At 71.2% G+C, this 57,212-nt stretch carries 48 protein-coding genes; 21 read left to right on the forward strand and 27 right to left on the reverse strand.

The features are described 5' to 3' along the window. Positions 1 to 472: 472 nt before the first annotated feature. Positions 473 to 1,480: a stage II sporulation protein M gene (locus O3X23_RS26060; protein WP_269273987.1), complete on the reverse strand. Its 1,008-nt coding sequence runs from the start codon at positions 1,478 to 1,480 to the stop codon at positions 473 to 475. A gap of 185 nt (positions 1,481 to 1,665) precedes the next feature. Here O3X23_RS26060 and O3X23_RS26065 point away from each other — a divergent pair, with 185 nt between their 5' ends. Further along, the gene (locus O3X23_RS26065; protein ID WP_269273988.1) at positions 1,666 to 2,622 is read left to right on the forward strand and encodes an RDD family protein; all 957 of its coding nucleotides are present in this window, start codon (positions 1,666 to 1,668) and stop codon (positions 2,620 to 2,622) included. Positions 2,623 to 2,652: 30 nt separating this feature from the next. On the opposite strand, the gene O3X23_RS26070 is transcribed toward O3X23_RS26065, so the two are convergent. The 8 genes from O3X23_RS26070 to O3X23_RS26105 form a co-directional block, all read right to left on the reverse strand. Then, positions 2,653 to 3,267: a hypothetical protein gene (locus tag O3X23_RS26070; protein WP_269273989.1), complete on the reverse strand. Its 615-nt coding sequence runs from the start codon at positions 3,265 to 3,267 to the stop codon at positions 2,653 to 2,655. A 90-nt stretch (positions 3,268 to 3,357) separates the two neighbouring features. Beyond that, entirely contained in the window at positions 3,358 to 4,809 is a 1,452-nt protein-coding gene (ahcY, locus tag O3X23_RS26075; protein ID WP_269273990.1) for an adenosylhomocysteinase, read from the reverse strand. A gap of 392 nt (positions 4,810 to 5,201) precedes the next feature. Beyond that, entirely contained in the window at positions 5,202 to 6,173 is a 972-nt protein-coding gene (locus O3X23_RS26080) for a cation diffusion facilitator family transporter (RefSeq protein ID WP_269273991.1), read from the reverse strand. A gap of 84 nt (positions 6,174 to 6,257) precedes the next feature. Beyond that, complete coding sequence (gene manA / locus O3X23_RS26085) at positions 6,258 to 7,478, reverse strand: mannose-6-phosphate isomerase, class I (RefSeq protein WP_269273992.1); 1,221 nt, start codon at positions 7,476 to 7,478, stop codon at positions 6,258 to 6,260. Between the two features lie 4 nt (positions 7,479 to 7,482). Next, a complete protein-coding gene (locus tag O3X23_RS26090) occupies positions 7,483 to 8,619 on the reverse strand; it encodes an SIS domain-containing protein (RefSeq protein ID WP_269274074.1) in 1,137 nt (378 codons plus the stop codon). A gap of 96 nt (positions 8,620 to 8,715) precedes the next feature. Continuing rightward, positions 8,716 to 8,895 carry a Trm112 family protein gene (locus O3X23_RS26095; protein WP_269273993.1) on the reverse strand — a complete coding sequence of 60 codons (180 nt, stop codon included), beginning with the start codon at positions 8,893 to 8,895 and terminating at the stop codon, positions 8,716 to 8,718. A gap of 121 nt (positions 8,896 to 9,016) precedes the next feature. After that, positions 9,017 to 10,375: a phosphomannomutase/phosphoglucomutase gene (locus O3X23_RS26100; RefSeq protein ID WP_269273994.1), complete on the reverse strand. Its 1,359-nt coding sequence runs from the start codon at positions 10,373 to 10,375 to the stop codon at positions 9,017 to 9,019. Between the two features lie 82 nt (positions 10,376 to 10,457). Beyond that, positions 10,458 to 10,877, reverse strand: coding sequence for a DUF3499 domain-containing protein (locus O3X23_RS26105; RefSeq protein ID WP_269273995.1), 420 nt, complete (start codon positions 10,875 to 10,877; stop codon positions 10,458 to 10,460). A 418-nt stretch (positions 10,878 to 11,295) separates the two neighbouring features. On the opposite strand from O3X23_RS26105, the gene O3X23_RS26110 reads away from it, so the two are divergent. After that, positions 11,296 to 11,757 carry a metallopeptidase family protein gene (locus tag O3X23_RS26110; protein WP_269273996.1) on the forward strand — a complete coding sequence of 154 codons (462 nt, stop codon included), beginning with the start codon at positions 11,296 to 11,298 and terminating at the stop codon, positions 11,755 to 11,757. Between the two features lie 103 nt (positions 11,758 to 11,860). Here O3X23_RS26110 and O3X23_RS26115 read toward each other — a convergent pair whose 3' ends face one another. The 3 genes from O3X23_RS26115 to O3X23_RS26125 form a co-directional block, all read right to left on the reverse strand. Further along, on the reverse strand, positions 11,861 to 13,333 hold the full coding sequence (locus O3X23_RS26115; protein WP_269273997.1) for a DUF5719 family protein: 1,473 nt from the start codon (positions 13,331 to 13,333) through the stop codon (positions 11,861 to 11,863). 127 nt (positions 13,334 to 13,460) lie between these two features. Next, positions 13,461 to 17,231 (reverse strand): glycosyltransferase, encoded by a 3,771-nt coding sequence (locus tag O3X23_RS26120; protein ID WP_269273998.1) that lies wholly within the window; start codon positions 17,229 to 17,231, stop codon positions 13,461 to 13,463. Between the two features lie 213 nt (positions 17,232 to 17,444). Then, a complete protein-coding gene (locus O3X23_RS26125) occupies positions 17,445 to 17,708 on the reverse strand; it encodes a WhiB family transcriptional regulator (protein WP_093737255.1) in 264 nt (87 codons plus the stop codon). A gap of 669 nt (positions 17,709 to 18,377) precedes the next feature. Between O3X23_RS26125 and O3X23_RS26130 the strand changes: the two genes are divergently transcribed. The 3 genes from O3X23_RS26130 to O3X23_RS26140 are packed head-to-tail and all read left to right on the forward strand — an operon-like array spanning position 18,378 to position 21,219. Continuing rightward, a complete protein-coding gene (locus O3X23_RS26130) occupies positions 18,378 to 18,899 on the forward strand; it encodes a cysteine dioxygenase (protein WP_269273999.1) in 522 nt (173 codons plus the stop codon). 38 nt (positions 18,900 to 18,937) lie between these two features. Then, positions 18,938 to 19,894 carry a 2-phospho-L-lactate transferase gene (gene cofD / locus O3X23_RS26135; protein WP_269274000.1) on the forward strand — a complete coding sequence of 319 codons (957 nt, stop codon included), beginning with the start codon at positions 18,938 to 18,940 and terminating at the stop codon, positions 19,892 to 19,894. After that, on the forward strand, positions 19,891 to 21,219 hold the full coding sequence (locus tag O3X23_RS26140) for a coenzyme F420-0:L-glutamate ligase (RefSeq protein ID WP_269274001.1): 1,329 nt from the start codon (positions 19,891 to 19,893) through the stop codon (positions 21,217 to 21,219). Before cofD ends, O3X23_RS26140 begins: the two co-directional genes overlap by 4 nt. Before the next feature lie 16 nt (positions 21,220 to 21,235). Here O3X23_RS26140 and O3X23_RS26145 read toward each other — a convergent pair whose 3' ends face one another. From O3X23_RS26145 to O3X23_RS26155, 3 genes are all read right to left on the reverse strand, one after another. Beyond that, positions 21,236 to 22,102, reverse strand: a complete 867-nt coding sequence (locus tag O3X23_RS26145) for a DNA-3-methyladenine glycosylase family protein (RefSeq protein ID WP_269274075.1) — start codon at positions 22,100 to 22,102, stop codon at positions 21,236 to 21,238. A gap of 103 nt (positions 22,103 to 22,205) precedes the next feature. Further along, positions 22,206 to 23,288 carry an NDP-sugar synthase gene (locus tag O3X23_RS26150; RefSeq protein WP_269274002.1) on the reverse strand — a complete coding sequence of 361 codons (1,083 nt, stop codon included), beginning with the start codon at positions 23,286 to 23,288 and terminating at the stop codon, positions 22,206 to 22,208. 234 nt (positions 23,289 to 23,522) lie between these two features. Further along, positions 23,523 to 24,983 (reverse strand): peptidoglycan recognition protein family protein, encoded by a 1,461-nt coding sequence (locus tag O3X23_RS26155; RefSeq protein WP_269274003.1) that lies wholly within the window; start codon positions 24,981 to 24,983, stop codon positions 23,523 to 23,525. Between the two features lie 128 nt (positions 24,984 to 25,111). On the opposite strand from O3X23_RS26155, the gene O3X23_RS26160 reads away from it, so the two are divergent. The 5 genes from O3X23_RS26160 to O3X23_RS26180 all read left to right on the forward strand — a co-directional run bounded on the left by O3X23_RS26160 (position 25,112) and on the right by O3X23_RS26180 (position 32,813). Beyond that, the gene (locus tag O3X23_RS26160) at positions 25,112 to 25,867 is read left to right on the forward strand and encodes a TIGR03089 family protein (protein WP_269274004.1); all 756 of its coding nucleotides are present in this window, start codon (positions 25,112 to 25,114) and stop codon (positions 25,865 to 25,867) included. Positions 25,868 to 26,046: 179 nt separating this feature from the next. Beyond that, entirely contained in the window at positions 26,047 to 27,369 is a 1,323-nt protein-coding gene (locus O3X23_RS26165; protein WP_443047978.1) for an LCP family protein, read from the forward strand. Between the two features lie 211 nt (positions 27,370 to 27,580). Continuing rightward, a complete protein-coding gene (locus O3X23_RS26170) occupies positions 27,581 to 29,257 on the forward strand; it encodes an LCP family protein (protein ID WP_269274006.1) in 1,677 nt (558 codons plus the stop codon). Positions 29,258 to 29,274: 17 nt separating this feature from the next. Continuing rightward, positions 29,275 to 31,098: an LCP family protein gene (locus O3X23_RS26175; protein WP_443047979.1), complete on the forward strand. Its 1,824-nt coding sequence runs from the start codon at positions 29,275 to 29,277 to the stop codon at positions 31,096 to 31,098. Between the two features lie 5 nt (positions 31,099 to 31,103). Further along, a complete protein-coding gene (locus tag O3X23_RS26180; RefSeq protein ID WP_269274008.1) occupies positions 31,104 to 32,813 on the forward strand; it encodes an LCP family protein in 1,710 nt (569 codons plus the stop codon). A 52-nt stretch (positions 32,814 to 32,865) separates the two neighbouring features. Here O3X23_RS26180 and O3X23_RS26185 read toward each other — a convergent pair whose 3' ends face one another. Beyond that, positions 32,866 to 33,897, reverse strand: coding sequence for a glycosyltransferase family 2 protein (locus O3X23_RS26185; protein WP_269274009.1), 1,032 nt, complete (start codon positions 33,895 to 33,897; stop codon positions 32,866 to 32,868). A 111-nt stretch (positions 33,898 to 34,008) separates the two neighbouring features. Here O3X23_RS26185 and O3X23_RS26190 point away from each other — a divergent pair, with 111 nt between their 5' ends. Beyond that, entirely contained in the window at positions 34,009 to 35,595 is a 1,587-nt protein-coding gene (locus tag O3X23_RS26190; RefSeq protein WP_269274010.1) for an LCP family protein, read from the forward strand. A gap of 71 nt (positions 35,596 to 35,666) precedes the next feature. Here O3X23_RS26190 and O3X23_RS26195 read toward each other — a convergent pair whose 3' ends face one another. Then, on the reverse strand, positions 35,667 to 36,218 hold the full coding sequence (locus tag O3X23_RS26195) for an acyl-CoA thioesterase (protein WP_269274011.1): 552 nt from the start codon (positions 36,216 to 36,218) through the stop codon (positions 35,667 to 35,669). Between the two features lie 51 nt (positions 36,219 to 36,269). Next, positions 36,270 to 37,511, reverse strand: a complete 1,242-nt coding sequence (locus O3X23_RS26200; protein ID WP_269274012.1) for a cytochrome P450 family protein — start codon at positions 37,509 to 37,511, stop codon at positions 36,270 to 36,272. A 270-nt stretch (positions 37,512 to 37,781) separates the two neighbouring features. Here O3X23_RS26200 and O3X23_RS26205 point away from each other — a divergent pair, with 270 nt between their 5' ends. From O3X23_RS26205 to O3X23_RS26215, 3 genes are all read left to right on the forward strand, one after another. After that, positions 37,782 to 39,437, forward strand: coding sequence for a hypothetical protein (locus tag O3X23_RS26205; RefSeq protein WP_269274013.1), 1,656 nt, complete (start codon positions 37,782 to 37,784; stop codon positions 39,435 to 39,437). 82 nt (positions 39,438 to 39,519) lie between these two features. Then, positions 39,520 to 40,704: an LCP family protein gene (locus O3X23_RS26210; protein WP_269274014.1), complete on the forward strand. Its 1,185-nt coding sequence runs from the start codon at positions 39,520 to 39,522 to the stop codon at positions 40,702 to 40,704. Positions 40,705 to 40,859: 155 nt separating this feature from the next. Then, positions 40,860 to 42,104 (forward strand): acyltransferase family protein, encoded by a 1,245-nt coding sequence (locus O3X23_RS26215; RefSeq protein WP_269274015.1) that lies wholly within the window; start codon positions 40,860 to 40,862, stop codon positions 42,102 to 42,104. Positions 42,105 to 42,168: 64 nt separating this feature from the next. Here the strand turns inward: O3X23_RS26215 and O3X23_RS26220 are convergent, their stop codons facing one another. Both O3X23_RS26220 and O3X23_RS26225 read right to left on the reverse strand, forming a co-directional pair. Next, a complete protein-coding gene (locus O3X23_RS26220) occupies positions 42,169 to 43,344 on the reverse strand; it encodes an acyl-CoA dehydrogenase family protein (RefSeq protein WP_269274016.1) in 1,176 nt (391 codons plus the stop codon). 93 nt (positions 43,345 to 43,437) lie between these two features. Then, positions 43,438 to 44,577: an LCP family protein gene (locus O3X23_RS26225; RefSeq protein ID WP_269274017.1), complete on the reverse strand. Its 1,140-nt coding sequence runs from the start codon at positions 44,575 to 44,577 to the stop codon at positions 43,438 to 43,440. A gap of 179 nt (positions 44,578 to 44,756) precedes the next feature. Between O3X23_RS26225 and O3X23_RS26230 the strand changes: the two genes are divergently transcribed. Further along, complete coding sequence (locus O3X23_RS26230; protein WP_269274018.1) at positions 44,757 to 46,100, forward strand: UDP-glucose dehydrogenase family protein; 1,344 nt, start codon at positions 44,757 to 44,759, stop codon at positions 46,098 to 46,100. A gap of 224 nt (positions 46,101 to 46,324) precedes the next feature. Here O3X23_RS26230 and O3X23_RS26235 read toward each other — a convergent pair whose 3' ends face one another. Then, positions 46,325 to 47,536, reverse strand: a complete 1,212-nt coding sequence (locus tag O3X23_RS26235; protein ID WP_269274019.1) for a helix-turn-helix transcriptional regulator — start codon at positions 47,534 to 47,536, stop codon at positions 46,325 to 46,327. Positions 47,537 to 47,899: 363 nt separating this feature from the next. On the opposite strand from O3X23_RS26235, the gene O3X23_RS26240 reads away from it, so the two are divergent. The 3 genes from O3X23_RS26240 to O3X23_RS26250 all read left to right on the forward strand — a co-directional run bounded on the left by O3X23_RS26240 (position 47,900) and on the right by O3X23_RS26250 (position 49,968). Then, positions 47,900 to 48,178, forward strand: a complete 279-nt coding sequence (locus O3X23_RS26240; protein ID WP_443047980.1) for a DUF7848 domain-containing protein — start codon at positions 47,900 to 47,902, stop codon at positions 48,176 to 48,178. 121 nt (positions 48,179 to 48,299) lie between these two features. Continuing rightward, positions 48,300 to 49,421: an adenosylhomocysteinase gene (locus tag O3X23_RS26245; protein ID WP_269274021.1), complete on the forward strand. Its 1,122-nt coding sequence runs from the start codon at positions 48,300 to 48,302 to the stop codon at positions 49,419 to 49,421. Between the two features lie 4 nt (positions 49,422 to 49,425). After that, a complete protein-coding gene (locus tag O3X23_RS26250) occupies positions 49,426 to 49,968 on the forward strand; it encodes an NUDIX hydrolase (RefSeq protein ID WP_269274022.1) in 543 nt (180 codons plus the stop codon). 164 nt (positions 49,969 to 50,132) lie between these two features. Here the strand turns inward: O3X23_RS26250 and O3X23_RS26255 are convergent, their stop codons facing one another. Beyond that, entirely contained in the window at positions 50,133 to 50,495 is a 363-nt protein-coding gene (locus tag O3X23_RS26255) for a VOC family protein (RefSeq protein WP_269274023.1), read from the reverse strand. A gap of 91 nt (positions 50,496 to 50,586) precedes the next feature. Between O3X23_RS26255 and O3X23_RS26260 the strand changes: the two genes are divergently transcribed. Further along, positions 50,587 to 51,141 (forward strand): CGNR zinc finger domain-containing protein, encoded by a 555-nt coding sequence (locus O3X23_RS26260; protein WP_269274024.1) that lies wholly within the window; start codon positions 50,587 to 50,589, stop codon positions 51,139 to 51,141. 47 nt (positions 51,142 to 51,188) lie between these two features. On the opposite strand, the gene O3X23_RS26265 is transcribed toward O3X23_RS26260, so the two are convergent. From O3X23_RS26265 to O3X23_RS26275, 3 genes are read right to left on the reverse strand one after another with little or no spacing between them, the layout of a single operon-like run. Then, a complete protein-coding gene (locus tag O3X23_RS26265; RefSeq protein WP_269274025.1) occupies positions 51,189 to 52,373 on the reverse strand; it encodes a dipeptidase in 1,185 nt (394 codons plus the stop codon). Between the two features lie 13 nt (positions 52,374 to 52,386). After that, the gene (purE, locus tag O3X23_RS26270; protein ID WP_269274026.1) at positions 52,387 to 52,914 is read right to left on the reverse strand and encodes a 5-(carboxyamino)imidazole ribonucleotide mutase; all 528 of its coding nucleotides are present in this window, start codon (positions 52,912 to 52,914) and stop codon (positions 52,387 to 52,389) included. Next, positions 52,911 to 54,050: a 5-(carboxyamino)imidazole ribonucleotide synthase gene (locus tag O3X23_RS26275; protein WP_269274027.1), complete on the reverse strand. Its 1,140-nt coding sequence runs from the start codon at positions 54,048 to 54,050 to the stop codon at positions 52,911 to 52,913. The genes purE and O3X23_RS26275 overlap by 4 nt, the downstream gene beginning before the upstream one ends. A gap of 172 nt (positions 54,051 to 54,222) precedes the next feature. Between O3X23_RS26275 and O3X23_RS26280 the strand changes: the two genes are divergently transcribed. Then, positions 54,223 to 54,744, forward strand: a complete 522-nt coding sequence (locus tag O3X23_RS26280) for a GtrA family protein (RefSeq protein ID WP_269274028.1) — start codon at positions 54,223 to 54,225, stop codon at positions 54,742 to 54,744. 34 nt (positions 54,745 to 54,778) lie between these two features. Here the strand turns inward: O3X23_RS26280 and O3X23_RS26285 are convergent, their stop codons facing one another. Continuing rightward, on the reverse strand, positions 54,779 to 55,183 hold the full coding sequence (locus O3X23_RS26285; RefSeq protein ID WP_269274029.1) for a winged helix-turn-helix transcriptional regulator: 405 nt from the start codon (positions 55,181 to 55,183) through the stop codon (positions 54,779 to 54,781). Between the two features lie 84 nt (positions 55,184 to 55,267). Here O3X23_RS26285 and O3X23_RS26290 point away from each other — a divergent pair, with 84 nt between their 5' ends. After that, complete coding sequence (locus O3X23_RS26290; protein WP_269274030.1) at positions 55,268 to 56,110, forward strand: NAD(P)H-binding protein; 843 nt, start codon at positions 55,268 to 55,270, stop codon at positions 56,108 to 56,110. A gap of 13 nt (positions 56,111 to 56,123) precedes the next feature. On the opposite strand, the gene O3X23_RS26295 is transcribed toward O3X23_RS26290, so the two are convergent. After that, on the reverse strand, positions 56,124 to 57,212 hold the full coding sequence (locus O3X23_RS26295) for an IS630 family transposase (protein WP_269274031.1): 1,089 nt from the start codon (positions 57,210 to 57,212) through the stop codon (positions 56,124 to 56,126).

Raw genomic sequence — 57,212 nt, forward strand, 5'->3', positions numbered from 1 at the left:
GTTTTAAGTCTGGCGTTGACTTTTGGCACGCTGTTGAGTTCTCAAGGAACGGACGCTTCCTTTGGTGCCGTCTCCGGCGCCCTCCGGGCTTCCCTTCGTGTTTCCGACTCTATCAGACGCTTTCGCGTCCGATTCCCAGTCAGCGGGACTCTTTCTGTTCTTCCTTTAGCGTTTCTGCCTTTCGGCTTTCCCGCTGCACCCGACTTTAGCAGAAGCTTTCCGTCGGATTTCCCGCTCCCGTTTCGAGGACATGCGGATCCCATCGGAGAATTTCACTCGGATTGGATTTGCGATGTCTTCGTCGCGAGGAACGAAGAAGCAAGGAGACTCCATCGAGCCGCCTCGAACATGTCTAGTTCGTGACAACCGTTCGAATCTACCTACCCTGTCCTCCCGTGTCAACGGGTTTCTGGGGCGAAGAGGAGACTAACAGGTCGGGGACGCCCAGTGCACATCCGGGTGGCCGGGGTGCTCAGGCGGCCGTCGGGAGGGTCGCGCTGCGGTCCGCGGCCTCGAGGTCGCCCGTCTCACCGTTGAGGGCCGCGCGCCGGCCGACGCCGTAGACGTAGGCCAGGAACAGCAGTTCGGCGACGATGCCGATGGTGATGCGGGCCCAGGTCGGAAGGCCCGACGGCGTGACGAAGCCTTCGATGGCACCGGAGACGAAGAGGACCGCGGCCAGACCGATGGCCATGCCGATGGCGGCGCGCCCCTCTTCGGCCAGCGCCGTTCTGCGTGAGCGCGGTCCTGGGTCGATGACCGTCCAGCCCAGCCGCAGGCCGGTGCCCGCGGCGATGAAGACGGCGGTGAGCTCCAGGAGGCCGTGCGGGAGGATCAGGCCCAGGAAGGTGTCGAGGCGGCCCGCCGACCCCATCAGGCCGAGGCCGACGCCCAGGTTGAGCACGTTCTGCCACAGCACCCAGAGAACCGGCAGCCCGAGGAACACCCCGAAGACCAGGCACACCGCCGCGGCCTGGGCGTTGTTCGTCCAGACCTGGGCGGCGAAGGACGCCGCCGGATGGCTGGAGTAGTACGTCTCGTACTGTCCGCCCGGCCGGGTCATCGAGCGGAGGTCCTCGGGGGCGCCGATGGCCGACTGCACTTCCGGATGGGTGGCGATCCACCAGCCGACGGCGGCGGCGACCGCCGTCGACAGCAGCGCTGTGGGCACCCACCAGTGCCGTGACCGGTAGACGGCCGCGGGGAAGGCCCTGGTGAAGAAGCGGGCGACATCACGCCAGCTCGCCGTTCGCGCACCCGCGACCGCGCTGCGGGCACGGGCGACCAGGGTGGTCAGCCGGCCGACCAGCGCCGGGTCGGGGGAACTGGACTGCACAAGGGACAGATGGGTCGCCGTGCGCTGGTACAGGCCGACGAGCTCGTCGGCCTCCTCGCCGGTGAGCCGGCGACGGCGTCCCAGCAGCGCTTCGAGCCGGTCCCACTCGTGTCGGTGGGCGGCGGCGAAGACATCCAGGTCCATGGGCTGCTGCTCCTGGCGGAAGAAGGCCGGACGGTGGTGCCGGGCAGTTCGCCCGGACCGTAGGGAGACCACGTTTGTGGGAGGCCCCAGCTTTGCAGACCGGGCAGACTGTTCGGGCAGGGGTTCGGGCACGGGTTCGGACGGCGAGTACGTGCGCGTACGTGGGGGAAAAGAGGGGTTCGCGCGTGAGTGGACTGGTGACGGGCGAGGCGGTGGCGCTGGGGATGGACCCGGCCAAGCTGCCGAGCCGAGCGCTCGCGACGATGATCGACCTCGTCGTCTACTGGACGGGCTTCGTCGGGATCATGCTCGTCCTCGCCGCGGCGACCTCGTCGCTCGACGACGCCGCGGTGGCGGCGGTGTCGGTCGGCGCGCTGCTGCTCGTCCTGGTCGGCATACCGATAGCCGTCGAGACCCTCACCCGCGGGCGGTCGCTGGGCAAGATGGCCTCCGGGCTGCGCGTGGTGCGCGACGACGGCGGGCCGATCCGCTTCCGGCACGCGCTGGTACGCGGTGCGGTGGGCGTCGTCGAGATCCAGCTGTCGCTGGGCGTCATCGCGTGCATCGCGTCCCTGGTGTCGGCGCGCGGTCGCCGGCTCGGGGACGTTTTCGGCGGAACCCTCGTCGTACGCGAACGCGTCCCTCGGCAGCACACGCAGCTGATGCCGCCCGCCCCGCCGTGGCTCGCGGCGCAGCTCGCCGGCGTGGACCTCTCGGGCGTGCCGGAAGGGCTGTGGCTCGCCGTGCGGCAGTACCTCTCCCGGATGTGGCAGCTGGATCCGCAGGTCGGCTGGTCGATGGCGGAGCGGCTGGCGACGGATGTCGCCGCGTGCACGGGAGCGCGGCCGCCGCAGGGCACCCCGCCGGCGGCGTTCCTCGCCGCGGTGGTGGCCGAACGGCAGTCGCGGGACGCCCGGCGGCTGTTCGGCCCGGGAGGGCCGCCGGCCAGCCCCTTCGGGGGCGCACAGCCACCCGTCATGCCGGCACCCGTCACATTCGCACCCGTGCCCGCAGCGCCGTCACCGGTACCGCCGGCGACCTACACGCCGCCGCCGGTTCAGCCCGTGCAGCCGGTTCAGCCCGTGCAGCCCGTGCGGCCCGCCCCCGAACCGCCGCGCACCGGCTTCGCTCCCCCGGCATAGCTCCGGGCCGGCCGAACGAGAACCGCCGCGTCAGGCGAACGTCGACGGGGGCGATTCGAGCTCTTCGAGTTCGATGCCCGGGGCGGACAGGACGACGTCGCCCGCGATGTGGACCTGGTGCTGCTCGCCGGTGTCGAGCTCGGTCACCTGGTACTCGTCCACAGGCAGCGGACCGCTGTCGGTGTCGTGTGTTGTCCTGTTGAGCAGGGTCCAGGACTGGTCGAGGGTGCGGGGCGCGAGCACGGGGGGTGCGAAGGCGACGAGGCGTACGCGGGTGGCGGGGGCGCCCGGTTGGAGTCGCAGCAGTCGTGCGGTGGCGATCAGAAAGGCGGGCGAGGTACCGGTGAAGGCGTGGGCGGGGGCGTTGCCCTCCTGCGCCTGCTCGCCCACGGGGTCGGTGCGGACCCAGGTGACGCCGTCGATGGCCGCGCCGCGGACCTGCCAGCTGGACGCGTTCAGTTCGAGGCGGATCGGGCGGCCGAGGTCGTCGATGGTGAGGTCGACGGAGCCGGAGTGGTCGCCCGACGGGGCGGTGAGCTGGGAGACGTAGCGCCAGCCGGAGGGGCCGGTGGCGCAGTGGAAGTGCTCGGCGCCGAGGGGGGTGTGGTCATGTGTGTCGTGGAACGAGTAACGGCCTCTGGGCATGGTGGGGTCCTTGGACGGCGAAGCCCCCGCCGAGGAGAACGGCGGGGGCGACGCTCAGTGGATCCGGTGTGTCCGGGTGTCCGCGGTGGATCAGTAGCGGTAGTGGTCCGCCTTGTACGGGCCCTCGACCGGGACGCCGATGTAGGCGGCCTGCTCCGGGCGGAGCGTCGTCAGCCGGACGCCGAGGGCGTCCAGGTGCAGGCGGGCGACCTTCTCGTCCAGGTGCTTCGGGAGCACGTAGACGCCGGTGGGGTACTCGCTCTGCTTGGTGAACAGCTCGATCTGGGCCAGGGTCTGGTCCGCGAAGGAGTTGGACATGACGAACGAGGGGTGACCGGTCGCGTTGCCGAGGTTCAGCAGACGGCCCTCGGAGAGGACGATCAGGACCTTGCCGTCGGTGAACTTCCAGGTGTGGACCTGGGGCTTGACCTCGTCCTTGACGATGCCCGGGATCTTGGCCAGGCCGGCCATGTCGATCTCGTTGTCGAAGTGGCCGATGTTGCCGACGATGGCCTGGTGCTTCATCTTGGCCATGTCGGCGGCCATGATGATGTCCTTGTTGCCGGTCGTGGTGATGAAGATGTCGGCGATTCCGACGACGTCGTCGAGGGTGGCGACCTGGTAGCCGTCCATCGCCGCCTGCAGTGCGCAGATCGGGTCGATCTCGGTGATGACGACACGGGCGCCCTGGCCGCGCAGCGACTCCGCACAGCCCTTGCCGACGTCGCCGTAGCCGAGGACGACGGCGACCTTGCCGCCGATGAGGACGTCGGTGGCGCGGTTGATGCCGTCGATCAGGGAGTGGCGGCAGCCGTACTTGTTGTCGAACTTCGACTTGGTGACCGCGTCATTGACGTTGATGGCCGGGAAGAGCAGCGAGCCTTCCTGCATCATCTCGTACAGGCGGTGGACACCGGTGGTGGTCTCCTCGGTGACGCCGCGGATCTCCGACGAGAGCTGGGTCCACTTCTGCGGGTTCTCGGAGAGGGTGCGGTTGAGTACGCGCAGGATGTAGCCGTACTCCTCGCTGTCCGCGGTGGACGGGTCCGGAGCCGCGCCGGCCTTCTCGAACTCGACACCCTTGTGGACGAGGAGCGTGGCGTCGCCGCCGTCGTCCAGGATCATGTTCGGGCCGCCGGTGGGGGTGTTCGGCCAGGTCAGCGCCTGCTCCGTGCACCACCAGTACTCTTCCAGGCTCTCGCCCTTCCAGGCGAAGACCGGCACGCCCTGCGGGTTCTCGGGGGTGCCGTTCGGGCCGACCGCGATGGCGGCGGCGGCGTGGTCCTGGGTGGAGAAGATGTTGCAGGACGCCCAGCGGACGTCCGCGCCCAGCGCGACCAGGGTCTCGATGAGGACGGCGGTCTGGATCGTCATGTGCAGCGAGCCGGTGACGCGGGCGCCGGCCAGCGGCTGCGCCTCGGCGTACTCGGCACGGATCGACATCAGGCCGGGCATCTCGTGCTCGGCCAGGGTGATCTCCTTGCGGCCGTAAGCGGCCAGGGAGATGTCGGCGACCTTGAAGTCAGTTGCGGTGGTGGTCATACGGGCTGCTCCTCGCGTAATGCGTCGAGGTGGACGGGGAATTGACGCAGCCGCAGGCTGACGAGACAGCGCCCTAGAGCGGACACACCCGTCCCCTTGCAGCAGCGCATTCCGTCGGAGGCCCTCTCTCCCTCGCGCGGCGACCGCTTCCGCGGTGCCGCCCGACCGCCATCAGCAGCGACGTCTGGCTACAGACGAACCTACACCGGACGGCCCCGCGACCCCCAACCTCGTACGGGTTTCGGCCAGTGGTGGCCGTCACGGGGAGTGGGCCGCCGGGATGCCGCTTCCGGGGCCGGTGGCGGTGCCGGCCCCCTTGAGGATCTTCGTCCCGGATGCGGAAGGGCCCGCGCACCGACCGGTGCGCGGGCCCTCCGACCTGCCGGAACGCCTCAGTGGGGGTGCGGGTCGCCGCCCGGGGTCTGCAGCGGGTCGGGACCGGCCGCCGCGGCGGCGTCGCTGTAGATGTCGGGCTCGAGGTAGATGACGCGGGCGATCGGCACGGCCGTCCGGATCCGGGACTCGGCGGCGTCGATCGCGCGGGCGACCTCGGCGGCGGTGTCGTCGTGGTGGACGGCGATCTTCGCCGCGACCAGCAGTTCCTCCGGGCCCAGGTGGAGGGTGCGCATGTGGATGACGCCGGTGACGGTGTCCCCGTCGACGATGGCCTCACGGATCATGGCCACCGATTCGGCGGTCGCGCCCTCACCGAGGAGCAGCGACTTGGTCTCGGCGGCGAGCACGAGGGCGATCACGATGAGCAGGATGCCGATGCAGAGGGTGCCGATGCCGTCCCAGACGCCGTCGCCGGTGGCCAGCGCGATGCCGACACCACCCAGGGCGAGGACGAGGCCGACGAGCGCGCCGAAGTCCTCCAGCAGGACGACGGGCAGCTCCGGGGCCTTGGCGCGGCGGATGAAGTCCGTCCAGGAGTGCTCGCCACGGGTCTGGTTGGACTCCTTGATCGCGGTGCGGAAGGAGAAGCTCTCCGCGATGATCGCGAAGACCAGGACGCCGACCGGCCAGTACCAGTGCTCGATCGCGTGCGGGTGCTTGATCTTCTCGTAGCCCTCGTAGAGCGCGAACATGCCACCCACGCTGAACAGCACGATCGACACCAGGAAGGCGTAGATGTAGCGCTCGCGGCCGTAGCCGAAAGGGTGCTCCTCGTTCGCCTCGCGCTTGGCCTTCCTGCCCCCGACGAGGAGCAGCGCCTGGTTGCCCGAGTCGGCGAGGGAGTGCACGCCTTCGGCGAGCATGGACGACGATCCGCTGAACGCGAATGCCACGAACTTCGCCACGGCGATGGCGAGGTTGGCGCTCAATGCGGCGACGATCGCCTTGGTTCCGCCTGACGCGCTCATAGGTGTTTGTTCGTCCCTTCGGTCCTCGGGTCCGGCCCCGGCCACTGGCCGGTCATTCTTGCAGGCTGCCCCGCGGACGGCGCGTCAGGCCACCACTGTGGCGCGGAAGACGGTGGCTCCCGGGGGAGCGTCCCCCGCCTGCGCGGACGTCAGCTCGACCTGTTCGCCCGCCGGGACGAACGCGGACTCGCCGGGGGCCAGCGTCAGCTCGCCCCGCGCGGAGCGCAGCCGTGCGGCGCCGTCGGTGCAGAGCAGGATCTGCGGGGTGCGGGCGTCGGGGGTGCGGGCCTCGCCGCCGGGGGCGAGGACGTAGCGGGAGAGCCGGAACTCGTCGATGGGCGTCTCGTAGACCTCTTCGCCGTTCGAGGACGCCTCGGGACGCAGCACGCCCGGGTCGGTGGCCTCGAAGCGGACGACGCGCAGCAGTTCCGGCACGTCCACGTGCTTGGGGGTGAGGCCGCAGCGGAGCACGTTGTCGGAGTTGGCCATGATCTCGACGCCGAGGCCGTCGAGGTAGGCGTGCGGTACGCCGGCGCCGAGGTCGAGGGCTTCGCCGGGCTGCAGCGTCACGGGGTTGAGGAGCATGGCCGCGATGACGCCCGGGTCGCCGGGGAAGCTGTGGGCCGTCGCGGCGTAGGCGGCGAAGTCCGCCGCGTGCGGTCCGTCCTGTCCGGCGAGCCGGGCGGCGGACCGGGCCGCCTCCTCGACCGTCTGCGCCATCGCGTCGCGGTCGGCGGTCAGCACGGCGGCGAGGACCTCGCGCAGCGCGCCGGTCTCTGGCTGGGCGCGCAGGATGTCGACGTACGGCTTGAGCGAGTCCACGCCGAGGGCTTCAAGGAGGTCGGCGGCCTCGGAGGGGTGCCGGAAGCCGCACAGCCCGTCGAAGGGGGTGAGCGCGACGAGGGCCTCGGGCTTGTGGTTCGCGTCCTTGTAGTTGCGGTGCGGGGCGTCGACGGGGATGCCGCGCACCTCCTCGTCCGCGAAACCCGCACGGGCCTGTGCGAGGTCGGGGTGGACCTGGACCGACAGGGGGGCGCCGGCCGCGAGGATCTTGAACAGGAACGGCAGCCGGGGGCCGAAGCGCCGTACGGCCGGTTCGCCGAGTTCCGCGGCCGGATCGGCGTCGATCGCCTCGTTGAGCGGGACGGGCCCCGCGCCCCGGTCGATCCGGGAGGGCGCTCCCGGGTGCGCGCCCATCCACAGTTCGGCCTGCGGCTCGCCGGTGGGGGCGGTGCCGAGCAGTTCGGGGATGGCGGTGGTAGAGCCCCAGGCGTAGGGACGCACGGTGTTGGTCAGGCGGTCCATGGCGTCATGATCTTTCGGCAGAGGCCACGGCGAGGTAGACCGAGGCGAAGTCCGTCAGGGCGAGCAGCTCGGCGGTGGTCTCCAGGACGCCGCCGTCGGCCGCGGCGATCTCACTGAGTGGTGTGTCGTGCGCGTAGGCCAGCTCACGGGCGGCGGGCGCGGACACGGCCTGCCGGCCGGCGGCCTCCCGCAGCAGGACGACGCGCAGCCGCAGCGCCTGCGGGCCCTCGACGCGGTCCCGGAAGAAATCGTCGGGGTCGTCGCCGGACGAGAGGGTCCCGCCGAGCAGGGGACCGTGGGTCGCGAGCGCTTCGGGCAGCTCGGCGGCGAGGGCGGGGCGGCCGGTCCTGGTGGCGAGCACGGCCGCGAAGCGGCGGGCGGCCGGGGCCACGGTCGGCCCGGTGCTCCACAGCAGCGGCAGGGCGTCGGCCAGTTCGGTGGCCAGCGTCTTGGCGGGGTTGTTGTACGTCGCGATGGCCGGTCCGCAGCGCGCGGCGACCTCGTCGAGCCGGTCGGCGACAGCCTGCACCTCGGTCGGCGGGGCGGCGAACAGCCCGATGCGGTCGGCGAGCGTGAGCAGCGGGGTGAGCAGCGCCCACAGCGCGCCCAGGTCCTCGGCGGGAGCGCCCGACGGTCCCACGGGAAGCGGGGACGCGGGCCCGGCGTACGGGATCGTCATGCCGCGCGCCTGTTCCAGCGCCTCGGCGAGGGGCGACTTCGCGGGGGCCACGGCGGCGACGGTGCAGCCACGCCGGTAGGCCTGCTCGACGAGGTCGACGAGGCCGGCCTCCCGGCCGCTCGCGGTGGTGAGCAGCACCAGGTCGAGCGGACCGGTCCAGCCGGGGAGCGTCCACCGCGGTTCGTACGGGGTCGGTCCGGCCGCCCGCAGCGGTATGACGGGGCAGCTGCCCGCACCGAGCGCGCCGAGCACGTCGGCCACGGTGGCGGCCTCGGGCCCGGCGCCGGCGACGAGCACGGTGCGCGGCCGGCCGTCGGGGCGCAGGTCCTGGACGCCCGCCTCCTGCGTGAGCCGCGCCGCGGTCCGCACGCGGGCGCCCGCGGCGGCCGCGCCGAGCAGCAGCCCCCGGGTGTCGGCACGGGCGAGGGCGTGGGGGTCGTCAAGCAGCGACTCGTCGAGCATCGGGACCTCCGGGTCCTGGTCCGTCACCCCGGGCACGTCCTGCCCGGGAGGTCACGGGTCCCCGTCCCGGGGGCCCGCTCAGGCCGTGCCGACCGGTCAGGCGGGGCGGCGGGCCTCGTCGATGAGCAGGACGGGGATGTCGTCGCGTACCGGGTAGGCGAGGCCGCAGCTGTCCGAGGTGCACACGAGTTCGTTCGCTTCGGTGTCCTCGCGGAGCGGGGCGTGGCACGCCGGGCAGGCGAGGATCTCCAGGAGGCTGGCTTCGACGAGCGACATGGGGTGAGTCCTTCGGACGGTGTGGTTCGGACGGTGGTTCTCGACAGCCGCGTCTGGTGCCGAGGTGGCGGCATACGGCGTGATCAGCCTAGCTGTACTGACCCGTGAGGTCGGGGCCGCGTCAGGCCCGGATGACGGCGAGGGCCTCGTCGCGGACGCGGGTGACGGTGGCCGCGTCGCGGGCCTCCACGTTGAGGCGGAGCAGGGGCTCGGTGTTGGAGGCGCGGACGTTGAACCACCAGTCGGCCGTGGTGACCGTGAGGCCGTCGAGTTCGTCGAGTTCGACGCCCGGCCGGCTCTCGTACGCGGCGCGGATCGCGGCCACCCGGCCCGCCTGGTCGGCGACGGTGCTGTTGATCTCGCCGGAGGCGGCGTAGCGGTCGTACTCGGCGACCAGCTCGGACAGGGTGCCGTCCTGGGCGCCGAGTGCGGCCAGCACGTGCAGGGCGGCGAGCATGCCGGTGTCAGCGTTCCAGAACTCGCGGAAGTAGTAGTGCGCGGAGTGCTCGCCGCCGAAGATCGCGCCGGTGCGGGCCATCTCCTGCTTGATGAAGGAGTGGCCGACGCGGGTGCGCACCGCCTTGCCGCCGTGCTCCGCGACGACCTCCGGCACCGACCAGGACGTGATCAGGTTGTGGATGATCGTGCCGCCGGGGTGCTTGGCCAGCTCACGGGCGGCGACCAGGGCGGTGATCGCCGAGGGCGACACCGGCTCGCCGCGCTCGTCGACCGCGAAGCAGCGGTCGGCGTCGCCGTCGAAGGCCAGCCCCAGGTCGGCACCGGTCTCCAGGACCTTCGCCTGCAGGTCGACCAGGTTCTTCGGGTCGAGCGGGTTGGCCTCGTGGTTGGGGAACGTGCCGTCCAGCTCGAAGTAGAGCGGTACCAGTTCCAGCGGCAGCCCCTCGAAGACGGTGGGGACGGTGTGGCCGCCCATCCCGTTGCCCGCGTCCACCACGACCTTCAGGCGGCGGATGCCGCCGAGGTCGACCAGGCCCCGCAGGTAGCCGGCGTAGTCGGCCAGCACGTCCCTCTGGGTGATCACTCCGGCGGTGGCGGCGGGCTCCGGCGCGCCCTGCTCGCTCCACTGCTGGGCCAGCGCCCGGATGTCGGCCAGGCCGGTGTCCTGGCCCACGGGGGCCGCGCCCTTGTGGCACATCTTGATGCCGTTGTACTGCGCGGGGTTGTGGCTGGCGGTGAACATCGCGCCGGGCAGGTCCAGTTGCCCGCTGGCGAAGTACAGCTCGTCCGTCGAGCACAGGCCGATCTCGGTGACGGACGCGCCGCGCGCGGCCGCCCCGCGTGCGAAGGCGCGGGACAGTCCGGGCGAGGAGGGGCGCATGTCGTGGCCGACGACGATCGCGTCGGCCGCGGTGACGGTGACGAAGGCCGCGCCGAACAGCTCGGCGATCGACTCGTCCCACTGGTCGGGGACCACGCCGCGGATGTCGTAGGCCTTGACGATCTGCGACAAGTCGGACACAGCACACCCCTGTTGGACAGCGCCGGACAGTGGCGCGCGGAAAACTCCCGCTCAACCTACCCCGGCGGGGTGATCGGTCCGGTCAGGGCTCGGGCGAGCGCAGCACCCTCAGGTGGCCTCTGCGGGCGACCTCCATTGGGTCCACCTCCCGGCCGCGGGAGACGTTCGCGGGGCGCTCCGGCGGTCGGGCGGCCTCGCGCACCGCGTTGGCGAGCGCTTCGAGGTCGTCACCGCTGGGGACGACGGGACCGCTGTCCACGGCGAGCCGGACGACGTCCCAGCCGCGCGGGGCGGTGAGGCGTTCGGAGTGCTCGTGGCAGAGGTCGTAGCAGTGCGGCTCGGCGTAGGTCGCGAGCGGGCCGAGTACGGCGGTCGAGTCCGCGTAGACGTACGTCAGCGTCGCGACGGCGGGTCGGCCGCAAGCGGTCCGCGAACAGCGACGTACAGGGCTCACGACGTTGGACGCTACCGCACTCTTGAGCGGGCCGCGACGACTCTCCACGACCTCACCCTGTCGTGTCGTCCCGGTTCGCCGGGAACGCCGGGAAACCGCGATCACGGGCTGACCTGCGAGGAGGCTCCTGCGGGGCGGTTTCGCGCGGCGGGCGGGGCCGGGAGCGGACTTGGCAGGATCCTGACGCGGCGTCGGCTTGGCATCGGCTCGGGCTCGGCCTCGGCCCGCCGATCGCTCGACTCCCGCTCGGTACCGCCTCGATTCCGGATCGGTGCCGGCTCGGCTCGTGCCCGGTGCCTGATCGGTGCTGCCCCGACTCCGGCTCGGCTCCGGCTCGGCTCCGGCTCAAGCCGCGGGACTCGCGCGGACCGCGTGTCACGCGGCGCCCCACGACAGCCCCGGCGGATGGCGCGCCACCCGGCGTCCGCGGTGTACCGGGGCCCCGGGAGGACTAGGCTCAAAGGCGATGGACAGCCCCGTACCTCCCTCTTCAGACCCTCGTCCGCGTCGTCGCGACCGCCATGGCCGCGGGATGCGCGGACCCATCGCGCCTCCGCAGGTGCCGCTCGCGCTCACCCGCGCCGACGCCTTCGACGATCTCGTACGGGACGCCGCCGACCGGCTGGAGCGGCGCTGGCCGCAACTGGCCGACGTCGAGTTCGCCGTGCAGGAGGTGCCGCTCGTCTCCGACGCGGGGCAGCCGGCGACGGAGGACGACTCCGCCGACGGCAGTGTGCCGCTCGGCCGGCTGATCAGCGGCCGCAAGGACGCCCCCAACCGCATCGTGGTCTACCGACGCCCGGTGGAGATCCGGGCCAAGAGCCACGACGAGCGGGCGATGCTCGTGCACGAGGTCGTCGTCGAGCAGGTGGCCGAGCTGCTGGGGCTCTCCCCGGAGAACGTCGACCCCAAGTACGGGCAGGAATAGGCCCGAGCAGGGAATGGGTCCGGACAGGAACGGTTCCGGGCAGCCGGAACGGGCCCGGGCAGCGGGAACGGGCCCGGCCGGATGGCGCCGGGCCCCCTGGCCGTCAGTCGTCGAGGATCGTCAGGTCCGGCCTGACCTTCGGGACCACCACCGTGCCCCGGTCGTCCGGCATCGGCTGGACGGTGAACATCGGGATGCCGTTCAGGGGCAGGGACAGCATCCGCGAGGCGTAGACCGGTCCGCCGGAGACCGGCTCGACGGTCACCGCGAAGGCGCCCTTGCCCGACGAGGGCGCGGGCGGCTCGAACGCCATGGTCGTGCCGGCCTTGATGGTGACGTTCTTGCTGACCGGCGCTCCGCCGTCGGTGGCCGCCGAGGTGGTGACCTTCACGACGGCCTCCTTGCCCGGTGCGACCAGCGAGAGCGTCGACGCCTTGACGCGGTTGTCGGCGACGGTGGCCCGTTCGTCGATCTTCGCGGTGGCCGGCAGGAAGGCCGTCTCCTGCTTCGCGCCGGTGCCCCGGGTGATCCGCAGGGCGCCGACGATCGGGACGGGCGTGTGCGCGCCGCTCGCGGCCAGCAGCAGGGAGCCGGCCTCGCCCTTGGTGACGTCCCCGAGGTCGATGGTGGTCGTCATGCCGCTCTTGACGTGCAGCGTCTCGTGTCCGGCCGGAGTGATGGAGCCGGTCGGGGAGGCGAGCCGCACGGTCAGGTCGGCGTCGTCCTGGCCGGGGGCGAACGCGACGAGTTGCACGGAGGTCGCGTCCGCGGGGATGCCGGGGAAGACCAGCCCGGCGGCGGGGTCGGCGGCTGCGGGCAGCCAGTCCGCGCCGAGCTTGGCGTCCACGGCCTGGACGGCCGCGCCGACCCGGCCGCTGCGGACGGTGACGTGCACGGTCAGGTCGGGGGCCTTCTCCGTGACGAGGGTGGAGAGCAGGATCGACGTGCTGCCCTGCGACGGGACGGACACCCCGTCGCCGGTCAGGGCTTTCAGCGCGCCGTCCTTGCCGAACAGTTCGACGTCGACGACGGCGTCCAGGTCGTCGGGGTTCACCAGGTGCAGGAAGTCCTGGCGGTCGGCGGCGGTGCTCGCGGCCGGGAACCAGAACTCGCTGTCCGGGGCGACGCAGGACGTGCCGAGCACGGCGCGGCCGGGACCCGCGCTGACCACCGTGGTCTGCTGAACGCTCCAGCCGGGTGCCAGGGCGCCCTCGGCGGAGCCGATCAGCGCCGGGCTGTCGGCCTTGTCGACCTTGGCGGCGACCGGCGCACCCGGCTCGGTCAGCGGTACGAGCGGCTTGGCCTTCGCGCCCGCGGCTCCGGTGGCGGGCAGCAGCTGGGCGGTGCCCTGCTTGGCCGCCTGGGCGCCCTTGGGCGTGAACGAGGTGTACGTGGTCGACGCCAGCTCGGAGGCGGACGGCGCCGGGCAGACGAGCGCCGACCGCTGCACGGGCTGCCGGGCGGCGGAGCCGGCGGGCGCGGCGGCCGGGTCGCCGGCGCCGGTGAGCACGGCCGCGCCGGTGAGTGCGGCGAGTGCTGCGGTCGCTCCCGCCAGGGAGATGATGCTGCGGTTCACTGACTTTCACCTCGCGGTGTTGCCCGGGGCCGGCCGGTCGGCCTGGTCACGGCCGGCGTGACGTGCGTACGTGCCTGATGTGGGGAGCCGGCGGCACGGGTTCGGGTGTGCCGCCGGGTCGCGGTGCTCAGGGCTGGCGGTTGCCCCCGTCGCGGTGCTGGTCGCCGTCGGTGTAGTACCCGTTGCCTTCGTCGTCCTGGCGGTACGGGTCGTAGGCCGGCGGCTGCTGCCGTCCGTAGGTGTACGGGTCGGCGTAGCCGCTGTTCTGGTCGTAGCCGCCGTTCTGGTCCTGGTTCTGCCCGTAGCCCGCGTTCTGGTTCTGGTCGTAGCCGGCGTTCTGCTGGTCGTAACCGGCGTTCTGGTTCTGGTCGTAGCCGCCCGGTTCGGCGGGGGCGGCGTACTGGTAGCCGTCCCACTGCCGGCCGTACGGATCCTGCTGCGGGACGGATGCGTACGGGTCGCCGCCCGGGTCGACCGGCTGGGCCGCGGCGTACGGGTCGTACTGGTCCGGGATCGCCGCGGCCGGGGACTCGGCCGGGGCCGTCGCGTCGGGATCGCTCTCGTCGTCGGGGTCCGTCCCGTCGGCCTCGGCGTCCGCCGCGGCCTGGAGGCGGCGGGCGCGCCGGCCCTCGCCGGACGCCTGCGCCGGGATTCCGGAGGCGGACATGTCCGCGGCGACCGCTTCGGGCTCCGGCAGGTCGTCGTCGACCTGGCGGCGGCGGCCGGGCAGTGCCAGGACCACCACGACGAGCAGCAGGAAGCCCTGCACCAGCAGCCAGCCGGTATGGGTGACCGGGTCCTCGTAGGTGACGTCGAGCCGGCCGCCGTCGGTGGGCAGTTCGAAGCCCTGCGCCCACTCGTCGACCTTGGTGGCCTTCAGCGGCCGGCCGTCGAGGGTCGCGTGCCAGCCGGCGGAGGCGGCGTCCGCGAGGCGCAGGACGCGTCCCGCGCCGCCCGCCGGGATCTTGGCGTGCGCCTCGACCCGCCAGGCGGGGACGGGCACCGGCGGCGCGTCCTTGCTGACGATGGCCATCCGCGAGACGGCGTTGTCGACGCGCCACAGGGCGCTGCCGTCGGCCTGGCTGACGCGGGACAGGCCCGGGGTGCTGTCGAGCACCCGGCCCATCTCGCGCGGGGCGCCGGGCTGCACGAGGACGTAGCGGACGGCGTAGCCGGTGAGGCGGCTCGCCTGGTCGGCGCCGGAGCCCGCCACGAGGTTGGCGACCGTGTCGTCCAGGCGGCTGTCGCGGCCCGCCTCGGCGGCGAGTTCCGCATCGCCCAGCCGGGCGCCGGCGCCACGGACCAGGACGTACGAGACGCCCGTCGACGCGCCGTCGAGCACCAGCGTGCGGGCCTGGTCGGTGCTGCTGCTCTCCTCCGCGACGAACGCGGGGACCTGCACCGGGTCGTGCCGCTTGAGCGGGCCGTTGGCGCCGTCCTGGACCCAGGTGAAGGCGGCCAGCAGCGGCGCCGCGGCGGCGGCCAGGGCGATCAGCGCGGCGACGGGCTGCCGCCAGCCGAAGCCGACGGCGGCGATGCGGTCCTTGGCGCCCTCGGCGCCGATCGCGGCGGCGGAGAGCAGCGCGAGGCCGTAGACGAGGGTGGCGGGGCCGGCCCACGCGTCGCTGTTCTCCAGGATCGCGAAGAGCAGTCCGGTCAGCGCGACCGCCCAGGCGGTGAGGACCGCGAGCCGGCGTTCGGAGCGCATCAGGGCGGCGAGCGCGGCCAGGACGAGGCCGATGAGCAGCAGTCCGCCCGAGCCGTTCGGCCCGCCGGGGCTGATCATCAGCAGGTCGACGGCCGAGGCGGCCTTGACGCCGTAGGGCAGGCCGGCCTCGTGCAGGAAGCGCCCGGGGTGCGTGAGCAGGGAGAGCGACCAGGGCGCGAGGAGCACGACCGGGGTGACGATCAGCGCCGCGAAGCGCAGCAGGTGCGGGACGAGCAGCCGCTTCCGGCCGCGCACCAGGCACAGCGCGAGCACGCCCGCGCACAGCACCAGGGCGAGCGGCCAGACCAGCGGGGTGAACGCCGCCGTGAAGGTCAGCATCAGCGCGAGCGCCCAGGTGGCACGCCAGCTGGGCCGCGCTCCGCGCTCGATGGCGCCGTCGGTCAGCTGCAGTCCGGCGGTGGCGATGGCGGCGCGGGCCATGAGCGGCAGCAGGATCGCGAGGACCGCGGTGCCGAGGCGGCCGCCGGCCAGCGCTCCGGTGGCGGCGGGCAGGAACGCGTAGGCGACGCTGGCCCAGGCGCGCAGCAGGCGGGACTCGACCAGCGGCCGGGACGCGAAGTACGCGGTGACGCCGGCCAGTGGGACGGAGGCGACCAGCAGCACCGTCAGGGTGAGCCCGGTGCTGCCGAACAGGATGGTCGAGAAGAGCGCCAGGACCGCGAGGTAGGGCGGGGCGGGCTGGGTGCCGCCGGTGCCCAGGGCGTGCCAGGCGCCGGTGTACGAGGCCCAGAGGTCGGATGCGCCGGGGGCGGCGGGCAGCAGCGCGCCGCCGACCAGCGAGCCGGAGCCGAGCAGCGAGCGGCAGGCGGCGAGCGAGACGACGAGCAGCACGGCGAAGAGCATCGGTCCCGGTTTGCGGGCGATGCGCTTGAGCCGGGCGAACTGCTCGACCTCGATGTAGTCGCCGTCCTCGTCGCCGGGTCCGGACTCGATGCCGCCGCCATGGCGGCCGGCGGCCGCGGCGGCTGCCTCGGAGCGTCCGGAGAAGTTGCTGACGACCTGGTCGACGGTGGCGCGTACGGTCGCGCCCGGTGGCGGGAAGAGCGGCCGCAGTTCGGACGGCGGGACGGCGCCCTGGCCGCGGCGTCGGCGTGCGCCGAGCACCCGGCCGGGGCGCAGCAGCACGCGCAGCAGCCCGACGATCTCGTCGACGGCCTGCACCGGCACCTTGCCCACGAGGTAGGCGAGCGTGCGCAGCAGGGTGCCGAGGACGATCCGCAGCATCACGTAGGGCAGCAGCGGGCCGCGGGTGTTGGCCAGCAGCGTGTAGACGGCGCCGGCCTTGTCGACCCGGTGCGGGTTGACGGCGGAGCGGCCGGCGCAGTCCACCGGGCGGCGTTCGCGGGAGGCGGCCTCGGCGTGCCGCATCACGGCGTCCGGGGCGACCAGGACCGTGTGGCCGGCGGCCTGGGCGCGCCAGCAGAAGTCGACGTCGTCGCGCATGAGCGGCACATGGCGGTCGAAGCCGCCGAGCTCGTCCCACACGTCCCGGCGGACGAGCATGCCGGCGCTGGACACGGACAGGACCTGACGGATCTGGTCGTGCTGTCCCTGGTCCTGCTCGCGGCGTTCCAGACCGGTCCAGCGGCGGCCGCTGCGCGCGATGCTGACGCCGACCTCCAGCAGCTGCCGGGCGTCGTACCAGCTGAGCAGCTTGGGTCCGATGATCGCGGCGGAGGGCGAGGAGTCGGCGGTGCGCAGCAGGGCGGCCAGGGCGCCGGGTTCGGGCTCGCAGTCGTCGTGCAGCAGCCAGAGCCACTCGACGGGCTCGCCGTGCGGGTGGTCGGGCTCGTCGTACGCGTCGTCGTTCCAGCTGCGGCTGACGGGGTCCCACCCGCTGGCACGCTGGAGGTAGGGCAGCTGCTCGGCGGTGAGCCGGCCGGCGGCGCGGGCCGCCTCGTCCACGGCCGCGCCGAAGCTGGTGCGGCGGGCGAGGTGGAGCACCCGCTGGGCGCCGATGGATCCGGCGAGGAGCCGGGCGGAGTCGTCGGCGCTGCCGGTGTCGGCGGCGATCACGTCCTGGACCGGACGGTCCTGGGCGAGGAGGCCCGAGAGCGCGTTGGGCAGCCACCGGGCACCGTCGTGCGCGACGAGCACGGCGGTGACGACATGGCGCGGCAACTCTGGGGCGGCCGGGAAAAAGGCCGACGCTTGGCTGTTCACGGACATCCGGTTCGGGCCCCGGTTCGCTGGACTGCGGTGGACGCTGTGACCACTGGGGTCGACGGCGCGCCTCGGACGGGCCCCCACACTAACGGCTTACGCCCCCGGCCCTTCCCGGAGCCTGTGGATAACTGCCCGGTAGTGGACACAACAACGGCCCGCCTCCCGGTAGATGAGACCGGGAGGCGGGCCGTGCGAACCCTGTGGAGCGGACGGGTCTCAGACCACGCCCTTCTTGAGCCGCCGTCGTTCGCGTTCGGACAGACCGCCCCAGATGCCGAAGCGTTCGTCGTTGGCGAGTGCGTAGTCGAGGCAGTCGGAACGGACTTCGCAGGCGAGGCAGACCTTTTTCGCCTCGCGAGTGGATCCGCCCTTCTCGGGGAAGAACGATTCGGGATCGGTCTGCGCACACAGCGCGCGCTCCTGCCACCCGAGTTCCTCGTCAGCCTCCTCGGCCAGCAGAAGCTGGAACTGCTCGGTCATGCGCGCCCCTCGTCTGTCTTTGCTTCCCCGTGATGTTGCCGTTACCAGTAGCGGCAGAACGACACGAGTGAAATTACAAGTGTGCCGATACGGGCCAGTCAAGCCGAGATCTGCTATTGGGTCCGTTATTCACTCCGCTGAACCAAGGGTTGGCAGAAAGTGTGGAAATCATCCCAAACGCCAGCATCCGTCAACCCCGCTCCAGTTGATCCACCGTGATCCACTGCCCACAACTCGTCAGACGTCGCAGCGCCCGGCCACGTTCCGCCTCGCGGGACGAAGCGTTGTGGATCACAATCCGGCCACGGGGTCGCGGCGGCGCCCGAAAGAACGACGCTCCCATGTGCGGTTGCTGCGCCACCTATCCGCACATCTCTCCGCACAAACCTTTCACCACCTCGGTCAACCGCATGTAGTGAAACTTTTGCGACATAACGGACAAGAGGTTGACAAGCCGTCGAAGGGACCGGTCTCCTATACCCATGCCAGCAGTGACCCATGCGCCCGCCCGGACTCGCCGTCGCGAGTCCCACCGCGCTGTGCCGGTCCGCTGTCGCTGTTCCTGTTGTTGCCGCTGAGTCCTGATTCCCGGACCGCCGAGCACTCTCTTCTCCCCGCTCGGTGTCGCGTCCGCCCCCCTCCGCAGCTTCCGGCAAGGAACCTCCGCACATGTACAGCGATGTCTCGATCGCGGGCGACCCGCTCGCCCTCCCGCACCTGCTCCCGCCGGTGCCCCAGCACCCCAGCACGGTCGCCGAATTCGCCGGCCTGGCCCGTTCCATCGCGGGCGACCGCGACCGCTGGGCGCCGCTGGTCCGCTACGACGCCACCACGCGCTGGTACGCCCGGCTGCAGACCGGCCCCGGCTACGAGGTGTGGCTGCTCAGCTGGGTCCCCGGGCAGAGCAGCGGGCTGCACGACCACGGCGGCTCCTCCGGCGTGCTCACCGTCCTGCAGGGCGAGCTGACCGAGCGCGCGCTGTCCGCCGGCTCGGGCGAGGTCCGGCGCACGCTCGTACCGGGCGGCCAGCGCGCCTTCGCGCCCGGCTACCTGCACGAGGTCGTCAACGACTCCCTCGAACCGGCCGTGAGCCTGCACGTCTACTTCCCCGGCCTGACCGCGATGACCCCGTACGCCGCCTGCACCGCGCCCTCCGCGCAGGAGCCGGCCCAGGAGTCCGTGCCGGGCTGACGGACCGGGCTGACGGACCGGGCTGACAGACTGTCCCCATGCGAATCGTGGTATTGGCCGGCGGCATCGGGGGGGCCCGTTTCCTGCGCGGTCTCAAAGCAGCGGCACCGGATGCGGACATCACCGTCATCGGCAACACGGGTGACGACATCCACCTGTTCGGGCTCAAGGTCTGTCCCGACCTCGACACCGTCATGTACACCCTCGGCGGCGGCATCCACGAGGAGCAGGGCTGGGGCCGGTCCGACGAGACCTTCGCCGTCAAGGCAGAGCTCGCCGCGTACGGCGTGGGCCCGGAGTGGTTCGGGCTCGGCGACCGCGACTTCGCGACCCACATCGTGCGCACCCAGATGATCGGCGCGGGCTACCCGCTCAGCGCCGTCACCGAGGCGCTGTGCGAGCGCTGGCAGCCGGGTGTCCGGCTCATCCCCATGTCGGACGACCGTGTCGAGACGCATGTCCTCGTCGATGTCGACGGTGAGCGCAAGGCCGTCCACTTCCAGGAGTACTGGGTGCGACTGCACGCCTCCGTCGAGGCGCACGCCGTGGTGCCGGTCGGCGCGGACCAGGCGAAGCCGGCCCCCGGCGTGCTGGAGGCCATCGCGGAGGCGGACGTCATCGTCTTCCCGCCGTCCAACCCCGTCGTCAGCGTCGGCACCATCCTGGCCGTGCCCGGCATCCGCGAGGCCATCGCCGAGGCGGGGGTCCCGGTCGTGGGCCTGTCGCCCATCGTCGGCGACGCGCCGGTGCGCGGTATGGCGGACAAGGTCCTGCAGGCCGTCGGCGTCGAGACGACCGCCGCCGCCGTCGCCGCCCACTACGGGTCCGGGCTGCTCGACGGCTGGCTCGTCGACACGGTCGACGCCGCGGCGGTCGGGGGCATCGAGTCGGCGGGCATCCGCTGCCGGGCCGTGCCGCTGATGATGACCGACCTCGAGGCCACCACCGCCATGGCGCGCGAAGCGCTGGCGCTCGCGGAGGAGGTCCGCGCGTGACGGCTCCGTCCCTCCCCGCGGGCACGGCCGCCCCGTCCTTCCGGGTGCTGGCCGTCTCCGGGATCCCCGAGGTGCAGGCCGGCGACGACCTGGCGAAGCTGATCGCCGCCGCGGACCCCGCGCTCGCGGACGGCGACGTCCTGCTGGTGACGTCGAAGATCGTCAGCAAGGCCGAGGGCCGGATCGTCCGCGCGGACGACCGTGAGGCCGCGATCGACGCCGAGATGGTGCGGCTGGTCGCGCGGCGCGGCCCCACCCGGATCGTCGAGACCCGGCACGGCTTCGTCATGGCCGCGGCCGGTGTCGACGCGTCCAACACCGCGCCCGGCACCATACTGCTGCTGCCCGAGGACCCGGACGCGTCCGCCCGCGGGATCCGGGAGGGGCTGCGCGCCGCGCTCGGCCTCGACGTCGCGGTCGTCGTCACCGACACCTTCGGACGGCCGTGGCGCGAGGGGCTCACCGACGTCGCCATCGGCGCCGCCGGACTGCGGGTCCTGGAGGACCTGCGCGGGGGCACCGACTCGCACGGCAACGCCCTGAGCATGACGGTGACCGCCACCGCGGACGAACTCGCGGCGGCCGGGGACCTCGTCAAGGGCAAGGCGGCCGGCCTCCCGGTCGCCGTCGTCCGCGGCCTCGGCCACCTGGTCACGGCCGACGACGGGCCGGGCGCCCGCGCCCTCGTCCGGAACGCGGCCGCGGACATGTTCCGGCTCGGCACGTCCGAGGCCATCCGCGAGGCCGTCGCCGCCCGCCGTACGGTCCGGGACTTCACCCCGGAACCGGTGGACGGGGCCGCGGTCCGCCGCGCGGTCGCGATGGCCGTCACCGCACCGGCCCCGCACCACACGACGCCCTGGCGGTTCGTCCTGCTGGAGTCCGAGCAGTCCAGGACCCGGCTGCTCGACGCCATGCGGGACGCCTGGGAGGCGGACCTGCGGGCCGACGGCTTCCCCGAGGAGAACATCACCCGCCGGCTGCGACGCGGTGACGTGCTGCGGCGCGCGCCCTATCTGATCGTGCCGTGCCTGGTCGCCGACGGCGCGCACGCGTATCCGGATGCCCGCCGGGCGGCCGCGGAACGTGAGATGTTCGTCGTCGCCGTCGGCGCCGCCGTGCAGAACCTGCTGGTCGCGCTGGCGGGCGAGCAGCTCGGCTCGGCGTGGGTCTCCTCGACGATGTTCTGCCGTGACGTCGTGCGCGACGTGCTGTCGCTGCCCGCGGGCTGGGATCCGATGGGCGCGGTGGCGGTCGGCCACGCGTCGGCCGCGCCGAAGGCCCGTCCGGAGCGGACGGCGGAGGAGTTCATCACGGTGCTGTGAGGGGCGGGCGGCCCGCTCAGATGCGGCTGAAGTTCCGGGGGGCGAAGCGCGGCGCGCGGCGCGGCGGTACCCGGCCGCTGAGCAGGATCAGGCGGGCCGCCCGGTGGCGCTGGCCCTCGTAGGGGGCCAGCAGCTCGCACATCGTGGCGTCGTCGGAGCGGTGCGCTCCGGTCAGGGCGAAGCCGATGATGTTCGGCAGGTGCAGGTCACCGACGGTCAGCGCGTCCGGCGCGCCATTGCTGCGCTGCAGCGTCTCGGCGGCCGTCCAGGGGCCGATGCCCGGGATCACCGTCAGCCTGGCGGTGGCCGCCGCCAGGTCCATCGCGACGGTCTCCTCCATCCGCGCCGCCACCCGGACCGCGCGCAGGATCGTCGCGGACCGCTTGCTGTCGACGCCGGCGCCGTGCCACTCCCAGGACGGGATGAGGGACCACTGGCGCGGGGTGGGCATGACGCACATCCCGCCGACGGGACCACCGGTGGCCGGGCCGGGGGCCGGTTCGCCGTGCCGGCGCAGCAGCAGCCGCCACGCCCGGTACGCCTCGTCGGAGGTGACCTTCTGCTCCAGGATCGCGGGGATCAGCGATTCGAGGACGAGGCCGGTCCTGGTCAGCCGGAGACCGGGGTTGCGCCGGTGCGCCTCGTGCACGACGCGGTGGCGGGGGGTGAACGGCGTCGGGTCGTCCTCGGCGCCGAGCAGCCCGGGGAGCGCCTCCAGGAGCCACTCCGCGCCCTCGCCCCAGGCCTCCCCCCGCACGACGCCGTCGACCGCGGTGATGCGCAGTGTGCCGGGGCCCTGCGGGGTGCGGGACGCCCGCCAGATCGCGCCGTCGGGCGTCACCCGGAACGCCGGATCCCCGGGGCCGCGGCCCAGCGGGCCCATCGTCCGGCGGAGGTCGGGCCGGCCCTCGGGGGTCCAGCTGCGGATACTCGTGCGCACCCGTCCGAGGGTAGCCGCCGCCTCGGACAGCGGGCCGCGCCCGCCGCTACTGGTCGGAGGAGAAGCGGATCGAGGCCGCCGGGATGCGGGCGGAGCACCAGACGCGGGCGCCGTGCAGGAGCTCGTTGTCCGCGCCGACGGTGGCGCCGTCCCCGATGACCGCGCCGTCCAGCACGGTGCGGGCGCCGATGGTGGCGCCGGTGCCGATGAGGGAGTCGCGGATCACCGCGCCGTCCTCGACGACCGCGCCGTCCAGGACGAGGCTGCCGTCGATGGTCGCGCCGGCGCCGATCCGGGCTCCGGCGCCGATGGAGGTGCCGCCGGTGAGCTTGGTGCCCTCACCGATGACCGCGCCCTCCAGGACGAGCCGCTCGCCCCGGCGACCGGGGACGGCCGGCGAGGGCGCGCGGCCGAGGACGAGGTCGGCGGAGCCGCGGACGAACGCCTGCGGGGTGCCGAGGTCGAGCCAGTACGTGGAGTCGACCATGCCTTGCAGGTGCGCGCCGGCGGCCAGCAGGTCGGGGAACGTCTCCCGCTCGACCGAGACCGGCCGGCCGGCCGGGATGCTGTCGATCACCGAGCGGTTGAACACGTACGCGCCCGCGTTGATCTGGTCCGTGACGATCTCCTCGGGGGTCTGCGGCTTCTCGAGGAAGGCCGTGACGCGCCCGGAGGGGTCGGTGGGGACGAGGCCGAAGGCGCGCGGGTCGGCGACCCTGGTGAGGTGCAGCGAGACGTCGGCGCCGGTGGTGCGGTGGTTGTCGACGAGGGCGCGGATGTCGAGGCCGGTGAGGATGTCGCCGTTGAAGATGAGGACCGGCTCGCCGGGTGCGGACGTGAGCCGGGAGGCGACGTTGCGGATGGCACCGCCCGTGCCGAGCGGCTCGTCCTCGGTCACGTACTCCAGGTGCAGGCCGAGCGCGGAGCCGTCGCCGAAGTGCGGTTCGAAGACCTCCGCGAGGTAGGACGTGGCGAGCACGATGTGCTCCACGCCGGCCGCGCGGGCGCGGGCGAGCTGGTGGGTCAGGAACGGCACGCCGGCCGCCGGGACCATGGGCTTGGGCGTGTGCACCGTCAGCGGGCGCAGTCTCGTGCCCTTTCCGCCGACCAAGAGGATCGCTTCAGTCACCTGGGTTCTTCTCTGCTTCCTGGTGGGCGGGCCGGTGGGCGGCAATCTTAGGCAGATGAAGGGATGAGCTGACCACTCGCACCGCCCAGCACCCTCCCCGCCCCCACTCAAGCCCCGCCCAAGCCCCCACCCAAGCCCCCACCCACGCGCCCGCTCACCGTCCGGGAGCGCACGCGATCCGCGGCCCCGGGACGCAGTGGTCACCGGGGCCGCGGATCGGGGATGGGCGGTGGATCAGCGGCCCTGCAGATCGGCGGCCGTCTTACGGGCGCCGCCGAGTTGGCCGTAGAGCTTGGCGCCGGGGCACTCGGTGGCGAAGCCGTCGCGGTGCCCGGAGATGACGTTCAGCTTGACGCTGCTGCCCTTCTTGTAGAGGTTCGCGCCGCCGGACACGAGGTGGGTGGTGCCGGTCGGGTTGCCGCCGTGCAGGCCGAGCTTCCAGGCGGCGAGCTGGGCCACCGCCTTCACGGAGGCTGCGGGAGCCGACGCGGAGGTGAACGTGCCGAGCACCGCGACGCCCGAGCTGTCGGTGTTGAAGCCCATGGTGTGGGCGCCCATGACCGGCTTGGCGACGCCGCCGGCGCGGCCCTCGTAGATGTTTCCGCACTTGTCGATGAGGAAGTTGTAGCCGATGTCCCGCCAGCCGCTGCTCTCCACGTGGTAGCGGTAGATGCTGCGGATGACGGCGGGCGCCCCCGAGCAGGCGTAGTCGTTGCCGGTGGCGGTGTGGTGGACGAAGACCACCTTCACCGTGCCGGTGTAGCCGAAGCCCGACTCGCGCAGCTTCTCGTCGGCGCCCCAGCCGGCCCGCGTGACGATGCGGGGCCGCGGGCCGACGTGGGTCACGCCGCCCGCGGCGGCCACGGTCTCCTCCTGGGTGAGCGCGGGGAACTCGAGGCCCGAAGGCGCGTCCGTGGCGGGCGTGGTGCCCGGTGCGGTGGCGGGCGTGGTGCCCGGCGTTGTGGCGGGCGTCGTGCCCGGTTCGGTGCCGGGCGCGGGGGCGGTCGGGGTGCCCGGAGCGGCCGGAATGACGACCGGCACGCCCGGCGTGACCGGGGCGGGCAGGATGCTCGGGGGCGCGGCCGGAGCCGCCGGAGTGGCGACCGGAGCCGTCGGGTCGGCCGGGCCGTCGTCGCCCGGGTCGACCATCTCCAGGCGCAGCCCGAAGGGCAGCGGCGCCGGCTTGGTGCCGGATCCGGCACGGGGCTCACCTCCCGCACCGGGCCGGACGCGGACCTGGACACCGTCCGAGGCGCCGACCCACAGCGGCGCGGTGGCACCGCGGCCGACCCGGTCGCCCGGATCGGGGCCGTCGTCCGAGTGCGCCTGTACGTCCTGCCAGCCCGACCAGGTGGCGGTGCCGGACGCCCGGGTGCGGACCTGGACGGTGGCGTCGAGGTGGGCCGCCGGGTTGTTCCAGGTGACGCCGAGGAGCGAGAAGGGGGCGACCTGACGGGCGGACAGACCCTGCTCGGCGGGGGCGCCGGGCGCGCGGTCGGTTCCTTGGGTCGCGAGGGGGGCGACGAGCGGCACCAGGGGAAGGGCCCGGGTACTGCCCGGTGGTTGGGAGGTCGTCTTGTGGGCCGGCCGCGCGGGACCGCCGCTGTGTGCGGCGGCGCCCGTGGGTACGGCGAACGGAAGCGCCAGCGCGGCCGTGCACGCGACGCCGATGGTGGTGGCTAGGAATGCACGCATACGACAGATCGTTACATAAGCCCCATATATGTCCAGTCGACACCTGACGAGCAGTCCGCCGGAACGCCCCCGCGCCCTCGCCCGTACGGGCGAGGCCCGCCAACCCGGCGACGGGTAGCCTGAGCCGGGTGACCGCTACCGCCAACACCCCCGCCGGCCTGCTGGATTACGCCCTCGGGACGGAGCCCGCCCGTCCGCTGGTGACCTTCTACGACGACGCCACCGGCGAACGCGTCGAACTCTCCGTGGCCACGTTCGGCAATTGGGTGGCGAAGACCGCCAACCTGATCCAGGACGACCTCGGCGCGCAGCCCGGCGACCGGCTCGCGCTGCTGCTGCCCGCGCACTGGCAGACCGCGGTCTGGGTACTCGCCTGCTTCTCCACCGGCGTGGTCGTCGTCCCCGGCGGCGATCCGGCCGCCGCCGACCTGGTGGTCAGCGGCCCGGAGACGCTCGATGCCGCCCTCGCCTGCGACGGCGAGCGGGTCGCGCTCGCGCTGCGCCCGCTCGGCGGCCGCTTCCCGCAGCCGCCGGCCGGCTTCGCCGATTACGCGGTCGAGGTGCCCAGCCAGGGCGACCGCTTCGCCCCGTACGCCCCGGTCGGCCCGGACGCACCCGCGCTCCAGCTCCCCGACGGCTCGCTGCTGACGGCCGCCGAGGTGGTCGGACGGGCCCGCGGGACCGCTGCGGAGCTGGGCCTGGCCCGTGGCTCGCGGCTGCTCTCCGGACGGTCGTTCGACGACTGGGACGGGCTGGCCGCGGGCCTGCTGGCACCGCTGGCCGCGGACGGCTCAGTCGTCCTGTGCCGGCACGTCGACCAGCTCCCCGCCGACCGGCTGGCCAAGCGCGAGGAGAGCGAGCGCGTCACCCATACGGCCTATTAGTCGCCCTCTCCCCCAGGCCCTCCGCGCCTCCCTGGGGGATGCTTGGTTGATCACTGAGCAAGTGGAAGAACGAAGTCACGCAACCATGTACGGGAATCGGCTGTCTGAACGGGTGCCGGTCGGGCTTGTCCGCCCGAGGAGTCCGGCGCCGAGTGACTCACCGAGGGATGGGCGCAGACGTGACCACGCAAGGAGGCACGCCCGCCCCGCCGCCGGAACCGCAGGACGTGCCACCTGCCGGGAAAGGCGCCGAGGGCGCTGACACCCCGCCCGCCGCACCCGCGGCGCGCAAGGGGCGTCGCTGGCTGCGCGTGCTCTGCGGGTGCACCGCCGGAGTGCTGGTCCTCGGCACCGGCACCGCCTGGTTCCTCTACAAGCAGCTCGACGGGAACATCAAGACCGACTTCGCGACCGCCAACGAGCTGGAGCGCATCCAGGCGGAGCGGCCCGAACCCGGCCCGACCTCCACCGAGAACATCCTGCTCATCGGCTCCGACACCCGCGGCAACGGCAACGACGAGTACGGCAAGGACAGCGGCACCCAGCGCTCCGACACCACGATCCTGCTCCACCTGTCCGCCGACCGCAGCAGCGCCACCGCCGTCAGCATCCCGCGGGACCTGATGGCCCGTGTGCCCAGTTGCACGCAGCCGAACGGAACCATGACCCAGGAGAAGTACGTCCAGTTCAACTGGGCCTTCGAATCCGGCGGGGCGGCCTGCACGATCCGCACCGTCGAGCGGATGACCGGCATCCGCGTCGACCACCACCTGATCGTGGACTTCAACGGCTTCAAGAAGATGGTGGACGCGGTGGACGGAGTGGAGGTGTGCGTGCCGAAGGCCATCAGCGACCCGGAAGCGCATCTGAACCTCCCGGCCGGGAAGCAGACGCTGCGCGGGGAGCGCGCCCTGGGCTATGTGCGGGCCAGGTACAGCATCGGCGACGGCAGCGACACGCAGCGGATGAACCGGCAGCAGGAATTCATGGCCTCGCTGGTGAACAAGATCCGCAGCGACGGTGTGCTGCTCAACCCGACCAAGCTGTACCCGCTGCTCTCGGCGGCGACGTCGTCACTGACCGCCGACCCGGGTCTGGACTCGCTGGCCGAGCTGTACGAGCTCGTCCGCGGTCTGGAGAACACCCCGACCAGCGCGGTGCGCTTCCTGACCGCGCCGCGCCGGCCGTACCTGAACAACTCCGACCGGGACGAACTCGTCCAGCCCGAGGCCGGACAGCTCTTCGCCGCGCTCCGTGCGGACAAGCCGGTCGGGGTCTCGGGGAAGGTCGACGAGAAGCCGAAGCCCGTCACGTCCGCGACGACCGCACCGGCCACCGCACCGGCCACCGGCGAGCCGGCGGGCACCGAACCCGCGGACGCCACCGGCACCGCGGGGGACGGCAAGTCGCGGGGTACGGGGGCGACTCCGGTCCCGTCGGGAGGCGAACCGACGTTCCCGGGCACGACGGCCGACCAAGACATCTGTGGTAAAGCGCACTAAAAGGTATGACCAACTGGCCGGATGGATTGGATGGTTTGTCCAGTTGTAGGGGAGTGGAATTTGTCACGCACGTGACTAGACGCTGAAGTGGGGGGCTAGTGTGAGCGATCCGGCCGGACCGGAGGATGGCCGAACCGGCCCGCATTCACGACCAGAATCGAGCGCCCGGGGGGCAGGCGCCGCGTGGCACCGACGGAGGACCCGAGCAACCGTGGACACGCAAGGCCACAAGAACATCGACCCGGCAGATCAGTGGGTCCTTGATCCGGAAACGGGCAGCTACGTGCTGCGGATCGACCCCGAGGAACCTCCGTCACCGAGCGTGCCCGCACAGGGCGGCAGGCGTGAGCGCCGGGAGCAGCAGAGCGGCACCCGCAGTGCCCCGCCGAGCTCCCCGGAGGCGCCGAACCGCGCCAGCCGCCGCAAGGCCAAGCCCCAGAAGTCCCGCAAGAAGAAGGTCCTCGTCTGGACCGCGGCCTCGCTCGGCTTCGTGCTGGTCGCCGGGTCCATCGGCGGCTACCTGGTCTACCAGCACTTCAACAACAACATCAGCACCGTCGACGTCGGGGACGCGGGCAACAAGGACGTCACCGCCGACGGTCCGGTGAACATCCTCGTGATCGGCACCGACAGCCGTGAGGGGCTCGGCAAGGAGTACGGCGACGTGGGCAGCGTGGGCCACGCCGACACCACGATCCTGTTCCACGTGTCCAAGGACCGCACCAACGCGACCGCGTTGAGCATTCCGCGCGACCTGATGACCAACATCCCGGACTGCCCGACGAAGCAGAAGGACGGTTCGACGAAGGTCGTCCCCGGTGAGAAGAACGTCCGCTTCAACACCAGCCTCGGCCAGGCGGGCCGCGACCCCGGGTGCACGATGCGCGCGGTGAAGGCGCTGACCGGGGTGAGCGTGGACCACTTCATGATGGCCAACTTCACCGCGGTCAAGGACCTGTCGAGCGCGGTCGGCGGCGTCGACATCTGCCTGGCCAAGCCGATCAAGGACCCCGACTCGCACCTCAACCTCGGCAAGGGCCACCACAAGGTCGCGGGCGAAGAGGCGCTCGCCTTCGTACGGACCCGGCACGCGGTCGGCTTCGGCGGCGACCTGGACCGCATCAAGCTCCAGCAGCAGTTCCTGGGCTCGATGATCCGCCAGATGAAGTCCGGTGACACCCTCACCAGCCCCGGCAAGCTGTGGAAGCTGGCGAACGCGGCCACCAAGGCGCTCACCGTCGACAGCGCCATCGGCAGCATCTCGAAGCTGTCGGACCTGGCGAAGGACCTCAGCGCGGTCGACACCAAGAACATCACCTTCGCCACCGTCCCCGTCATCGACAACCCGGCGGACGGGAAGGTCCACAAGACCGTCATCCTCGCCCCGACCAAGGCCCAGCAGGTCTTCTCCATGGTGCGGAGCGACATCTCGCTCACCGAGGTGGCGAAGAAGCCGGGTGCCCCGGCCGCGTCGGGAGCCCCGGACAAGCTGTCCGGTACCAAGGCGCCGGCGTCACAGGTTCGTGTCAAGGTGTTCAACGGGAGTGGCGTGACGGGGGCCGCCCAGGCCACCATCGTCTGGCTGCAGAACAACAAGGCCGTCAACCGCTCCACCAACGGCGGCAACGCCCCGGCCGGAACGGTCGCGACGACCACGCTCGTCTACGCGCCGAACCAGGCCGACCAGGCGCGCGCCCTGGCCGCGATGATGGGGCTGCCGGCGTCCGCGCTGCAGCCGGGGACCGTGGACGCGGCGGCCAAGGCCAATATGACGCTCACCCTTGGCAAGGACTTCAAGGAAGCGGGCACACCGATAGCCGCGCCGACCACGGCGCCGGAGGGAATTCAGAAGGTCGTGGCGGACGACAAGAGCGTCTGCGCGAAATGACGTATCCAGGGGGGGCCATGCGGGACAGCGGTGTACGGGGCGGTGGGGCCCGAGATGCCTCGGGGCCGGGAGATCCCGGTTGGGACGAGAGCTTGTACCAGGAGCGGGGCCAGGGCGGGGGCCCGCACGCGGACGGCGAGTGGGGCGGGTCCGGTGACGGCACCGCCTCCCGCACGGGCTCCCATCCGAGCCCCGGCGCGGGCACCGTCACCGGCGCGGTCACCGACGCCTCGCTGGTCGGTGCCGGCACGCCCTCGGTACCCGGGCAGCGCGACGGCGGTTCCCGCGGGGGCGGCGGTCACCGCCGCGCGGGCGGCCGGCGGCAGCCGCGCAGCAGGAAGGCCCGGATATTCCGCTGGGTGGCGGGCACGCTCTCGCTGCTCATCCTCGCCGGCGCCGGCGCGGGTTACGCGTACTACGAGTACCTCGCCGGGAAGATCCGTACCGGCGACCTGAACAACGGCAAGAGCGACGTGGCGCCGTCCAAGGCGAACGCCAACGGCGACACGCCGCTCAACGTCCTGGTGCTCGGCTCCGACGCCCGCAACTCCGAGGCGAACAAGGATCTGGGCGGCGCCCGCGACACGGCGGGCGAGCCGCCCCGCGCCGACGTCATCATGCTGATGCACATATCCGCGGACCGCAGCAACATGTCCGTGGTCAGCATCCCCCGCGACACCCGGATGCCCATCCCGGAGTGCACGGACTCCGCGACCGGCAAGGTGTACAAGGCGACCGAGAGGGACATCGTCAACGAGTCGCTGGGCCGCGGCGGCGCGGGCTGCACCCGCGCGGCGATCCAGAACCTGACCGGCGTCTACATCGACCACTGGATGACCGTCGACTTCGCCGGCGTGGTGAAGATGGCCGACGCCGTCGGCGACGTCGAGGTCTGCGTCAACCAGAACATCTGGGACCGCTCGACCCCGGCGCAGAAGGGCGGCTCCGGTCTGAAGATGAAGGCGGGCACCTGGCCGGTCAAGGGCGAGCAGGCGCTGCAGTGGCTGCGCACCCGGCACGCCTTCGGCGACGACGCGGGGCGCGCCAAGGCGCAGCACATGTACCTCAACTCGATGATGCGCAGACTGCAGAGCCAGAGCCTGTTCAGCAATCCGAGCCGGCTGAACAACCTGGCGACGAAGGCGATGGAGGCGTTCCGGGTCTCGAAGGAGATCGGAACGCCGAAGAAGCTCTACGACCTCGGTATGGAGCTCAAGAGCGTGCCGGCGAACCGGATCACGATGATGACGATGCCGCACGACGCCGATCCGCAGAATCCCGCCGCCCACTACATCCCGGCCAAGACGGACGCGGCGAAGGTCTGGACGCTGCTGCGCAACGACGTCGCCATGGACGCCAACGGCACGGCGGCGAACACGCCGAAGCCCACCCCGACCAAGACGGGTCCGCCCGCCGCGGCTCCGGCGACCATCTCGGTCGGCGTGGTGAACGGCACCGCCGGCGACAAGAACGGCACGGCCGTCCAGAACCGCGCGTCCACCGTCTCCAAGGCGCTGAACACCGCCGGTTTCACGAAGGCGAAGGCGAGTCAGTCCGCGAAGCCCAGCAAGGGCACGCTCGTCAACTACCCGACGAGCGCCGGTGAGCAGGGCAGGGCCGATGCCCTGGCCGTCGCCACCGCACTGAAGATCCCGGCCACCGCGGTCAAGGCGGCGGCGGACGTGTCCGGTGTCACCGTGGTCATCGGTGCGGACTGGGCCTCGGGCACCGACTACGGCAAGACGGCTCCGGGCGCCGGTTCCGTACCGACCACAGCGGACGCGCTGAACGGCACGGACAAGCGCTGCATGGACGTCTACAAGCCCTACCAGTGGAAGTAGAGGACGTGGAGCACCGGCGAACCAGAGGCCCTGCGACGCGCGAGGACGTTCCCGCGCGGAACAACCCCGCCGAGCACGGCTGGGACGACAGCCTGTACGAACCGGACTCCGCGGGGTCCGGGTCCGCGTCCGGCTCGGATGCAGAAACGTCTCGGCAGGCGCCGGGCAGCGGCCACCGCCGCAGCGGCTCCCGGTCCCGCAAGGCGCCGAAGAGCCGCCGGCGCCGGACGCTGCGCTGGATCGGGATCGGCACCGCCGTGGCGGTCCTCGGCACGGCCGGCGCGGGGTGGGCGTACTACGAGCACCTCAACGCGAACATCAAGAAGGACGAGCTCAACCTCAGCGACGCCAAGCTCTCCAAGCCGCAGGCCAACTCCGAGGGCCAGACGCAGCTCAACATCCTGCTGATGGGCTCCGACGACCGGAACTCCGACGAGAACGTCAAGCTCGGCGGCGCCGCGGACACCCGGGGTCAGAAGCCGCGGGCCGACGTCCAGATGCTGCTGCACGTGTCCGCCGACCGCAGCAACATGACGGTCATCAGCATCCCGCGCGACACCCGGGTGCCCATCCCCAAGTGCACCGACCCGCACGACGGCACGGTCTACAAGGCGACCGAGGGCATCATCAACTCCAGCCTCCAGCACGGCGGCCCGGGCTGCACGGTCGCCACCTGGGAGCAGCTCACGGGCATCTCCATCGACCACTTCATGATGGTCGACTTCACCGGAGTGGTGAGGATGGCCGACGCCATCGGCGGGGTCCCGGTCTGCGTCGACAAGAACATCTGGGACAAGAAGTCGAAGCTCAAGCTCAAGGCCGGCACCACGACCATCAAGGACGAGCAGGCCCTGCAGTGGCTGCGCACCCGGTACGGCTTCGAGGACGGCACCGACCTCGGCCGTACGCACGCGCAGCACATGTACATGAACTCGATGATCCGCGAGCTCAAGAAGGGCGCGAAGCTCACCGACCCCGGGCAGCTCACCGATCTGGCCGAGGCGGCGACCAAGTCGGTCACCGTCGACAAGGGGCTCGGCACCGTCAAGAAGCTGTACGACCTCGGCAACGACCTGAAGAGAGTGCCCACCAACCGGATCACCATGACCACGATGCCGTGGGACTGGGACCCCAAGAACAAGGCGCACGTCATCCCGAAGCCCGGTGACGCCGACAAGCTCTTCGCGCTCGTGCGCGCGGACAATCCGGTCGACGGCAAGGCGAAGACGCCGACGCCCGGGTCGGCCGCGCCGGCCGACCCGGCGGCGCCCAAGGGCGAGATCGCCGTCACCGTGCGGAACGGCACCGCCACCGCGTCCCAGGCGGCGGTGAGCGGCCGCGCCAAGGCCGTCGTGAGCCGACTCGACGGCCTCGGCTTCACGCAGGCCGCGCCGGACACCACCCCGCAGCCCCAGGCCGACACCACGGTCAGCTACCCGAGCGACTCCCTCAAGGGCGACGCCCAGGCGGTGGCCAAGGCCCTGGGCCTGCCGGACAGCGCGGTGCGCAGCTCCAGGAGCGTGACCAAGGTGACGGTGGTCGTCGGCTCCGACTGGCGCTCGGGCACCACCTACCCGAAGTCCGCGGGCAGCTCGGGCGGTACGAGTCCGGGAACGCCGGGCAAGGCGCCTTCCTCCGCGTCCGCGCTCAACGGCGCCGACGAATCGGCGTGCATGAAGGTGAACACGTACCCGGGCGCCCACTACGTCTGGTGACCCGGGAACTGCCGGCCGGGACCCGAAGCGGTCCCGGCCCGGCAGGGCGGGATCAGACCGCGGCCGTCGTCACACCGGGACGCCGGCTGGCGATGACCTTGTTCGCGAGGGACCGCGGGCTGGTGAGGAAGCCCCAGCCCCAGCACATGTGCATGGTCGCGAGCGCGACCGGGATCCGTATCCGGGCGGCGAACGGCAGGCCCTTGCCCGCCGGGACCGATCCGATCCCGATGGCGGCGAGGTACCCGGCCGGGACCACGAAGCCGAACGGGGTGACGACCGCGCCCACCACGATGCCCGCCGCGATGGCGATGACGGCCGCCGGGGGCGCGAGGTAGCGCACGTTGACCGAGCCGCGGTGGTAGCGGGCGACGACATGGCGCCAGCGGCCGTAGTTCTTGTACTGCTTCGCCAGCTCGCGCACGTTCGGCCGGGGGCGGTAGGAGACGCGCAGCTCGGGCGAGAACCAGATGAGGTGGCCCGCCTCGCGGATCCGGTAGTTCAGCTCCCAGTCCTGGGCGCGGATGAATTCCTCGTTGTAGCCGCCCTGCTGCTCCAGCACCTCGCGGCGGAAGACGCCGAGGTAGACGGTGTCGGCCGGGGCCGCGACACCGCCGGTGTGGAAGGCCGCGTTGCCGACGCCGACCTTGGACGTCATGGCGGCGGCCACGGCGTCCTCCCAGGCGTTCTCGCCCTCGGCGTGCATGATGCCGCCGACGTTGGCCGCGCCGGTTTCGGCCAGCAGCCGGACGGCGGTGGCGATGTAGTCCGGTGAGAGCATCCCGTGCCCGTCGACGCGGACCACGACCGGGTGGCGGGACGCCTTGATCGCGGCGTTCAGCGCGGCGGGGGTGCGGCCGGTCGGGTTGGGCACGGTGTGGACCCGGGGGTCCTCCGCGACCAGCTCGGCGGCGATCTCGTCCGTACGGTCGGTGGAGGGGCCGAGTGCGATGACGACCTCGAGCTCACCTGGGTACTCCTGCTCCAGGATGTGCCGTACGGAGTCGCGCAGGTGACGTTCCTCGTTGAGCACCGGCATGATCACGGAGACAGCGGGGGCGGTGGGGTCGTTGGCAGCGTTCATCGCGGGAAACGTTACCGCGAATGGGGGACACCGGCGTGTGGGCAGCTTTGAATACTGTCCGATTTGTCTAGTCTGATCGGATCCCTTGTTCCCCCGCGGAGGTGCGCCCCGATGACGGTTCCGCCCGCTCGACCGCCCGCCACCCCGCCCCGCAGGCCCCGGCCCCCGCTGGATTCCGCCCGCCGGACGAGCAGGGGCCCCGGCCCGTCCGGGAAGCAGCCCGGGAAGCGGCCCGGACGGCAGAACGGAAAGCAGTACGGAAAACAGCCCGGTGGGCAGGACGGCCGGCAGCCGGTGCGCTGGAGCATGCGGATCGCCGGCGGCCTGGCGCTGGCGATCATCACGACCAGCGGCATCGGCCACGCCGTGGTCAGCGGGGTGGGCGACGACATCGGCCGGGTGGACGCGTTCGGCGGGATGCGGGACCGCCCCGGCAGCACCACGGGCGTCAACTTCCTGCTGGTCGGCACCGACGGCCGCGACGGGCTGGACCCGGACGACAAGGAGCGCTACCACCTCGGCGGAGCGCCCTGCCACTGCACCGACACGATCATGCTGGTGCACCTGTCGGCCGACCGCTCCCGGGTGAGCGTCGTCAGCATCCCGCGCGACAGCTACGTCATGCTGCCGCCGCACGACGAGGCGTCCAGCGGTGCCCGGCACGTCAGCCACGCCGCGAAGATCAACGCGGCGTACGCGGACGGCGGCCCCCGGCTCACCGTCGCCACCGTCGAGCAGATGACCGGGGTGCACATCGACCACTACCTGGAGGTCGACTTCACCAGCTTCATGAAGACGGTGGACGTCGTCGGCGGCGTCCAGATCTGCACCGTCCGCCCGCTGAAGGACTCGTACACCGGCCTCGACCTGCCGGTCGGCGCCTCCACGCTGAACGGCGGCGAGGCCCTGCAGTACGTCCGCTCCCGGCACCTCGACGGCGCCTCGGACCTGGGCCGGATGCAGCGCCAGCAGCGCTTCCTCGCGGAGATCATCCACAAGGTCACCAGTGGCGGCCTGCTCACCGACCCGGTGAAGCTCAGCCGGATCGCCTCCACCGTGCTGGGGTCGGTCCGCGCCGACCAGGACCTCACGCCCCGGGACCTGATCGCGCTGGCCCAGGGTCTGCGCGGCTTCTCCCCCGGCTCGTCGGAGTTCACCTCGGTGCCGATCGGCGACATGGGCTTCCAGGTCAAGGGCATCGGCTCGACGGTGAAGTGGGACGACGCCAAGGCCGGCAAGCTCTGGGCGGCGATCCGCGCGGACCAGCCGCTGGCCGCCCACGTCCCGGCCAGGGCCGCCGCCAAGCGCCGGCACTCGCAGGTCGAGGTCGACGTCGATCCGCGGTCGGTGCGGGTGCAGATCGAGAACGGGACGACCGTCACCGGCCTCGGCGACCGGGTGGACAGGGCGCTGCGCGCCACCGGCTTCGCCACCACCGGCACCGCCGCCAACGCGACCGTGCACAACGCGTCGCACACCGTCATCCGCTTCGACCCGCGGTGGGACCGCTCGGCGAAGTCCCTGGCGGCCGCTCTGCCGGGGGCGGAGCTGGTGCCGGTTCCCGGGCAGGGGCCGCTGATGAAGGTGACCGTCGGCGCCGGCTTCAAGGGCGTCACGCCGATCCGGGCGCAGGACCCGGCGCCCACCCGGAGCGCCGGGCCGGGCGCGGTGACCGGCGACGAGGTGGTGTGCCCCTGAGTGCCCCTGAACGGCCGCCCGGTGAGCGGAGGCGTCGGTGATCGGGGGCGGTGTGATCGGAGGCGCCGTGCTCAGTCGTCGAATCCCTCGGCGGCACGCTTCTCGCGCAGTTCCTTGATGGCCTCGCGCCGGGCGAGCCGGTGCATCCGGCGGATCTGGGCCTCCTGGTAGCGCCGCTTGTCCGTCTCGGTCTCCGGGATCACCGGCGGGACCGGCCGGGTCCTGCCGTTCTCGTCGACCGCGGCGAACACGAGGTAGGCGCTGCCGACCTGGGTCGCGGGGGTGGACTCGTTCCACCGCTCGGCCATGACGCGCACGCCGATCTCCATGGACGAGCGCCCGGTCCAGTTGCACTGGGCGCGCACGTGGACGAGGTCACCGACCCGCACCGGCTCCAGGAAGACCATCTCGTCCATCGACGCGGTGACCGCCGGGCCGCCCGAGTGCCGGCCGGCGACGGCGCCCGCCGCGTCGTCGACGAGTTTCATGATCACACCACCGTGAACGGTGCCGAGCAGATTGGTGTCGTGCGCCGTCATGATGTGCGACAGCGTCGTGCGGGCTGCCGCGGTCGGCTTGCCCGCAAGCTCGGCCTCCGGGGTACTGCCGAGATCGGTGGTCATGCGTCCACCATAAGCCGGGCCCGGCGGACGCTCCTCCCCGGCACCGCTCCCTCAGGCGCGCGGTGCCGTCAGCCGCACGGGAAGCTCGCGCAGGCTGTTGACCAGGATCGACGGGGTGTTCTCCAGCTGCTCCTCGGGCACCGCCAGGGCGAGGTCGGGGAACCGCTCGAAGAGCGCGGGCAGCGCGACCAGAGCCTCCAGCCGCCCCAGCGGTGCGCCGGGGCAGACGTGCGGGCCGTAGCCGAACGAGAGGTGCCGGGCCGCGTCGCGGGTGATGTCGAACGCCTCGGCCGTCGGCCCGTGCTGCGCCTCGTCCCGGCCGATGGCGCCGTAGGAGATCATCACCGCGTCGCCCTCCTTGATGACCACGTCGCCCGTCGGGATGTCCTCGGTGGCGTACCGGAACAGGAAGTTGGTGGTCGGCGGCGACCAGCGCAGCGTCTCCTCGACCACCGCCGACCAGGAAGCGCCCCCCGAGCGGACGAGCGCCAGCTGGTCGGGGTGGGTGAGCAGCCCGCGCACCGCGCTGACCATCAGATTGATGGTCGTCTCGTGACCTGCGGCGATCATCACCAGAAGGGTGCCGATCAGCTCCTCGTCGGACAGCCGGTCGCCGCCCTCGGTGGCGGCGAGCAGCGCGCTGGTGAGGTCGTCGCCCGGCCGCCGCTTCTTCTCCGCCACGACGCCGGCGAAGAACGCGAACAGCTCGCCCATCGCCGCCCGGACCTCGTCGGCGCGGCTGACGCTGCTGAAGAAGGTGTCGTACAGCGCGCGCAACCGGGTGTCCTCGGCGGCCTCGACGCCCATCAGCTCACTGATGACGCGCATCGGCAGCTTGAACGCGAACACGGACTTGAAGTCGACGACGGCGCCGCCCGCGCCCGCCGCCTCGAGCTCGTCGAGGATCGAGCGGGTGATCTCCTCGATACGCGGTCGCAGCCGCTCCATCCGGCGCGGGGTGAGCGCCTGCGCGGTGAGCAGGCGCTGCCGCTTGTGTTCGTCCCCGTCGGCGGTGACCATGCTCGTGCCGGGGGCGACCAGACCGATCAGCGGCCACGTCGAGGGGATCTCCCCCCGCGTCCAGGCGCCCCAGCGGTTGATGTCCTTCACGAGGCGGGGGTCGGTGAGCAGCCGGCGGGCTTCGGCGTGGCGGGTGACGGCCCAGCACTCGACGCCGCCCGGCACCTCGATCTCGATCACCGGGCCGGCCTGCCGCAGCCGGGCACCCTCCCCCACAAGATCGCGTACGAGGGGGTCGAGGGCGATGCGACCGTGGTCGACAGGGCAGGTCATGGTGGCCTCCAAGGGAATAACAGAAGCTGACCGTTCCGGCCGCCTCCTTGTCAATGGCCTTCCTATGTACGGCATTTGGAGTCACCTACTTGTGATGCTCCAGCCCCGCGGAAGCCGGGAGCCGGGGCCGGGACCGAGGTCCCGCGGCACCCTTGGAACGCCCGTGTAGCTCCGCCGTTGCCTCAAGGCGCCAACGAACTTTCACAATCGGTCATTTGGCGGCGCTACAGTGCGGCAACCGAAAGCCGAGGACGGGGAGGGGGACAGCGCATGCCGCGGAACCGCGCGGTGACCGACGGGGAGCAGCCCTTGGGCCACCCGTTGAGCTGGATACGCGCGGAGCGCGGCTGGACGTACCAGGACGTGGTCGACATCGTGGCCCGCCGGGTCGGCAACATGTCCGCGCGCCGGGAGAAGGCGTGGCGCTGGGAGCACCGGGGCGTCGTCCCCGACCTGGAGACCCAGCAGGCCCTCGCGAGCGAACTCGGCGTTCCGCACGCCCTGTTGTCCTCCTCCCCCTGGCCCGGCTGGCTGCCGGCGGGCGACCGTACGACGGCGCGCGTCGCCTGGACGCCGCAGGACTGCGTGGCCGCGCTCGACGCGACGGCCGGCGCCGCGCTGCACGACCGGCGCGGGTTCATGGTCGCGGGCGCGGGCAGCGCCGCGGCGGCGGCCCAGCGGTGGCTCGCGCTGGCACCCCTGGCGTGGCCGACGCCCGCGACCGTGCCGACGCCGGCGACCACGCCGGTGCCCCCGCTCGTAGCCGTGTCAGGACCTGCGTCAGGTTCTGTGCCAGGACCCGTGTCAGGTCCTGCGTCAGGTTCTGTGCCAGGACCCGTGTCAGGTTCTGTGTCAGGACCCGTGTCAGGACCCGTTCCCGTGCCCGTCTCCGTGCCCGCGCAGCGCACGGGTCCGTCCCCGGTGCCCGGCGCTCCCGCCCCGGACTGCGTCCCGACCGTCCCGACCGTGCTGCCGGCCGTGCTCGCCGCCCTGGAGGAGCGGGTGCCAGCGCTGCGCCGGATGGAGGCCGCGCTGGGCGGCGGACCGGTCCGCGCGGTGGCCGACGCCGAGCTGCGCCTCGTCACCGATCTGCTGGCCAGGGGTCCCGCCGCGCGGCCGGGGCCGGCCGCGGCCGAGCTCCCGGCGCGGCGGCTGTTCGCGCTCGCGGGCGAGCTGGCGTGCCTCGCGGGGCGCGCCTGCTACGACACCGGTCACGAGGCGGCCGCCGAGCGGTATCTCAGCGCCGCGCTCTCGGCCGCCCACGCGGCCGGCGACCGGCCGCTCGGAGCACGGGTCCTCGCCGCCATCAGCCTGCAGTGCCTGAGCGCCGGGCGCCCGCAGGAGGCGCTGGCCGTCGCCAGGGCAGCCCGCGCCGGCCTCGCCCGGGAGGCGGCGGGTGACGGCCGCGCCAGCTCGGCGCCGGCCTCCGAGGACGTCCCCGCGTCCGTGCGCCATGCCTCGGCGCTGCTCATGGCCCGGCAGGCACGGGCCCACGCCGTGCTGGGGCAGGCCGACGTGAGCCGGCGGCTGCTCGCCGCGGCGGGCGCCATCCTGACCCCCGACGCGCGTGGCAACGCCGGCCACCGCGCCGACTACTGCGCCGAGGCCGCGGCCTGCGAGCTGGCGCTGGGCCGGGCCGCCGCGGCCGACCACTGGCTCCGGCGGACCCTCGCGGCGCTGCCCGAGAGCCGGGCCCGCGACCGGGCCGGCACCCTGGTCCTGCGGGCCGTGGCCGCGCTCGACCAGGGGGCCGTGGAACGGGCCCGTACCCTGGCCATCGACGCCGGGCGCGCCGTCGAGGGCATCGACTCCCCCCGGGTGCACCGGGCCCTGGAGGCACTGTGGGAGCGGCTTCACGGCCGCTCCGAGCGGCAGGGCGGGGGCCGCGAGGCCCCTGGCCGGGACCTCGCGATGACCGCCCCGTGACAACGGCGCGGAAATGCATCGGGTCTGCCACAGAACCGCCCGCGATTGCCGATAGGCGGCCTCCAGCGGGCACACTTTGCCTATGAGCGGATGGACCAACGAAGCAGAGCAGCGGCGCGGCGCCGAGCCGCCGCTGCCCCCCGAGCTGTCGCCGCGCCGAGCGGCGGCCGCGGGCGGGGTTCCCCCGCAGCCTTCGCGGGGCGGCGGGTCCGGCGGCGGCGACTACGGGCCGCCCAGCACCGGCGGCGGTCGCGGCCGGGGTCCCGGCCGCCGGCCCCGCAGCCGTGCCCGCATCGTGAAGTTCACGCTGCTGGGTCTGGTCGCGGCGCTGCTGATCGTCTCCGTGAGCACCTACTTCTGGGCCGACGGCAAGGTGCGCCGCGAGGTGGACCTCAGCAAGGTCGAGGACCGGCCGTCGGGCGGCGAGGGGACGAACTACCTCATCGTCGGCTCCGACAGCCGTGAGGGCCTCTCCAAGGAGCAGGAGCAGGACCTGCACACCGGCGCCGCCGAGGGCAAGCGCACCGACTCGATGATGGTGCTGCACGTCGGTGACAACGGGAACACCATGCTCAGCTTCCCGCGTGACTCGTACGTCACCATCCCGGCCTTCACCGGCCAGAAGTCCGGCAAGCGCTACCCCGCGAGCACGCACAAGCTGAACCAGGCGTACTCGGACGGCGGCCCCGAGCTGCTCACCCGGACCATCGAGTACAACACCGGTCTGCACATCGACCACTACGCCGAGATCGGCTTCTCCGGCTTCGTGAACCTCGTGGACGCGCTCGGCGGGGTCGACATGTGCCTCGACAAGCCGCTCAAGGACAAGGCGTCGGGTGCGGACTTCCCGGCCGGCTGCCAGACGCTGGACGGCAAGCAGGGTCTCGCCTTCGTGCGGCAGCGCCACCAGGAGGCCGACCAGGACCTGGGCCGGATGCGCAACCAGCAGAAGTTCCTGTCGTCGCTCGCCCACCAGGCGGCCTCGCCGGCCACTGTGCTGAACCCGTTCACGCTCTACCCGGTGATCGGCTCCGGCCTCGACACCCTCATCGTCGACAAGGACATGAGCCTGTGGAACATCGCCTCGATGTTCTGGGCGATGAAGGGCGTGACCGGTGGCGACGGGAAGTCGATGACCGTGCCGATCTCCACCGCGAACCTGCAGACGCGCAATGACGGCGTCGCGGTGAAGTGGGACTCGGCGAAGTCGAAGCAGCTCTTCGCCCAGCTGAAGAACGACGAGACGGTCACCGTCACCTCCAAGTGAGGCTGCGCGGCCGACCGGCCGGATCCGCCGGTCCTCAGCGGATTCTTTGAGCTCCCTTTGACAGTCATATCAAAGTAACTTCACACTGACCTCTCAGGAATTGACCAGCAGGCCGCGGCGTCGCAGACCACGCACGGCGATCTCGATGGGATGTCATGGGAGCCGTACGAAGGCGCCAGGGTTCGTACCGCTGGTCACGGGGCACGGTCGCCGAACTCTTCTCCGGGCGGAACAACAGCCTGGGCCTGCTAAGGCTGTTGCTGTCGGTCTCGGTCCTCGTCTCGCACTCCCTGATCCTGGGGTTCGGCTACAAGGAACCCCTGTGGCGGTTCTCCCAGGGCCAGACCACCCTCGGCAACGTGGCCGTCTTCGGCTTCTTCGTCCTGTCCGGGATATTGGTGACCCGCAGCGGCAGCCGGCTGACGATCGGCCGGTTCATCTGGCACCGCGCCCTGCGCCTGCTGCCCGGCCTGTGGGCCTGTCTGCTCGTCACCGCCCTGCTGGTGGCGCCCTTCCTGTTCTGGCGGCAGCACGGCGACCTGAACGGCTTCTGGGGCCACCCGCACGGGCCGCTGCACTACCTCCACCGCAACTGGGGCGCGGGTTCACGGGAGTACCCCATATCCGGCGTGATGGAGACCGCGAAGGCCCACGGCCTCGCGTACAACACCGCCTTCAACGGCGCACTGTGGTCCCTCAAGCTGGAAATATTCTGCTACCTGGGGGTGGCCGTACTCGTCCTGACCGGATCGGTGCTGCGGTCGCGCCGGGTCGTGGTGGCCGTGGCCCTCGTCCTGGGCTGGCTGGTCGTCGCCGACGCGCTGAAGCACCCGCTGCGGGACGGCGCCCCGCACGCGCCCCACGGCGGGAACCTCAACCTCCCGCTGCTGGGCGGCCTGAGCATGAACTGGCTGGTCTACCTCGGCCTCGCGTTCGCGATCGGCGCCCTGTTCGAGCTCTACAAGGAGTACGTGCCCGTCAGCGACCCGCTCGGTGCGCTCTCCGCCGTCGTCATGGTCGGCACCATGCACTACGGCGCCTTCTACGCGCTCGGGGTACCGGCCTTCGCCTACCTGCTGCTGTGGCTGGCGATCCGGCTGCCCAAGCCCTTCCAGCGGGTCGGACGCAAGCACGACTACTCGTACGGCATCTACATCTACGGCTTCGTGGTGGAACAGGCGCTGGCCGCGCTCGGCGGCGCCCGCTGGGGACTGCCCGCCTATCTGGGCGTCTCCATGGCCGGCACCCTCGTGGCGGCCATGATCTCCTGGCACCTGGTGGAGCACCCGGCCCTGGGCCTGAAGGACCTGCGGTCCAAGCACCAGAAGCCGTCGATCCCCGCACAGGCGACAGCCGAGCGGGAGACCGACGCGGGCGTCCTGACGGGCGCGGAGCGTTAGAGAACGACCTACGCGAAAGCCCCGGACGGGAATCCGTCCGGGGCTTTCGCGTAGGTGGTGCGGGTTACTTCGGCAGGTTGCGCGCCATCACGATGCGCTGGACCTGGTTGGTGCCCTCATAGATCTGGGTGATCTTGGCGTCGCGCATCATGCGCTCGACCGGGTAGTCACGCGTGTAGCCGTAGCCGCCGAGCAGCTGGATGGCGTCGAGGGTGACCTCCATCGCGACGTCCGAGGCGTAGCACTTGGCGGCGGCACCGAAGAACGTCAGGTCCTCGTCCTTGGCACCGCCCGAGGTGCGCTCGGACTTGGCGGCGGCCGCGTACGTCAACTGGCGGGCGGCCTCCAGCTTCATGGCCATGTCGGCCAGCATGAACTGCACGCCCTGGAACTCCGCGATGGCCTTGCCGAACTGCTTGCGCTCCTGGACGTACCCCTTGGCGTAGTCCAGGGCGCCCTGCGCGATACCGATCGCCTGGGCGGCGATGGTGACGCGGGTGTGGTCCAGGGTCTGCATCGCCGTGGCGAATCCGGTGCCCTCGGCGCCGATCATGCGGTCGGCGGGGATGCGCACGTTGTCGAGGTAGACCTCGCGGGTCGGCGAGCCCTTGATGCCGAGCTTCTTCTCCGGGGCGCCGAAGGAGACGCCCTCGTCTGACTTCTCGACGACGAAGGCGCTGATGCCCTTCGAGCGCTTCTCGGGGTCGGTGACGGCCATCACCGTGTAGTACTCGCTGACGCCCGCGTTGGTGATCCAGCGCTTCACGCCGTTGAGGACGTAGAAGTCGCCGTCCCGCACCGCGCGGGTCTTCATGCCCGCCGCGTCGGAGCCCGCCTCGGGCTCCGACAGCGCGTACGAGAACATCGCGTCGCCCTTGGCCAGCGGGCCGAGGTACTTCGCCTTGAGCGCCTCGGAGCCGGACAGGATCACCGGGAGCGAGCCGAGCTTGTTCACGGCCGGAATGAGGGAGGAGGACGCGCAGACGCGGGCCACCTCCTCGATCACGATCACGGTGGCGAGGGCGTCCGCGCCCGCGCCGCCGTACTCCTCGGGGACGTGCACGGCGTGCAGGTCCGCCGCGACGAGCGCGTCGAGGGCCTCCTGCGGGAAGCGGCCCTCTTCGTCGACCTCGGTCGCGAATGGAGCGATCTTCGCCTCGGCGAGCGAACGGACCGAGTCGCGGAGCATGTCGTGCTCCTCGGACGTCCGGTAGAGGTCGAAATCGGAAGAACCGGCCAAGGCTGTCTCACTCCCCGAGTGCTAACTACCGTTAAGTAACCCTACGATCGTAGGCCGGATCCGGCCGATCGGCCCGTCCGGCCCACGTGAGCTTCACGACACCTTGGTGCCCAGCTTGTCCAGGGTGTTGGACGCGACGTAGTCCGCCATCGTGTCGTTCCGCATGGCCTCCCACAGGGCCGCCGTGCCGTTGGCGTCCAACAGGACCACCGACTGCCCCTTGATCATGTCGAAACCGGCCACGGGCGCGTTCATGAACGCCATGTCCGAGGACCTGACGTCCTTCATGCCCCAGATCAGATCCCGCAGCTCGCCGTTGGAGAGCGAGTCGTCGACGCTCACCGAGTTCGTCACCTCGTCCAGCATCCGCTTCGCCTTGAGCGGGTTGCTGAGGGTGCCCCCCGACAGCACCTTGGCCAGCACCGCGCGCAGGAAGTTCTGCTGCCGGTGGGTGCGGTCCAGGTCGCCGCGCGGCAGGCCGTACCGCTCCCGTACGTAGTCCAGCGCCTCCTCCCCGTTCATGTGGTGGCTGCCCGCGTCCCACATCCCCGTGCCGTTGCGGCGCGAGACGGTCTTGTCGACGGTGATGTCCACCCCGCCGACGGCGTCGGTCAGCTTCTTGAAGCCGCTCCAGTCGACGACCGCCAGATGGTCGATCTTCACCTTGGAGAGCCGCTGGACCGTGTCGATCAGCAGCGGGGGGCCGCCCCACGAGAAGGCCGCGTTCAGCTTGGCGCTGCCGTGGCCCGGGATCGGCACCCAGGAGTCACGGGGCAGCGACACCACATACGCGTGCTTCCCGTCGGCCGGCAGGTGCACCAGCATCATCGTGTCGCTGCGCTGCGCACCGGGCTGCCACTCCGGCGCCTTCGCGCCCTTGCCGGTGGTCGGCAGGTCCGAGCGCGCGTCGATACCCACCAGGAGAAACGTTTGTCCTCCCTTGCTGGGCGCGGGCAGCGCCGCCTCCGGCACGTTCGTCGGGAACGCGTTCGGGATCCGGTCGACGCGACCGGTGTAATGCTCGTAGGCGTACCAGCCCGTACCGACGACCAGCAGTGCCCCGGTACACAGCAGCACCACCGCGCCGAGCAGCACCCGGCGGGTCCTGCGCCGCCGCCGGGCCTGGCGGACCTGCGTCTCCGGATCCTCCGCTCCCCCGGGAACCAGATCCCCGGCCTCTTCCGGCTCGGCCCCTTCGACCTGCCGTTCCGCCCCCTCGTCCTGCTGACCCACTGCGGACTCCTCCACCTTGGAGAGGCCCTTCTCGGGTCTCGGTACCGAATCCCCCTGGCCGGCTCGATCCACGGCCACCACCCCCCTCACACTGTCTACGCATTCTGTCCTTCCGCCGTGGACGTTGGCCATGGCCTCGCCCTGGATTTCGCGCCACAGACGGCGACTATGCTCTTCGCATGCCTCTGAAGCTCACCGTCATCGGCACCGGTTACCTCGGCGCCACCCACGCTGCCGCCATGGCCGAGCTCGGCTTCGAGGTACTGGGGCTGGACATCGACCCCCGCAAGATAGAACTGCTCTCGGCGGGCAAGGTCCCGATGTACGAGCCCGGCCTCGAAGACCTGCTCGCCCGCCACGTGGCCGGAATCGAGGGGTCCACCGGCCGGCTGAGGTTCACCTCCTCGTGGGAGGAGGTCGCCGAGTTCGGCGACGTCCACTTCGTCTGCGTCAACACCCCGCAGAAGCACGGCGAGTACGCCTGCGACATGTCCTACGTCGACAGCGCCTTCGAACTGCTCGCCCCGCACCTGCGGCGGCCCGCCCTCGTCGTCGGCAAGTCCACCGTGCCGGTGGGCAGCGCCGCCCGCCTCGCCGCCCGCCTCGCCGAGCTGGCCCCGGTCGGCGACGGCGCCGAGGTGGCCTGGAACCCCGAGTTCCTGCGGGAGGGCTTCGCCGTCCAGGACACCCTGCACCCCGACCGCGTCGTCGTCGGCGTCGCCAGCGCGCACGCCGAGAAGCTGCTGCGCGAGGTCTACGCGACACCGCTGGCGGCAGGCACGCCGTTCGTCGTCGCCGACTACCCCACCGCCGAACTCGTCAAGACGGCCGCCAACGCCTTCCTCGCGACGAAGATCTCCTTCATCAACGCCATGGCCGAGGTGTGCGAGGCCGGGGACGGCGACGTCGTGAAGCTCGCCGAGGCGATCGGCCACGACGACCGCATCGGTCACAAGTTCCTGCGCGCCGGCATCGGCTTCGGCGGCGGCTGCCTCCCCAAGGACATCCGCGCGTTCATGGCCCGCGCCGGCGAACTCGGCGCCGACCAGGCGCTGACGTTCCTGCGCGAGGTCGACTCGATCAACATGCGGCGCCGCGGCCACATGGTCGAACTGGCCCGCGAAGCGGTCGGCGGCAGCAGTTTCCTCGGGAAGCGGATCGCGGTACTCGGCGCGGCCTTCAAGCCGGACTCCGACGACGTGCGGGATTCTCCGGCTCTCAACGTGGCGGGACAGATCCACCTGCAGGGCGGCCAGGTCACCGTCTACGACCCCAAGGGCATGGACAACGCCCGCCTCCTCTTCCCCACCCTCGGCTACGCGCCGACGGCGCTCGACGCGGTACGGGGGGCGGACGTGGTCCTGCACCTCACCGAGTGGCGCGAGTTCCGGGAACTGGACGCGGAGGCACTGGGCGAGGTAGCGGCGACGCGCCACATCATCGACGGCCGCAACGCGTTGTCGCCGGAGTTGTGGCGATCGGCGGGCTGGACGTTCAGGGCGATGGGCCGCCCTTCGGCTTGATGTGCTGCCCGCGGCTTCCTGCTGTGACCTGCACCTTCGCGGTGGACGGAGCCGGGGCCTCCGGGGCGGGCTTCGAAATCGACTGTTCAGGGCCCGCCCCAGCACTCCAGAGTTCCCCATCCGGAGTGGACCCCCATGGCTACCACCACCCTGAGCCGCCCGTCCGTCGTTCTCGCCAAGAGGCTTCTTGCTTTGGCCGGTCCCAGGCTAGGCGTCCCGCACCCCTAGCTTCCGATAGCCTTTAAATTCTGGTACGCCTCGCGGAGGTCGGAAGATCCGGACACCTTTCGGAACTCAACTGCCTTTACGACCTCTAGCGCTCTCCAATGATTGGAGGGCACAATGCGCCCGGACAGGATAGCTCGCTGTGCGGCACTGCAGGCTTCGTCCAGGTGGTCGCCGTTGAGGAGAGTAAGCGCCAGGTCAATGTTTGCCGACGCCACCCGGCGGGGCCATTTATGGATGTCGTCAACGGGCGCCAGTTGGGCGATGACTTCACGCGCGTGATCTTCTGCGCTGGGGTCACCGATCCAAGCAAGTGTGGTTGCCGTGTATGAGAGTGCCTTGCCAGGGTCGTATTGGTAGTGGTGTTCGGCGCTCTTCCGCCGGACAAGCGAGGTCGACATTTCCTGAACTCTGCCTATGGCGGAATATGTCTCGCGTGGCTCGTTGAGACGCGCTCGCGCCCTGCCTTCTTGTGCCGTGGCCTGAATGGCTACCGAACTTCCAACAGGGGCTATCTGCTGCGCGATCAGTGACAGCTCCAATGCGCGAGCATAGTCACCTTCGGTGAGGACTCGCCAAGCATCAGTCTCGTAGCACCATGCTTGAATTTCGGCGTGGTCTGCGTGCTGGGCAAGAGTTACGGCAGTCTGCAAACGGGCGGTAGCGGCGTGATCCTGGCGCAAGTCAATATGCAGCGTTGCGCCCAGGAGTTGGAACCAGCCGCCAACGACGAGCAGGCGACGCTGTTCACTCAGGGTCATCCGAGCATCCAGAAGGTGAGCCACGTAAGCGGAGTGCTTTCGTACGCGTTCCAGAAGTTCTTGGGGCGGAGATACGGGGTACTTCATCGCAAGCTCATCAAAGCTCTGCTCAAGACGTTGGAGTGTTTCCGCCCCTACATCGCTTGATTGCACGCTCCGGGCCAATTCATGTGCGCCGAATTCGTCATCGGGCAGAGGGGTGCTGGCGTTCAGCCAAGCATTGCTTACCAATCTCGGAATGTGGGCGTCGGGACTGAGGAGATCGTCCAGTTCCTTCGTGGTGACATGCAGAAGCTTGGCGATTTTTGGGCGCTGCCAAGGCTGAGGATCAACCTCGCCCCGCTCCCAACGTTGAACGGTCGAACGGCCCACTTGGATGGCCGACGCAAATTGCTCTTGGCTGTAGCCGCTCGCTTTCCGACGCTCCGCGAACCGCTGACGGTTGGCCATGCTGGCTGTCCTCCCTGTGGCAACTGTCCGCCCACGTCAGCGTATCCAAAGCCGCTCCGTTGCAGTGGGTATGAAGCCAAGGTGCAGCCTTTCTGCCGTGGTGGGCGTCATGTGGGTGCCGTTGTCTGGACGTTGTACGGACTCGCGCAGAGCGAGGACGAGACAACCGTCGATGGGAGCGGACATGGGCAGTCCAGCACGGACGGGGCGCGGCAGCGCAGGAGTCTTAGCCCCCATCGGGAAACCGGACTGGCTACCTCACTCGATCGCGTTCGAGGGGTGTGCGTGCTCTGATCACCGCGCCGGGCAGGGCAAGCGGGACCGAGGCGCCAACGCCCACGGCTATACGGCGGGTGATCAGCAATGAGCCGCATCTTTCGCTTCGTGCCCTACACGATCACGCAGGACCCTATGGTGTGGCCCACATACGCCGCTGAGTGCGTGTCAGGCGACGCCGCCGCATGCGGGGCCACGTCCGGTGAGAGAAGCGACCCCGCCGACGTGGACGAGTGGATCCGGCGGCACGCCCAGGGAGCCGGCCACACGAGCTACAGGCGCTCGTTCACCGACTTCGTTGCTCTTGAGCCGCCGGAGGATCTACCGCCCGGAACCGTGATGGCTTTCGCCAGTCCCACCCTGTGAACCCCCTCCCCGAACTTCCCGCTCCAGGATTCCACCCCACGGCCCCGGGGCGGGTTGGCGAATTTGCGACATGGGCGAGTGCCGCCCCACCGGCCAGGCCAACAACAAGGAGCGATGTCCTGTGGAGACCACAGAGCGCGCACGGCTCGACACCTACTTCAGCAGGATCGTTCGCCAGTTCTTACCGCCGGACCGCCCCGCTTCTCTTCTGGTGACGCATCTGTTGCCGGACCGTCCGTCATTCGTTCGCGCGGTTGCCTCGCTGTCTGATCTGCGGGCCGTGCTACCCAAGCCGAAGTCGATAGACACCGCAGCGCGACGGGAGATTGAGCAGGCGTTCCCCTCTGACGAACTGTCGCGGGGCCTGTTCGCCAACCCGGATACCGCAGTGACCTACCTGGAAACCCGAGCAGCCGGTGAAGACGTCGTTCTACTCGACGTGGGCGGTTACTTCGCGTCTTCGCTGGACGCTCTGTGCGACCGGTTCTCGGGCCGGATCCTCGGCGTGATCGAGGACACCGAGAACGGACACAAGCGGTACGCCGAAATGCTCAATCCGCCGTGCCCTCTGCTGTCGATCGCGCGCTCCCCGCTCAAAGATCCCGAAGACTTCTTGGTCGGACAGTCCGTGGTGTTCTCGACGGAAGCTCTGCTTCGGGGCCGTGGGGACATCCTGCACGGCCGTCCGGCGCTGGTGCTCGGGTTCGGCAAGCTCGGATCCAGCATCGCCCGTCTGCTCCACGCCAAGGGCGTTCACGTCACCGTGTATGACATCGACCCCGTGCGGCGCGCTCAGGCGCTCTCTCAGGGCTTCGGGGTGGCCAGGGACCGGGATCGCGCGTTAGGACAAGCAGGGCTCGTCCTGTGCGCGACAGGAGCGCTGTCGCTGCGAGGGGAGGATTTCCCACAGCTCAAGAACGGTGCCTACGTGGCCACGGTGACCAGCAGCGAGGACGAATTGGGGTTGGACGGTCTGCCGGACGGTTACGTCCGGAACGGGTCGGGGGACAGCGTGACCCGATACAGCACGACGGGTCATTACTTCTATCTGCTGAACAACGGCAACGCCGTGAACTTCCTGCACGGGGCGAGCGTTGGGCCGTTCATCTTCCTCGTACAGGCGGAGATCCTGGCGGGAGTCCGCATGCTCGCCCGAGGTGACCTCGGCCCCGCTATGCATGAGGTGTCGGCGGAAGATCGCGCCGTCATCGCCTCTACCTGGCTCAACTACTACAACAGGTGATCCCATGGCCATCACGGCAGACCACATCAGTTCCACGCTCGCGACCTACACGGACGCGCATCCGGAGGAGAAGCACAAACTCGCCGTAGTGCTGGATCTCTTGGACGCGGGAGCGGACGTGACCAGCCGGAAGGAGTTCAGGGGACACGCCACGGCCGGTGCGATTCTGGTCAATGGGGAGGGCAAGGCCCTGTTCATTCACCACGTGGCACTCGACAGGTGGCTCACGCCCGGCGGGCACCTGGAACCCGACGACGTGAATCTGATGGGGGCGGCGCTGCGAGAGCTGGCCGAGGAGACGGGTATCAGCGTGGGTATCGCGCCCGTCAGGTCGGAGCCCGTTCACATTGATGTCCACCCGATCCCGGCGAACGAGAGCAAGGGTGAGCCCGCGCACCAGCACTTCGACTTCCGGTATCTCTTCCGGATCGACAGCGAGGGCGACGTGACCTTGCAGGCGGAAGAAGTCAGCGGCTTCGCCTGGCGGGACTGCGACACGATCACCGACGAGCGGCTGAGGCAGCGCGTCAGCTCTGCGCTGCGCTGACCTCCGCCGTCCACCCCCGTCCGCCTGCTGGACCGAGAGCCCCGTCCGGTCGCTGACTCAGGCGGGGCACCCCCGGCCTTCGGCCGGGGGTGCCCCCGAACGGACCCGTCCCCCCTTACGTCGCAGCAGCGTTGGCAGGGGCCCCGGGCAGCCGCTTCCGCTGGTTAGCCGGCGCAGAGGCAGAAGGGGTGGTTGGCGGGGTCGGTGAAGACCCGCCAGTTGCGGGCGCCGTCGTGGTCGTCCTCGAGGAGTTTGGCTCCGAGGGCGAGGACCGCCTCCTGGGCGGCGTCCAGGTTCTCGACGGTGACGTCGATGTGGAACTGCTGCGGGCGCTCCGGGTCGGGCCACTGCGGCTCACGCAGTTCCGGTGCCAGCTGGAAGGACAGCTTGACGCCGTCGGTCGCGCGCAGCGTGACCCAGTCGTCCTCGACCTCCTCCAGGTCGCCGCCCAGCACTGCCGCGTAGAAGGCGGCGAGCTCCTTGGGGTCGGGACAGTCCAGAACCACGGAAGCCAATTTGCCGATCATGGAATCCACCTCTCTCGATAGCGTTACCGCTATAGGGGCTCAACGGGTAACCGTTACTTCATCATGGCCCACAGCAGGTAACGTGACAAGGGTGGAGCAGCCCGGAGAACGCGCCCCCGCTCCTGGATCCCTCCTCCTGGTCCAGGACCTGGCGAACACCGTCGAACTGGAGTCGGCCGAGGATCAGCTGCGCACTCCCGCCGACCTCGAGGCCTGGGCCCGGCAGCATGCCCTGCCGCGACTGACCTTCGACGCCGACGACCTCGCCGCCGCGCTGGTGCTCCGGGAGGCACTGCGCGACGCCTGCCAAGCCCATACGGGTACCCGGCTGCCCGATGCCGCAGCCGCGAAACTGGAGCAACTCCTGGGCGCGGCGCCGCTGTTGCTCGCAATCGACGCGGAAGGCGGGGCGGCGGTACGTCCCACCGCCGGCCTGCGCGGCACCGCGGCCCTCACCGCCCACATAGCGGCCGGCATAGCCGGAGCCGTCGCCGACAACACCTGGCCCCGCCTCAAGGCCTGCGCGGCCCACAACTGCCGCTGGGTCTACTACGACCGCAGCCCGGCCGGCCGCAGCCGCTGGTGCACGATGGCCGTCTGCGGCAGCAGGGCCAAAATGCGCGCCTACCGCAGCCGCGCGACATAGCCCTACGGGCAGCTGGAGCGGTCGGACGCGCGGGGGATGCCCAGGCGTCAGCCGTCCAGCTCGCCGATCGTGGCGATGGACGGACCACGTTTGGCCTGCGCCACGACGGCCGCCGACTCCGCCTCGCGCACCACGCGAACGGCGTTCCCCCACGTCAGCTTCGCCAGGTCCGCGTCGGACCAGCCCCGCCCCAGCAGCTCCGCGATCAGGGTCGGGTACCCCGACACGTCGTCGAGGCCGGAGGGCGTGAACGCCGTGCCGTCGTAGTCGCCGCCGAGGCCGAGGTGGTCGACGCCGGCCACCTCGCGCATGTGGTCGAGGTGGTCCGCGACCGTGGACGGGGTGGCGACGGGGCGGGGGTGAGCCGCCTCGTAGGCGCGCTGGACGGCCATGCCGGCCGGCGTGGTGTCGAGGTGGTGCAGGCCGTTGGCCCGCATGTTCTCGTCGGCGGCCTGGGTCCAGGCGACCGCTTCGGTGAGGATGAACTTCGGGACGAAGGTGGCCATCGCGACGCCGCCGTTGGCGGGCAGGAGGGCCAGCACGTCGTCCGGGATGTTGCGGACGTGGTCGCAGACCGCGCGCGACGAGGAGTGCGAGAAGATCACCGGTGCCTCGCTGACGCGCAGCGCGTCCCGCATCGTGGCGGCGGAGACGTGCGACAGGTCGACGAGCATCCCGCAGCGGTTCATCTCCCGGACGACCTCCTCGCCGAAGGCGGTGAGGCCGCCCGCGCGGGGCTCGTCGGTCGCCGAGTCCGCCCACGGGAGGTTGTCGTTGTGGGTGAGCGTCATGTAGCGGACGCCGAGCTGGTGCAGGGCGCGCAGCGTGGCGAGGGAGCAGTTGATGCTGTGGCCGCCCTCGGCGCCCATGAGGGACGCGATCCGGCCCTCGGCCCGGGCCGCCTCCATGTCGTCGGCGGTGAGCGCGAGCCGCAGGTCGTCGGGGGAACGCTCGGTCATCCGGCGGACCACGTCGATCTGCTCGAGGGTCGCGGAGACCGCGTCGTCGCCGGCCAGGTCGCTGCGCACGTAGACCGACCAGAACTGCGCGCCGACCCCGCCCGCGCGCAGCCGGGGGATGTCGGTGTGCAGGGAGGCGCTCTGGTCGGTGGCGATGTCGAGCCGGTCGAGGTCGTAGCGGACCTGTTCGCGCAGTGCCCACGGCAGATCGTTGTGCCCGTCCACGACGGGGTGGGCGGCGAGCAGTTCCGTGGCGCGGGCGATCAGGTCCATCGGGTCTCCTTGGTTACTTGCCGAACCCGAAGCCTGCCGCACCCTGGACCTTGGCGCGCAGCCGCTTGCCCTTGTCGGTGGCCTGCTCGTTGAGCTCTTCCTGGAAGTGCCGCATCCTGCCCAGCAGTTCGGGGTCGTGCGCGGCGAGCATGCGGACGGCGAGGAGTCCGGCGTTGCGCGCGCCCGCGACGGACACGGTGGCGACCGGGACGCCGGCCGGCATCTGGACGATGGACAGCAGCGAGTCCATGCCGTCGAGGTACTTCAGCGGGACGGGCACGCCGATGACGGGCAGCGGGGTGACGGAGGCGAGCATGCCGGGCAGGTGGGCGGCGCCGCCGGCGCCCGCGATGATCGCCTTGAGGCCGCGGCCGTCGGCCTGCTCGCCGTACGCGATCATCTCGCGCGGCATGCGGTGCGCGGAGACGACGTCGACCTCGTACGGGACCTCGAACTCGTCCAGCGCCTTGGCGGCGGCTTCCATGACGGGCCAGTCGGAGTCGGAGCCCATGACGATGCCGACGAGAGGGGACAGAGTCATTCGGTGATCGTTCCTCGCAGGTAGTCGGCCGCGTGGCGGGCGCGCTCGCGCACGTCCGCCAGGTCGTCGCCGTAGGTGTTGACGTGGCCGACCTTGCGGCCGGGCTTCACGTCCTTTCCGTACATGTGGATCTTGAGCTGCGGGTCCCGCGCCATGCAGTGCAGGTACGCGGAGTACATGTCGGGGAAGTCGCCGCCGAGGACATTGCTCATGACCGTCCACTTCGCCCGCGGACGCGGGTCGCCGAGCGGCAGATCCAGGACGGCCCGCACGTGGTTGGCGAACTGGGAGGTGATCGCGCCGTCCTGCGTCCAGTGGCCGCTGTTGTGCGGGCGCATCGCCAGTTCGTTGACCAGGATCCGGCCGTCGCGGGTCTCGAACAGCTCGACCGCGAGGTGGCCGACGACACCCAGCTCGGCGGCGATGGTCAGCGCCAGCTGCTGGGCCTGCGCGGACAGCTCGGCGCCGAGGTCCGGCGCGGGGGCGATGACGGTGTCGCACACCCCGTTGACCTGCACGGATTCCACGACCGGGTAGGCGACGGCCTGGCCGTGCGGCGAGCGCACCACGTTGGCCGCCAGCTCCCGTACGAAGTCGACCTTCTCCTCCGCGAGCACCGGGACGCCGGCCAGGAACGGATCCGTGGCCCCGTCCTCGTCGCGAACGACCCAGACGCCCTTGCCGTCGTACCCGCCGACCACCGTCTTGAGGACGACCGGGAAACCGTCACCCTCCGCCGCGAACCGCGCGACGTCCGCCGGGTCCGTGACGAGCCGGTGCCGCGGGCACGGCACCCCGATCTCGCTGAGCCTGGCCCGCATGACGCCCTTGTCGTGGGCGTGCTGCAGGGCGTCGGGGCCCGGCCGGACGGCGATGCCGTCCGCTTCCAGGGCCCGCAGGTGCTCGGTGGGGACGTGCTCGTGATCGAACGTGATCACGTCGCAGCCCTGTGCGAAGGCACGGAGGGTCTCCAGATCGCGGTAGTCGCCGACGACGACGTCGCCCACCACCTGCGCCGCGGAGTCCCGCGCGGTGTCGCTGAGGAGTTTGAATCTGATGCCGAGCGGGATACCCGCTTCGTGGGTCATACGGGCGAGCTGGCCGCCGCCGACCATGCCGACTACCGGGAATGTCACGTTCCCCAGGATATCGGGCGGGCGGGCCCCCGAATGACGCCCACCCACGGGCAGGGTCTCCGCCCGTGCGGTTAGCATGAAGAAGCCAGTACGACTGGAGCCACAGGGACACCAGGGACCCCGGACCGGTTACGGACGAGCCACACCGACAGACAGGGCCGAGCGGATCATCATGAGCGGACGCCAGACCGTGCAGTCGCGTTTGGGCTCGCTCTACCGCGAGATCGCCAAGTTCGGCGCGGTCGGCGGTGCGGGTGTCCTGGTCAACGTCGGGGTCTTCAACCTGGTCCGGCACAGCACCGGCCTGCAGACGGTCCGGGCGAGCATCATCGCCACCGCCGTATCGATTCTCTTCAACTACCTCGGCTTCCGGTACTTCACCTACCGTGACCGCGACCGCAGCAGCCGCTCGAAGGAGCTGGGCCTCTTCCTGGGCTTCAGCGCCGTCGGCCTGGTCATCGAGAACGCGGTGCTCTACGTGGCGACGTACGGGTTCGGCTGGGACAGCTCGCTGCAGAGCAACTTCTTCAAGTTCGCCGGCATCGGCGTGGCCACCCTCTTCCGCTTCTGGTCCTACCGGACCTGGGTCTTCAAGGCGCTGCCCGCCCGTGAGGTGGCGGAACAGGCGGAGTCGATACTCGCCGCGGCGGACGCGGACCCCGATTCCGCGCCGCACAGCCGCGCCGCCCAGTAGGGCCTAGTGCTACCGCCTGGAAGTCCTGCGGGGGTCATGGAGCTGTGTTGGCGGCATCCCAGCGTTGGCGGGATTCCGCGATGACTTCGCGGTGGTCGGCTGACCAGTCGGCGAGCGACTTGACCAGGAAAGTGAGGCTGTGGCCCATCGGGGTCAACTCGTACTCGACCCGGGGCGGGACCTCGGGGTGGACGGTTCTGGAGACCAGGCCGTCGCGCTCCAGGCGGCGGACGGTCAAGGTGAGCATCCGTTGGGAGATGCCGGAGATCGCGCGTTGGAGCTGGCTGAATCGGCGTACTCCCTGGGCCAGTTCGACGATCACCAGGACCGACCACTTGTCCCCGACCCGGTCGAGGACGTCGCGGATTCCGCAGTCCTCGTGTTCCTGGCCGCAGGAGACCACAGGAACTGTGGTTACTGCCATGTGCCCCACTGACATTGAAGTGCCTCCTTACGAGGTGTTCTCCGGTTATCGATGATGGTGTCAGTTACCGAAGAGAACCACTAGCGAGGGGATGAACCGATGATCCTTGTCACCGGTGCCACGGGCGGCCTGGGGAAGCTCGTCGTTGAGCGTCTGGCTGGGCGTGACGACGTGGTGGTCGGCACGCGGACTCCGCAGAACATTCCGGCAGGGGTACCGGTGAGGCGCATCGACTTCGACGATCCGACTTCCTTGAGGGACGGCTTCGCCGGCGTCGACACGCTCTTGCTCATCTCGGCCGGGGACGGCGAGGACGACGTGGTCATCGCACGTCACGGCGCGGCAATCGAGGCGGCGGAGAAGGTCGGGGTCGAGCACATCGTCTACACCAGCCTTTCCGCCGCAGGGGATCATCTGACCTATGCGCTGCCCCACCGCTGGACCGAGCTCAGGCTGATGAGGGGCACCACGCGCTGGACGATCCTGCGCAATGGCCTCTACGCGGAGCTGCTTGCGATGTTCGCCGTCACGGACCCCGGCGGTAAGGTCACCGTTCCGCTGGGGGATGGACGGCTGGCCGCAGTAGCTCGCGAGGATCTGGCCGACGTTGCCGTACGGGTTGTCACCGACGTGTCCTCGCACGTGGGACGGTCCTACGAGCTGGTCGGGGAGCAGGCGATCGGCGGCGACGACCTCGCTCGGCTCGTCGCCGAGGCTACCGGGACCTCCGTCTCCTTCGAGCCGGGCACCCTGGCCCAGGCTCGCGCATCGATCGCTGCCTCTGGAGCGGCCGCCTTCCAGGTCCCGATGCTTGTGGGCACCTTCTCCGCGATCGCGGGGGGTTTCATGGGCGGCACCGAGAGCGATCTCGCCAAACTGCTTGGCAAGACCCCGCGTTCCGCCCTCGGTGTCATCACCGCCGCGGTGAACGCGCGGCAGTGATCGCTGAGTGGTTTCACGCCGCTTTGAGTGGGCTGCCGTCGTAGGTCCAGCGGAACGGGTGAGCGTCCTCGTTGTACGCGATGGTGAAGCCGTCGATGCGGTCGAGGAGGTTCTGGCGGGAGGTGAACTCGCCGCGCCGGATGAGCCGACGACCGAGGATCGAGAAGAAGATCTCCACCTGGTTCAACCACGAAGCGTGCTTGGGCGTGTGGTGGACCACGAACCGGGGATGGACCTTGAGCCAGGCCCGGGTGGCCTTGGAGGTGTGCGAGGAGCCGTTGTCCATCACCAGGTGGATCGTCAGTTCCTTGTTGATCCAGGTGTCCAGGCGGTGCAGGAAGCGGATGAAGTGCTTGGAGTCGTTGCGGGGCAGCTCCTCGGTGATCACCTCGCCGGTGTGCACATTGAGCGCGGCGGTGATCGAGGCGGTGCCGTGGCGGCGGTACTCGAACTCCACCCGTTCCGCACGGCCGGGCGCGAGCGGGACGGTGGGGTGGCGGCGCGAGCGGGCACCCATCGCGGTCTTCTCGTCCACACTGATCACCACCGAGTTGGCGGGGCAGTGCCGGTACAGGTCGCAGACCTCCGCCGCGCGGGTGAAGAACGCCGGGTCCTGCGGGCGGGTCAGCCAGCCGCGCACCCGGTGTGGCTTGAGGTCCAGGTCCCGCAGGATCCGTCCGACCTGGGATCGGGAGATCCCGGTGTCGGACAGGAAGGTGGCGATGCCGGCCTGGGTCCACTGCGAGTCGCCCTCGGGACGCTGGGAAGTCACCGTGGCCACGATCCGCAACCGGTCCTCGGGCGTGTACCTCCGCGGGCGGCCCGAGCGTTTGCGGTCGGCCAGGCCGTCCATGCCCTGCTCGCACCAGCGCCTGCGCCACCGCCGCACGGTGTCCACGCCGCACCGCAGGTCGTCGGCGATCGCCTCGCTGCTCGTGCCGTCGGCGGCGGCCAGGACGATGCGGGCGCGCTGCACCTGGCGGGCCTGGGCGGTCGCCTTGCGGGCGACCGCCTCCAGTGCCACCCGCTCCGCCCCGCCGAGTGTGACCTGCCACGGGCTGGGCACCCCCACCGCCACCGCTCCCCACCACCGGTCGATCAT

The sequence above is a fragment of the Streptomyces sp. H39-S7 genome, assembly GCF_027158205.1.
Lineage (GTDB): Bacteria > Actinomycetota > Actinomycetes > Streptomycetales > Streptomycetaceae > Actinacidiphila.

Bases quoted from the DNA above. Each gene is read 5' to 3' on its own strand.
- O3X23_RS26060 (WP_269273987.1), bottom strand. From the start codon at position 1,480: ATGGACCTGGATGTCTTCGCCGCCGCCCACCGACACGAGTGGGACCGG.
- O3X23_RS26070 (WP_269273989.1), bottom strand. From the start codon at position 3,267: ATGCCCAGAGGCCGTTACTCGTTCCACGACACACATGACCACACCCCC.
- ahcY (WP_269273990.1), bottom strand. From the start codon at position 4,809: ATGACCACCACCGCAACTGACTTCAAGGTCGCCGACATCTCCCTGGCC.
- O3X23_RS26080 (WP_269273991.1), bottom strand. From the start codon at position 6,173: ATGAGCGCGTCAGGCGGAACCAAGGCGATCGTCGCCGCATTGAGCGCC.
- manA (WP_269273992.1), bottom strand. From the start codon at position 7,478: ATGGACCGCCTGACCAACACCGTGCGTCCCTACGCCTGGGGCTCTACC.
- O3X23_RS26090 (WP_269274074.1), bottom strand. From the start codon at position 8,619: ATGCTCGACGAGTCGCTGCTTGACGACCCCCACGCCCTCGCCCGTGCC.
- O3X23_RS26095 (WP_269273993.1), bottom strand. From the start codon at position 8,895: ATGTCGCTCGTCGAAGCCAGCCTCCTGGAGATCCTCGCCTGCCCGGCG.
- O3X23_RS26110 (WP_269273996.1), top strand. From the start codon at position 11,296: ATGGACAGCCCCGTACCTCCCTCTTCAGACCCTCGTCCGCGTCGTCGC.
- O3X23_RS26120 (WP_269273998.1), bottom strand. From the start codon at position 17,231: ATGTCCGTGAACAGCCAAGCGTCGGCCTTTTTCCCGGCCGCCCCAGAG.
- O3X23_RS26125 (WP_093737255.1), bottom strand. From the start codon at position 17,708: ATGACCGAGCAGTTCCAGCTTCTGCTGGCCGAGGAGGCTGACGAGGAA.
- O3X23_RS26130 (WP_269273999.1), top strand. From the start codon at position 18,378: ATGTACAGCGATGTCTCGATCGCGGGCGACCCGCTCGCCCTCCCGCAC.
- cofD (WP_269274000.1), top strand. From the start codon at position 18,938: ATGCGAATCGTGGTATTGGCCGGCGGCATCGGGGGGGCCCGTTTCCTG.
- O3X23_RS26145 (WP_269274075.1), bottom strand. From the start codon at position 22,102: ATGGGCCCGCTGGGCCGCGGCCCCGGGGATCCGGCGTTCCGGGTGACG.
- O3X23_RS26155 (WP_269274003.1), bottom strand. From the start codon at position 24,983: ATGCGTGCATTCCTAGCCACCACCATCGGCGTCGCGTGCACGGCCGCG.
- O3X23_RS26175 (WP_443047979.1), top strand. From the start codon at position 29,275: ATGCGGGACAGCGGTGTACGGGGCGGTGGGGCCCGAGATGCCTCGGGG.
- O3X23_RS26185 (WP_269274009.1), bottom strand. From the start codon at position 33,897: ATGAACGCTGCCAACGACCCCACCGCCCCCGCTGTCTCCGTGATCATG.
- O3X23_RS26190 (WP_269274010.1), top strand. From the start codon at position 34,009: ATGACGGTTCCGCCCGCTCGACCGCCCGCCACCCCGCCCCGCAGGCCC.
- O3X23_RS26195 (WP_269274011.1), bottom strand. From the start codon at position 36,218: ATGACCACCGATCTCGGCAGTACCCCGGAGGCCGAGCTTGCGGGCAAG.
- O3X23_RS26200 (WP_269274012.1), bottom strand. From the start codon at position 37,511: ATGACCTGCCCTGTCGACCACGGTCGCATCGCCCTCGACCCCCTCGTA.
- O3X23_RS26205 (WP_269274013.1), top strand. From the start codon at position 37,782: ATGCCGCGGAACCGCGCGGTGACCGACGGGGAGCAGCCCTTGGGCCAC.
- O3X23_RS26210 (WP_269274014.1), top strand. From the start codon at position 39,520: ATGAGCGGATGGACCAACGAAGCAGAGCAGCGGCGCGGCGCCGAGCCG.
- O3X23_RS26215 (WP_269274015.1), top strand. From the start codon at position 40,860: ATGGGAGCCGTACGAAGGCGCCAGGGTTCGTACCGCTGGTCACGGGGC.
- O3X23_RS26230 (WP_269274018.1), top strand. From the start codon at position 44,757: ATGCCTCTGAAGCTCACCGTCATCGGCACCGGTTACCTCGGCGCCACC.
- O3X23_RS26235 (WP_269274019.1), bottom strand. From the start codon at position 47,536: ATGGCCAACCGTCAGCGGTTCGCGGAGCGTCGGAAAGCGAGCGGCTAC.
- O3X23_RS26240 (WP_443047980.1), top strand. From the start codon at position 47,900: ATGAGCCGCATCTTTCGCTTCGTGCCCTACACGATCACGCAGGACCCT.
- O3X23_RS26250 (WP_269274022.1), top strand. From the start codon at position 49,426: ATGGCCATCACGGCAGACCACATCAGTTCCACGCTCGCGACCTACACG.
- O3X23_RS26255 (WP_269274023.1), bottom strand. From the start codon at position 50,495: ATGATCGGCAAATTGGCTTCCGTGGTTCTGGACTGTCCCGACCCCAAG.
- O3X23_RS26265 (WP_269274025.1), bottom strand. From the start codon at position 52,373: ATGGACCTGATCGCCCGCGCCACGGAACTGCTCGCCGCCCACCCCGTC.
- purE (WP_269274026.1), bottom strand. From the start codon at position 52,914: ATGACTCTGTCCCCTCTCGTCGGCATCGTCATGGGCTCCGACTCCGAC.
- O3X23_RS26280 (WP_269274028.1), top strand. From the start codon at position 54,223: ATGAGCGGACGCCAGACCGTGCAGTCGCGTTTGGGCTCGCTCTACCGC.
- O3X23_RS26285 (WP_269274029.1), bottom strand. From the start codon at position 55,183: ATGTCAGTGGGGCACATGGCAGTAACCACAGTTCCTGTGGTCTCCTGC.
- O3X23_RS26290 (WP_269274030.1), top strand. From the start codon at position 55,268: ATGATCCTTGTCACCGGTGCCACGGGCGGCCTGGGGAAGCTCGTCGTT.
- O3X23_RS26295 (WP_269274031.1), bottom strand. From the start codon at position 57,212: ATGATCGACCGGTGGTGGGGAGCGGTGGCGGTGGGGGTGCCCAGCCCG.